At 44.6% G+C, this 57,671-nt stretch carries 46 protein-coding genes and 1 pseudogene (1 of these 47 running past the window's edge); 41 read left to right on the top strand and 6 right to left on the bottom strand.

Annotation, left to right across the window (positions count from 1 at the left end; translation table 11 throughout):
• The 26 genes from NI000_RS30610 to NI000_RS30485 all read left to right on the top strand — a co-directional run.
• A protein-coding gene (locus tag NI000_RS30610) for an ABC transporter permease (RefSeq protein WP_253415144.1) crosses the window boundary here: on the top strand, positions 1–195 show its 3' portion. The gene continues 735 nt to the left of window position 1, outside the view; the window shows 195 of its 930 coding nt (coding positions 736–930); the start codon falls outside the window, past its left edge; it ends in the stop codon at positions 193–195.
• Positions 196–297: 102 nt separating this feature from the next.
• Positions 298–1,119, top strand: a complete 822-nt coding sequence (locus NI000_RS30605; protein WP_309247949.1) for a carbohydrate ABC transporter permease — start codon at positions 298–300, stop codon at positions 1,117–1,119.
• 44 nt (positions 1,120–1,163) lie between these two features.
• On the top strand, positions 1,164–2,714 hold the full coding sequence (locus tag NI000_RS30600) for an ABC transporter substrate-binding protein (protein ID WP_253415143.1): 1,551 nt from the start codon (positions 1,164–1,166) through the stop codon (positions 2,712–2,714).
• A gap of 36 nt (positions 2,715–2,750) precedes the next feature.
• On the top strand, positions 2,751–3,722 hold the full coding sequence (locus NI000_RS30595) for an ABC transporter permease (protein WP_253415142.1): 972 nt from the start codon (positions 2,751–2,753) through the stop codon (positions 3,720–3,722).
• Positions 3,723–3,837: 115 nt separating this feature from the next.
• Positions 3,838–4,662 (top strand): carbohydrate ABC transporter permease, encoded by an 825-nt coding sequence (locus NI000_RS30590; RefSeq protein ID WP_253415175.1) that lies wholly within the window; start codon positions 3,838–3,840, stop codon positions 4,660–4,662.
• A 71-nt stretch (positions 4,663–4,733) separates the two neighbouring features.
• Entirely contained in the window at positions 4,734–6,407 is a 1,674-nt protein-coding gene (locus NI000_RS30585; protein ID WP_253415141.1) for an extracellular solute-binding protein, read from the top strand.
• Between the two features lie 780 nt (positions 6,408–7,187).
• A complete protein-coding gene (locus NI000_RS30580) occupies positions 7,188–7,874 on the top strand; it encodes an expansin EXLX1 family cellulose-binding protein (RefSeq protein WP_253415174.1) in 687 nt (228 codons plus the stop codon).
• A 1,150-nt stretch (positions 7,875–9,024) separates the two neighbouring features.
• The gene (locus NI000_RS30575) at positions 9,025–9,684 is read left to right on the top strand and encodes a Crp/Fnr family transcriptional regulator (protein WP_253415140.1); all 660 of its coding nucleotides are present in this window, start codon (positions 9,025–9,027) and stop codon (positions 9,682–9,684) included.
• 233 nt (positions 9,685–9,917) lie between these two features.
• The gene (locus tag NI000_RS30570; protein WP_253415139.1) at positions 9,918–11,105 is read left to right on the top strand and encodes an acyl-CoA dehydrogenase family protein; all 1,188 of its coding nucleotides are present in this window, start codon (positions 9,918–9,920) and stop codon (positions 11,103–11,105) included.
• Between the two features lie 43 nt (positions 11,106–11,148).
• Positions 11,149–12,327 (top strand): nucleotidyltransferase domain-containing protein, encoded by a 1,179-nt coding sequence (locus NI000_RS30565; protein ID WP_253415138.1) that lies wholly within the window; start codon positions 11,149–11,151, stop codon positions 12,325–12,327.
• Positions 12,308–13,726, top strand: coding sequence for a nucleotidyltransferase family protein (locus tag NI000_RS30560; RefSeq protein WP_253415137.1), 1,419 nt, complete (start codon positions 12,308–12,310; stop codon positions 13,724–13,726). Before NI000_RS30565 ends, NI000_RS30560 begins: the two co-directional genes overlap by 20 nt.
• 179 nt (positions 13,727–13,905) lie before the next feature.
• Entirely contained in the window at positions 13,906–14,925 is a 1,020-nt protein-coding gene (locus tag NI000_RS30555) for a threonine aldolase family protein (RefSeq protein ID WP_253415136.1), read from the top strand.
• Positions 14,926–14,947: 22 nt separating this feature from the next.
• The gene (locus NI000_RS30550) at positions 14,948–15,931 is read left to right on the top strand and encodes a hypothetical protein (protein WP_253415135.1); all 984 of its coding nucleotides are present in this window, start codon (positions 14,948–14,950) and stop codon (positions 15,929–15,931) included.
• Positions 15,932–15,984: 53 nt separating this feature from the next.
• On the top strand, positions 15,985–17,571 hold the full coding sequence (locus NI000_RS30545) for a B12-binding domain-containing radical SAM protein (protein ID WP_253415134.1): 1,587 nt from the start codon (positions 15,985–15,987) through the stop codon (positions 17,569–17,571).
• Positions 17,571–18,461 carry a radical SAM/SPASM domain-containing protein gene (locus NI000_RS30540; protein WP_253415133.1) on the top strand — a complete coding sequence of 297 codons (891 nt, stop codon included), beginning with the start codon at positions 17,571–17,573 and terminating at the stop codon, positions 18,459–18,461. Before NI000_RS30545 ends, NI000_RS30540 begins: the two co-directional genes overlap by 1 nt.
• Entirely contained in the window at positions 18,413–19,240 is an 828-nt protein-coding gene (locus tag NI000_RS30535) for a hypothetical protein (RefSeq protein WP_253415132.1), read from the top strand. Before NI000_RS30540 ends, NI000_RS30535 begins: the two co-directional genes overlap by 49 nt.
• Positions 19,241–19,782: 542 nt before the next feature.
• Positions 19,783–21,330 carry a glycosyltransferase gene (locus NI000_RS30530; RefSeq protein WP_253415131.1) on the top strand — a complete coding sequence of 516 codons (1,548 nt, stop codon included), beginning with the start codon at positions 19,783–19,785 and terminating at the stop codon, positions 21,328–21,330.
• Between the two features lie 5 nt (positions 21,331–21,335).
• On the top strand, positions 21,336–22,277 hold the full coding sequence (locus NI000_RS30525) for a hypothetical protein (RefSeq protein WP_253415130.1): 942 nt from the start codon (positions 21,336–21,338) through the stop codon (positions 22,275–22,277).
• Positions 22,278–22,323: 46 nt separating this feature from the next.
• Positions 22,324–23,262, top strand: coding sequence for an acetylxylan esterase (locus tag NI000_RS30520; protein WP_253415129.1), 939 nt, complete (start codon positions 22,324–22,326; stop codon positions 23,260–23,262).
• Between the two features lie 239 nt (positions 23,263–23,501).
• Complete coding sequence (locus tag NI000_RS30515) at positions 23,502–24,569, top strand: M42 family metallopeptidase (protein WP_253415128.1); 1,068 nt, start codon at positions 23,502–23,504, stop codon at positions 24,567–24,569.
• Positions 24,570–24,605: 36 nt separating this feature from the next.
• On the top strand, positions 24,606–25,583 hold the full coding sequence (locus tag NI000_RS30510; RefSeq protein WP_253415127.1) for an ABC transporter ATP-binding protein: 978 nt from the start codon (positions 24,606–24,608) through the stop codon (positions 25,581–25,583).
• 1 nt (position 25,584) lies between these two features.
• The gene (locus NI000_RS30505) at positions 25,585–26,382 is read left to right on the top strand and encodes an ABC transporter permease (RefSeq protein ID WP_253415126.1); all 798 of its coding nucleotides are present in this window, start codon (positions 25,585–25,587) and stop codon (positions 26,380–26,382) included.
• Position 26,383: 1 nt separating this feature from the next.
• Positions 26,384–27,175: an ABC-2 family transporter protein gene (locus NI000_RS30500; RefSeq protein WP_253415125.1), complete on the top strand. Its 792-nt coding sequence runs from the start codon at positions 26,384–26,386 to the stop codon at positions 27,173–27,175.
• A 221-nt stretch (positions 27,176–27,396) separates the two neighbouring features.
• Positions 27,397–27,654 (top strand): acyl carrier protein, encoded by a 258-nt coding sequence (locus NI000_RS30495; protein ID WP_253415124.1) that lies wholly within the window; start codon positions 27,397–27,399, stop codon positions 27,652–27,654.
• Between the two features lie 98 nt (positions 27,655–27,752).
• Positions 27,753–29,012 carry an ATP-binding protein gene (locus NI000_RS30490; RefSeq protein ID WP_253415123.1) on the top strand — a complete coding sequence of 420 codons (1,260 nt, stop codon included), beginning with the start codon at positions 27,753–27,755 and terminating at the stop codon, positions 29,010–29,012.
• Between the two features lie 250 nt (positions 29,013–29,262).
• Positions 29,263–30,531 carry a type III PLP-dependent enzyme gene (locus NI000_RS30485; protein ID WP_253415122.1) on the top strand — a complete coding sequence of 423 codons (1,269 nt, stop codon included), beginning with the start codon at positions 29,263–29,265 and terminating at the stop codon, positions 30,529–30,531.
• A 549-nt stretch (positions 30,532–31,080) separates the two neighbouring features.
• Here the strand turns inward: NI000_RS30485 and NI000_RS30480 are convergent.
• The 4 genes from NI000_RS30480 to NI000_RS30465 all read right to left on the bottom strand — a co-directional run bounded on the left by NI000_RS30480 (position 31,081) and on the right by NI000_RS30465 (position 36,424).
• On the bottom strand, positions 31,081–31,314 hold the full coding sequence (locus NI000_RS30480; RefSeq protein WP_253415121.1) for a hypothetical protein: 234 nt from the start codon (positions 31,312–31,314) through the stop codon (positions 31,081–31,083).
• 209 nt (positions 31,315–31,523) lie between these two features.
• Positions 31,524–32,498 carry a BtrH N-terminal domain-containing protein gene (locus NI000_RS30475; protein ID WP_253415120.1) on the bottom strand — a complete coding sequence of 325 codons (975 nt, stop codon included), beginning with the start codon at positions 32,496–32,498 and terminating at the stop codon, positions 31,524–31,526.
• A 3-nt stretch (positions 32,499–32,501) separates the two neighbouring features.
• Positions 32,502–33,056, bottom strand: coding sequence for a hypothetical protein (locus NI000_RS30470; protein WP_253415119.1), 555 nt, complete (start codon positions 33,054–33,056; stop codon positions 32,502–32,504).
• Between the two features lie 233 nt (positions 33,057–33,289).
• Positions 33,290–36,424, bottom strand: a complete 3,135-nt coding sequence (locus NI000_RS30465; RefSeq protein WP_253415118.1) for a lantibiotic dehydratase — start codon at positions 36,422–36,424, stop codon at positions 33,290–33,292.
• 1,071 nt (positions 36,425–37,495) lie between these two features.
• Between NI000_RS30465 and NI000_RS30460 the strand changes: the two genes are divergently transcribed.
• The 4 genes from NI000_RS30460 to NI000_RS30445 all read left to right on the top strand — a co-directional run bounded on the left by NI000_RS30460 (position 37,496) and on the right by NI000_RS30445 (position 44,344).
• Entirely contained in the window at positions 37,496–38,419 is a 924-nt protein-coding gene (locus NI000_RS30460) for a TnsA endonuclease C-terminal domain-containing protein (protein WP_253415117.1), read from the top strand.
• 3 nt (positions 38,420–38,422) lie between these two features.
• On the top strand, positions 38,423–40,675 hold the full coding sequence (locus NI000_RS30455; RefSeq protein ID WP_253415116.1) for a Mu transposase C-terminal domain-containing protein: 2,253 nt from the start codon (positions 38,423–38,425) through the stop codon (positions 40,673–40,675).
• Positions 40,676–40,693: 18 nt separating this feature from the next.
• Positions 40,694–42,388 (top strand): ATP-binding protein, encoded by a 1,695-nt coding sequence (locus NI000_RS30450; protein ID WP_253415115.1) that lies wholly within the window; start codon positions 40,694–40,696, stop codon positions 42,386–42,388.
• A gap of 132 nt (positions 42,389–42,520) precedes the next feature.
• Positions 42,521–44,344, top strand: coding sequence for a TnsD family transposase (locus NI000_RS30445; protein WP_253415114.1), 1,824 nt, complete (start codon positions 42,521–42,523; stop codon positions 44,342–44,344).
• A gap of 435 nt (positions 44,345–44,779) precedes the next feature.
• On the opposite strand, the gene NI000_RS30440 is transcribed toward NI000_RS30445, so the two are convergent.
• A complete protein-coding gene (locus tag NI000_RS30440) occupies positions 44,780–44,911 on the bottom strand; it encodes a hypothetical protein (protein ID WP_309247948.1) in 132 nt (43 codons plus the stop codon).
• A gap of 3 nt (positions 44,912–44,914) precedes the next feature.
• Complete coding sequence (locus tag NI000_RS30435; protein WP_253415113.1) at positions 44,915–45,385, bottom strand: GNAT family N-acetyltransferase; 471 nt, start codon at positions 45,383–45,385, stop codon at positions 44,915–44,917.
• A gap of 258 nt (positions 45,386–45,643) precedes the next feature.
• Here NI000_RS30435 and NI000_RS30430 point away from each other — a divergent pair, with 258 nt between their 5' ends.
• The 11 genes and pseudogenes from NI000_RS30430 to NI000_RS30380 form a co-directional block, all read left to right on the top strand.
• On the top strand, positions 45,644–46,540 hold the full coding sequence (locus tag NI000_RS30430) for a hypothetical protein (protein WP_253415112.1): 897 nt from the start codon (positions 45,644–45,646) through the stop codon (positions 46,538–46,540).
• A 236-nt stretch (positions 46,541–46,776) separates the two neighbouring features.
• Positions 46,777–47,331, top strand: coding sequence for an eCIS core domain-containing protein (locus NI000_RS30425; RefSeq protein WP_253415111.1), 555 nt, complete (start codon positions 46,777–46,779; stop codon positions 47,329–47,331).
• Entirely contained in the window at positions 47,265–49,547 is a 2,283-nt protein-coding gene (locus NI000_RS30420) for an ATP-binding protein (RefSeq protein WP_253415110.1), read from the top strand. The genes NI000_RS30425 and NI000_RS30420 overlap by 67 nt, the downstream gene beginning before the upstream one ends.
• 28 nt (positions 49,548–49,575) lie before the next feature.
• Positions 49,576–50,151 (top strand): DUF4255 domain-containing protein, encoded by a 576-nt coding sequence (locus tag NI000_RS30415; RefSeq protein ID WP_253415109.1) that lies wholly within the window; start codon positions 49,576–49,578, stop codon positions 50,149–50,151.
• Positions 50,151–50,963, top strand: coding sequence for a hypothetical protein (locus tag NI000_RS30410; protein WP_253415108.1), 813 nt, complete (start codon positions 50,151–50,153; stop codon positions 50,961–50,963). Before NI000_RS30415 ends, NI000_RS30410 begins: the two co-directional genes overlap by 1 nt.
• Before the next feature lie 132 nt (positions 50,964–51,095).
• Entirely contained in the window at positions 51,096–52,826 is a 1,731-nt protein-coding gene (locus tag NI000_RS30405; protein ID WP_253415107.1) for a phage tail sheath family protein, read from the top strand.
• A 34-nt stretch (positions 52,827–52,860) separates the two neighbouring features.
• On the top strand, positions 52,861–53,295 hold the full coding sequence (locus NI000_RS30400) for a phage tail protein (protein ID WP_010500499.1): 435 nt from the start codon (positions 52,861–52,863) through the stop codon (positions 53,293–53,295).
• 83 nt (positions 53,296–53,378) lie between these two features.
• Positions 53,379–53,756 carry a hypothetical protein gene (locus NI000_RS30395; RefSeq protein WP_010500500.1) on the top strand — a complete coding sequence of 126 codons (378 nt, stop codon included), beginning with the start codon at positions 53,379–53,381 and terminating at the stop codon, positions 53,754–53,756.
• An 11-nt stretch (positions 53,757–53,767) separates the two neighbouring features.
• Positions 53,768–53,944 (top strand): annotated as a pseudogene (locus NI000_RS30390) (DUF6760 family protein); the annotation flags it as partial.
• Between the two features lie 5 nt (positions 53,945–53,949).
• Positions 53,950–54,393, top strand: a complete 444-nt coding sequence (locus NI000_RS30385; protein WP_253415105.1) for a phage tail protein — start codon at positions 53,950–53,952, stop codon at positions 54,391–54,393.
• 49 nt (positions 54,394–54,442) lie between these two features.
• A partial coding sequence (locus NI000_RS30380) for a hypothetical protein (RefSeq protein WP_253415104.1) occupies positions 54,443–57,671 on the top strand: 3,229 nt, incomplete at its 3' end.

The following is a 57,671-nucleotide window of genomic DNA, read 5'->3' as shown; positions in this document are numbered from 1 at the left end:
GTGACGCGGAACGCGGGGGCGCTGTATCCTTCGACACAGGTCATTGATACTTATGTCTATCAAACATTTTTGTCAATGGGAGATATCGGGATGTCATCCGCAGCGGGATTATTTCAATCGGTCATAGGATTTATTCTGGTTCTTGGGTCGAACCTGATTGTACGACGGGTCAGTAAAGAGAATGCATTATTTTAAGAAGGGTGATTTTGGGTGAACAGGCGTAGGCCAAATGACATTTCAAACACTGCTAATATTATAATTAATTTGTTTTTCTGGTTTAATACGGCAGTATGCATCTTGCCGCTTCTGCTCGTGATCATCGTGTCATTTTCCGATGAGAAGGCTGTGTTAATAAACGGCTATAACTTTATACCGGAAACATTCAGTCTTTCGGCATATCAATTTTTGTTCAAAGACTGGGAACAAATCGTACGATCGTTTGGAGTTTCCGTTGTTGTCACGGCAGCCGGGACCATCATCAGTGTGATCATTATGGCGATGTACGCTTACCCGATTTCACGCAGAGATTTTCCGCACAAAAATGTGTTCTCTTTCTTTATGTTTTTTACAATGCTGTTTAATGGAGGACTTGTTCCCTGGTATTTGGTCTATACCCAAATGCTGAATCTGAAAAATACATTGATCGCTCTGATTTTGCCTTTGCTGGTATCGGCGTTTTTTGTACTGATGCTGCGAACATTCTTTTCCAACACGATACCGCCTGCGCTGATTGAGTCGGCTAAGATAGATGGAGCCGGTGAGTTTCGAATATTTGCGCAAATCATTTTGCCGCTTTCTCTCCCCGTCCTGGCAACCGTTGCCTTGTTTCAAACTTTAAATTACTGGAATGATTGGTTTACGAGCCTAGTCTTTATAACCGGTAGTCAAAATGTCAATCTGCAGTATTTAATGTATAAAACAATGCTCGATATCCAATTCCTTACCTCCAACACTCAAGCCTTGCAGGCTATTAACCAATCAGGAGGAGGTCTTAACCTTCCAACGGAAACCGTGCGCATGGCAATGGCAGTATTAGGAATCGGCCCAATCGTGTTCGCTTACCCCTTTTTCCAAAAATATTTTGTTAAAGGTTTAACGGTCGGCGCTGTAAAAGGGTGAGTGATGTTGGCATAAAGCAATTTAGATATGGAGGTTTGAGTTCAATGAAAGCATTGCGAAGAAACGTTCTTGTGTTATTCACGTTCTTATTATTTTTCTCTTTAACCCTGATAGGATGTAGTGGTGATAACGGCAGCATGGATGAGGCCGGCAGTAATTCGGAAGGCGACAGAAAATCCGCTATAGACCAGAAGCCGTATAAATTGAAAATGGTATTTCCGGGAAGCCCTCAACCGGACCAAGCCAAAGTCGAAGAGGCGCTCAATAAGATTTTGGAGCCCAAAATCAATGCCACGATCGAACTGATGCCGATTGACTGGGGACAATGGGATAATAAATCAAACCTTATGATCGCATCCCGCGAAAAATTCGACCTTCTGTTTACCGCTCAATGGAACGGACACGCCGTCAATGTGTCCAAGGGCGCGTTTCTCCCGCTGAATGACGACGGACTTGATAAATACGGGAATTTATTGAAAAAGCACGGGCAAGGCATTCTTAACACCTTAAGTCCAGTTTTCCTGGAAGGAGCGAAAATTAACGGTAAAAATTACGCTGTGCCGACGAACAAGGAATTGGCCGCTCAAGGCGGAGTGGTATATCGTTCGGACGTCGCCAAAGAGCTTGGCCTGGATATGACCCATGTGAAGACAATCCAAGATCTTGAACCTATTTTCTCTGTTGTCAAGGAGAAAAAGCCTGATATGATTCCGCTATTCCTTAGACAAGGGGATACTTTCAACGCGCATTACTTTGCCCAAACCGACGCCCTTGGCGATGCTACCATTCCCGGTGTTATTCTGAAAGATCTGGATAGCACGAAGGTAGTTAAAACAAGCGAGCTTGACCGGTATAAAGAAACTTTGAAAATTACTCGAGATTATATGAAAAAGGGTTATATTAACAAAGATGCGGCCACGACTTCGCTTGGTACCGGAGATGCTTTAAAGGCAGGTAACGTTTTCATGATCGTTTCTCCTTTAAAACCGGGTAAGGATGCCGAGGTGGCCAACGGAATTAACCTGCAGGGCAAGCTGAAGCAAATCGAAATGACGGCCAAAACCGTGTCGACAGGAGAAACCGCAGGCTCTATGCTAGGGATTTCGACCACGTCGGATGATCCGGTGCGCACCATGATGTTCATCAACTTGCTGCATACGGACAAAGAGTTGAACAATCTGCTTAACTTTGGAATCGAAGGCGTGCATTATCAGAAAGTTTCCGACAATATGATCAAAGCGACGGGAGCGACAAAGAATTACAGTCCCGGGGCTTCGTGGATGTTCGGCAATCAGTTCCTGAACTATATCTGGGACACTGAAGATCCGCAAAAATGGGATAAATTCAAAGAATTCAACAAGGATGCGAAAAAATCCCCCGGTCTTGGTTTTACCTTTAATGCCGAACCTGTTAAGACCGAAGTCGCGGCGCTCGTGAATGTCGGCAAAGAGTACGATCCCGCTCTCGATACAGGTTCCGTAGATCCTGATAAAATTCTTCCGAAATATACGGAGAAGCTGAAAGCGGCCGGCTTAGACAAAATACAGGCTGAGAAGCAAAAACAACTCGATGCGTTCCTCGCAAGCAAAAAATAATATTTATAAGTTGGATAGTATCAAGGGGGGAAAGGGATGAACGTAGAGTCAAAGATCTCCAGCCACAGTAAACCATCCGTAACGGCGTCTGGAAGATCTGTATCAAAGGTACTTCATAAGTTAAACGGACAGCGATATCTGCAGATCATGGCTCTGGTTGGTGTTGCCTGGATGTTCGTTTTCAACTATGTTCCGATGTACGGCATCATTATTGCCTTTAAGGAGTTTAACATCGTTAAATCCATTTCAGATGCGCCCTGGGTAGGACTTGAGCATTTCAAGGCTATCTTGGAAGACGAAAATCTTGGCTATGTCGTTAAAAATACACTCGGCATGAGCATCCTCAAGCTGCTCATAGGATTTCCGTTGCCTATTGTTTTTGCGCTATTTCTGAACGAGCTTCGCTCTGTCCGATTTAAAAGGCTGGTACAGACCATATCGTATCTGCCGCATTTCCTTTCCTGGGTTATTCTCGGGGGGATTCTGGCTACATGGCTGGCGGACACCGGTATTATCAATAAAATCCTGATAGGGCTGCATGTCATGAAGGAGCCCGTCAGCTTTTTGGCAGAGCCCCAATATTTCTGGAGTATTATCATTGCTTCGGACATCTGGAAGGAGCTTGGCTGGTCGGCAATTATTTATCTGGCGGCTATTGCCGGAGTTTCGCCGGAAATGTTCGAAGCTGCTACCATCGATGGGGCGGGACGTTTTCAGAAGATGCTGTATGTTACATTGCCGTCAATCAAAGGTACAATCACCATTCTGTTCATTCTTGCTGTCAGCGGCATTCTGAACTCGAACTTTGACCAAATTCTTGTGCTCAAAAACCAGCTTAACGAAAGCAGCAGCAACGTCATAGATGTGTACGTTTACCAAACCGGTATTGTGCAAGGTCGCTATTCTTACGCGACAGCGGTAGGTCTGATCAAGTCCATTATCTCGCTCATTTTGTTACTGTCGGCTAACTTTATTACGAAGCGCTTAAGCAATACGTCACTGTTTTAGAAGTGATGCTTGCAGAATACTACTGGTGAAAAGATTCCAAGGAGAGGATGCTGTGTTTCTTATTAAATCCAGAATTTTCAAGGATCTCGCCTTTAACCAATTCAATAATGTGCTGATGCTTACGATATGTTTTGTGACGCTATATCCTATCTGGTATGTGCTTGTGAACTCTTTAAATGACGGCAATGATGCCATGCGCGGAGGCATCTATTGGTGGCCGCGAGTGTTCAGCTTGGACAGCTATTTAGCCGTATTTTCCAATAATGGTATCATGCTGGCGATGGGGGTAACCGTGGCAAAGACGCTGGTCGGTACGGTCATTCACGTGTTCTTTACTGCGATGGTGGCGTACGCCTTGTCGCGTAAGGAGCTTATCGGCCGGCCCGTCTATATGGTGATCGGTACCTTTACGATGTTTTTCGGAGGCGGGCTCATCCCTTACTATCTATTGATCCGCGATCTGGGGATGCTCGATAGCTTTTGGGTGTATATCATCCCGGCAATATTCAGTTTTTTTGATCTCATTATCTTTCAGTCTTTCTTCCGGGAAATTCCCGATGCGCTGGAGGAATCCGCAAAGCTTGACGGCGCCAATGACTTTAAAATCTTTTACCGGATTATCCTTCCGGCTTCTATGCCTGTCGTTGCAACGATTGCGCTTTTCCACGGGGTATATCAGTGGAACGACTACTTTACCGGGATGATCTTTATTAACAATAGCGATCTTCAGCCGATTCAAACTTATCTATACCGCATTGTGGCGCAATCGAGCTCCAACCAACTTGCAGTTGCGGCCACCGGCAGCATCGCCAAGACCGTGTCCTCCCAGTCCATTAAGTTAGCAACCATGGTGGTGACAACCCTGCCGATTGTTATCGCTTATCCATTCCTACAGAAATATTTTGTAAAGGGGTTTATGATTGGGTCGATTAAAGGGTAGGCGTGAGGTATTCCGTTTCGAAAAATTCTTTTGATAGAAAGCCGAACATAAACAGAAAAGGGGAAAACAGAATGAGACCGAGATCGAGTCACCCGCGCAAAATTTTGACTGCTTTGCTTGCTGTGCTTACAGCCGTATCGTTTACTGCATGTTCCATTGATAAAGGAGAAGGCAGCTCGGGCAAACCGGAGCCGACGAAAGCGGCAGAGGCACCTGTTGCAAATACCGATGATCCGGGCTGGAAATCGGATACGAAGCCGATCACCTTTGATTGGTACCTGAACTTCTCTTGGTTTCCGAACAAGTGGGGGGGAGACGCGACCTCCCAGTATATCACGAAAAAAACCGGTGTGAGCATCAATTTTATCGTGCCTGCGGGCAATGAGAATGAGAAGCTTAACACAATGATCGCTTCCGGCAAGCTGCCCGATATTATTACGCTCGGCTGGTATGAGGACGCGGTAAAAAAAATGATCGAGGGCAACATGGTGCTTCCTCTTGGCGATCTTGCGAAACAGTATGATCCGTATTTTTTTAAGGTTGCCGATCCCGCCAAGATCGCTTGGTATACGCAAAAGGACGGCAATTTCTACGGCTATCCCAATGCCTCGTCTTCTCCACAGGACTACAAGAAGTATAGAGACGAATTTACGTCAAGTCAAACCTTTTTGGTTCGCAAAGATATGTATGAGGCACTTGGCAAGCCGGATATGCGAACGCAGGAAGGTTTCCTGAAAACACTGGAAGCAGCGAAGACGAAATTCCCAGACGTGAACGGTCAGCCGTTGATTCCGCTCGGTCTTCATGAGTTTACCGACAAAGGAAACTACTCGCTGGAAAGTTATTTACAGAACTTTCTTGCTGTTCCTTATGAGAAGGACGGTAAGCTGTACGACCGCTCAACCGATCCGGAATATGTCAGTTGGTTGAAGACGTTCCGCAAAGCGAATGAACTGGGCTTGCTGGTCAAAGACATCTTTATCGACAAACGTCCGCAAATGGAAGAAAAGATCGCGCAGGGGCGATATTTTGCCATGCTGTATCAACGCTCTGATTTATCGAACCAAAATATTTCATTATACCAAAAAGATCCTAACAAGGTGTATATCGCCGTTGACGGCCCTGCGAATATGAAAAAGGATCCGCCGACCTTGGGCGGTCCCGGAATTTCGGGATGGACCCTTACCTTGATCTCCAAGGACGTGAAAGACAAAGCAAGAGCGATTAAATTTCTAAGTTATCTGATCAGTGAAGAAGGAAACAAGGACCTGTACCTCGGCGAGAAAGGCGTTAGCTACGATATTGTGAATGGCAAAGAACAATTCAAGCCTGAAGCGTTGGAATTGATGAATAAGGATCGCGCGGCTTTTGACAAAAAATATGGATCTGCCTTCACCTTTTGGATGCTTATGGATACCAACCTGATTTTTAATTGGGTTCCGCCAGCCACCGAGCCTGGCAAACAGCTTGAGGAATGGACAAAAGGCAAGGCGAAGAATTTTTCGCAATACGATAACATTATTCCGACAGGCACATCTGCAGAAGGGATTGCTAACAACAAGATCATGCTGAATTGGGGAAAGACGCTGCCGAAGCTGTTGCTTGCCAAGTCTGATACGGAGTTCGACCAGATCTTTGATAAATTCCAGAAGGATCGCACAGCAGCAGGGATTGGTAAGATACAGGCGTACCAGCAAAAAGAATTCGAAGCGAATAAACAAAAGCTTGCGCAATTCGCTAAATAATCGTAGATCTTTCTGTTCCTAGATGATGGACGAAGGTATGAAGAGGCGTCGTATTACAATACGGTCAGCGATTTTATCGATTTCGTGCCTCTATGCATCGATGCGGGGCGGAATCAGGGCGAGACGATGCGTTCCGTCAGAACCCGGCTGGATCTTTTGAAGGACAAAAACATTAATTTTATGTATCTGCTTATCGATCCCATTTGCCGTACCGACTGGGCCAGAGCCAAGAGGCTTGTACAGTTTGGGGATCAGTATGAGCATCTCGATCTATTCATGTTCAATTATTTGGGCAACAGCGCCAAGGGAATTTGCAGGAGAGCTACAACGACACCATCGCGAAACAGCCGAATCTACCGCCGATTTATTCGCTATAACTGTAACGCTTCATCTTACGCCGACGGCTTCATTTTCTCCATGCGGTGCAGTTACAAGATTGACGTTGAGGAAGTCAGGGCGACTTTCCACGAGGCGGCATGTGTGCAGAGGGGATGAAGTAAGCGATGACGACTGACAGCAGAACAGCCCCAGACATGTCTGAGGTTGCGGAAGGCAGCCCATGCTTGACAGAAAGGGAGTGAAACATGCCTTACCTTTATGATAGCCGAGGCTTTTTGCCTTGTCTATAAATCATATGAACCTACGAGGAGGTGAAGCTAACTTTATATTTTAAGCAGAAGTAAGACTCAGAACGGGAGGGGAAAACAAACCCCGTTAGCCGCTTCTCTGGTTAAAATCGTTATTATTAGGAGGGATTTTGCTATGATGAGAAGAAAATCGATGCTTGCACTTGTGGTCACCTTGGTATCTGCTCTGATATTATCTACAGTTACGGCTTTTGCCTCTTGGAATGATGTTCGTAGCTCCTATGCCACCTATACCGGTTCAGGGTACGAAGGCGGGGCTGCGCTGCTTGATCCGATTCCGCGCGATATGAAAATTACGGCGTTAAATTCGACAGATTATAATTACAACGGTGTACAGGCCGCGCTCGCAGGCGCCTACTTGGAAGTGCAGGGACCCAAGGGGAAGACAGTCGTATATGTTACGGACTTATACCCGGAAGCGGCGCCGGGGGCACTCGATTTAAGTCCAAACGCATTTTCTGAAATCGGGAACATGAGCGCTGGGAAAATTAATATTCAGTGGAAGGTAGTCAAAGCTCCAATTTCCGGGAATTTTAAATATCGAATCAAAGAAGGCAGCAGCCAGTGGTGGGCGGCCATTCAGGTGAGAAATCACAAGTATCCCGTAATGAAGTTCGAAGTTAACAAAAACGGCACTTGGATCAATCTGCCGAAAGCTCCCTACAATCACTTTGTCAGCACGCAGCAATTGGGTACCCAGCCGCTGCAAGTCAGAATTACAGATATCCGTGGAATAAGCGTCATAGATACCATTCCTGGCCTTCCAGCACATGGTTCCGGTGCCTATATGGTTCCCGGGAATGTTCAGCTTCCCGATTGACATATAACCAAAGGTCCGATATCTATTGGACAAGCTGTTCTGTTGTCGTAGCCGTAATCTTGGCGTATAGGGGCAGTTCCAAAAGTAGTGATTTGCCTTGATCGGCGCAACTCTAGTTAAATTTTTTAACCTCTAAGAAAACATGGTGGCTTTAGGGAGCATCCTGAAGCTACCATGTTTTCTTTTTGATCTTCTTCAACAGATTATGGGCAAAGGAAAGTAGCCCGATCAGCCACGAAGCGTGTCACGGCCTCCGGAACAGATTTAAGCACCCTCGGCAAACATTGCTCGCTTGCTTATTAGGTTATAATAAGAAATACTTTAAATGCTAGTGGCTTCGTCCTTTGTTTAAAGGATGAGGCCATTAGTCGTTTACGGGCATGTAATATATTCATTAGTGGAGAATGATATGTCAAAACTAGGTGAAAGAAAAGGAAATAAGCAAGCTGCTCTAAGAGGCATTGTCTGAAAGCATACAAGCGCATGCTGTTCTTTAAATGGCCGCGGAGCACTGCTCCGATTCAAAAGCTCACTTTAGATTTTATTAATTGCCCCATGTCCCTTACTAACTGATTTTAAGAACCAAATAGACAGGCCAATGAACTGATTCCAAAATCTAACCGCTTTAACTTATATTTAAGGTGAAATGACCTAAAAATATTAATAAATCAAGTAAAACCATAATTAAGTATAATGTGAAAATTAAGATTATAGAAATACTTGTTAAGATTGTGGAAAATATTTCATTGTACAATAATGGTAGGCTTGGTAGGGCTTAAAAATTTGAATGTTGTCTCTGCGAGCAGACTACTTGTGTGGAGTCGTGAAAAAACAAGGAGCTCGTATTGCTGATCAGCTTATCATGTTCACCTATCTATATAATGCCATCCGTTTTAAATAGCGAGGAAGCGCTAGTAGCTGTTATTAAAAATATTCTTGAGGATCTGTATTTCCATGCTAATGAAGTCAGATTTACAGCCGGAAAGACAGCATTTTTCCAGACACAGCTCATAATCGATCACAATGATTGAAAAATCATCATGTTGCACTACATTCCTACAAGGGCAAAAGTAACTAATCAGAAGTAATATTGTTTAAATTTTTTTATGTTTTATATGTACATTGTTGTAAAGGAAGGTCAAGCTACGGTATGCAAAATCAACAGATCGAGGATGTGATTACTCAATTCGATTTTCTCGCTGATATTTCTCCAGAAGATTGGAAAGAGATTTCCATCCTTTCATTGCCCGCTAACTCTGTTGTTCATGATGGAGAATTTCTGAAGTACACATTCTTAATCCTAGAAGGATCAATCCGTATATATAAGTTGAACGATAAAGGGAAAGAAGTTGCTCTATTTCGGATCAATAGTGGCGAATGCTGTCCATTAATGCTATCAAGCATTTTAGGACACAATGAGTTCGAAGCCTCGGCTTGCATCGAGAAACCGACTACTGTTTTGATTGTTAAGGTCCAGATTTTACAAGAATGGATGGATAAATATAAAAACTTTCGCCAATTTATATTCAGATCGTTGGCTCATTATCTTAATACTTTGTCCATTTTAATCGAGAACATATACTTTAAGTCAATTCGCACCCGAATCTATGAATACCTGATAGAAAATACAAATTTCAATAATGATTCACTCTCCATTACACATGACATTTTATCGATTGAATTGCGTACTACTCGAGAAGTAACCAGTCGGACACTGAAGGCAATGGAGAAAGAGGGCCTTCTGCGTTTAGAGCGAGGTCAGATCACCCATATTCAACATCAGAAACTGTTAATATTGCTTAATAATTAATGCATTCATTACGGTTTCTGGATGGAACAGGTTTAACGAAATTAGACTAATTTAGCGCCAAACGCAAAAAAAACGGTCCGTTTAATGAAACCGGAAAGATTAGTAATAAAGGAATAGAGTATGTTGTATAGACATTTTTTTGAACATATCCATACGAGTTCTCGATTTAGATGGGAAGGAATTCGCGGCAGTTCGACATCAACTAACTGGCATAGAGAAGGATGGAGAAAAGTATGCTGACGGATTCAAGCATTCAGGACAGATTAACAGAAGTGAAGAACAGGCTTGCGAACAAGGCTTCCTATTATGACCGGGAAAGAGCATTTCCGTTTGAGAACTTTGAAGCAATTCGACAAACGGGACTGCATGTTGTCAATTTGCCGGAAGTTGATGGAGGGCAGAATTTCAATGTAGAGCAGACCTGTGAATTGCTGACGCAGTTATCATCAGGCTGTGGAGCAACAGCATTGTGTTTGGCTATGCACCTTTATTCTGTTGGAGGATTTCAACATATTCTTCATCCGAAACTGCTAGCAGAAGTCAACAAGAAGGTACGAGAAGGACATTATATTGCCTCGATCAGCAATCCCAATGTCTATTTTCTGTATAAAAATGAAGACTTCGAACGAGTAAGTTCATTGAAAGCAACAAAGGTCGCTGGTGGATACATAGTAAATGGCACAAAGCCCTATGTGTCAGGTGCGCCGATTGTTTACTATATTCCATTGTACTGCTACACCCTAGCTAGTCAGGGGCAACGAGCTGGCATTACGGCGATGCTAGCTAACCGTGATATGGAGGGTATCACGGTCAAGGATACATGGAACATCTCGGGAATGGTAGCGACAATGACCCATCAGTTGGACTTTGACAACGTATTTATACCCGATTCCAATTTAATCGGTAGTCCGGGGCGCGGCCTCGAGGCCACACATGAACTGATTTATTGGTTCCGCCTAGCATTGTGTGCAGTCTATCAGGGGATCGCTCGAAGTGCCTACGATTATGTACTAGATATGGTGAAAAAGAAGGTTGATGTGATTTCTCAAAAAAAAATGTGCTTTCTGCCTAACGTGCAATACGCGATAGCAGATATGAAAGTGTTGCTGGATAATTCTCAAACGATTTTGCTTGCGGCAGCGAGACAGGTTGACAGGGATATTGCAACAGGAACACTTGGGGATGTTAGTTACCTGACTACACTGGAAGTTAAACAGACACTGTCTAATTCGGTTAATGAGATCATTGCCATTGCCGCAAAAATTCAGGGTACATGTTCCTTACAGCGTGGAAATCTACTGGAAAGATTATACCGTGATGCAAATGCGCTCCACTATCATCCCCCCCGCGAAGATTTGTTAAAAGAATACATAGCCAAAAAAGAACTAGGTATCATACCGTTAAAAAATCGCTGGATATGATTAAATATCCATGCTTGGCATTAATTAAGGAGGAGGAAGAGGTATGAATGTGAAGCATCTGCAAATTGACAGGGAATCACAGTTGGTCTATCTACTGTCCAAAATTCACATTTCGGAGGAAGAACTGGACTACATTCAGAAACTATTTGCTTCATACCTTGACTGGAGTCGGGTATGTGGGCTAGTACAGATGCACCGAGTCGTAGGTATCGTTTGGACAAATATCCGCAAATATATTATCGAAGAGCGAAGTAAATTTGTACCCTTTTACTTTTTTAAATCTACAGAGTTAATTTACAAGGCCCAGCAGCTTAAGGCCGAAGAACAGTTCAAGCTGGCTAGCGATGTGTGCCATCATCTACAAGCAGGCGGAATTAAATTTGTCACGCTCAAAGGTCTGGTTTTGTCAGAATATGCTTATTCGGGTATAGGTATGCGTTCTTCTAATGATCTGGATATACTAATTCACTCGAGCGAGACCAAAGAAGTGGTCAGGCTACTGAATGAACTTGGATATATGCATGGACAGTATCATTACAATACAAGAGAGATTATTCCGGTGAACCGGGAAGACGTGATCAAGTTTCCGATGATCTCACACCAACTCCACCCTATGATTCGTAAAACAATTGATATGACGTTTGTAGAATTCCATAACGTGGATATCCAATTTTCGATTGATATCCGTACTAATCGGAAAACAGATGAAATCGTAAGTCAACTGCTGGAGCAAAGAATCATGGCGCCGATCCGAGATACGGAGCTTCCTTCACTGTCTTGGGAAGACATGTTGATTTTTTTATGTATCCATTTCTGCAAGGAAGCAGTAGATTATAAGGAAGTACTGAAAAACAAGGATATGGCCTTGTACAAGCTTGTTGATATCTACCAGCTAATCACTCGTGGCAAAGTGAGCATAGATTGGGATGTATTTCTAGAAAAAGTAAGGGAATATAATATGGAGCGGGAAACTTATTATACGCTCCATTATACGGAAATAGTATATCCAGATACTATTCCGGCTCATGTACTGGATCGGATTAGGGGGGCAGACCTCTCCTACCTGCACCAGATTCTGGATAAGGACAAAATCGTATACACTTGGAAGGACTCAATAATCGAAAGAATTTTCGATGCCAACCGTACCGCTATATTGGAACAGCATCTGCTGGAGGATTTTTCTACGGAGGCGGAGGGCGCTAATGAGCATCGCAATGGATAAACTGGAGGCTGTAGCTGTCATAGGATCTTTAGAAGCAAGTGTAGAGAGATGCCGGACAGCTATTCAGACACTCAAGCAGTCAGATATACAGGATCAGCAACTGCTGACGATGTTCCGGTATTCCAAAGTCCAGCCGCAGGCCTTTATACATCTACAGCGTAGTGGTGAATATGAAGGTACGTCACTTTTGAACGAATTACATGAAGAATATGAGCTATGTATCAAACGCATGAATTGGATGAATCAGATGCTGACCTGGATTGACCAGATAGCCGGCGAACAAAATACTCATCCAATCATAATTAAGGGTGCTGCGGTAAATAAGTGGTATCCTAAAGGACAGATTCGTTTTAGTAAAGATGTAGATGTCCTGTTGCCTAATGCGCGAGAGTTGTGGATGCTAACTGCTCAACTAAGAGTCAATGAGTGTGTGCAGAAGGAAGCTTGGTATTTTTCCAAACGAAATGACAAGCAAGAGCCTTATTTTATAACGGGTCACTGGAAAAAGAGATTTGCAGACGGCGATTTCCGGCTAGATCTGCATGCTGGGTTTTATAGTACTTTTTTTCTCCAAAAGTTGGAGATTAATGTGGATGAAGCCTATATGCCTGTGCATGGTATGAAATATCTAAGACAGTTAAGACCTGAAATGTCCTTGATCCTGCTGCTGGGGCATGCACTCAGTCATCAGGGCCTTACGATTCGTGATATTAACGACGCTTATTGCATTTATAAAAATTTTCCAGATATAGATATGGATATGCTTCGGCACTATATTCGTCTGAATGCGTTGGAATTCGTCGCCAACGATCTGGAATACTGGCTGAAGCGGATCTACGTCGAAGATAACCATTTTCGGTTTTGGAATAAAGGCGTAGAGTCCCCGTCTACCCCTGCTGCTCAATGGCCTATCCATTATAACTGGCGCAAAATTTCCAGGCAATGGTGGAACCTTGAGCGCATCAAAGCAAGCAGAGTAAGGTCGCTACGTGAAGTGGTTGTGTTAGGTTGGGGCAACTTTTTTGCCAAACATCTTGCCAGTATGCAGACGAGGGAATGGAACCGTCCAACCAAATATGCTCTTCAAAAAATTTCTAGTTTTCGACATGCAAATGTGGAATTCGGTTACATGTCCTGTCCGGCACTGCTGGATGATTTAGAGGTTCCTTACCACCTTGCTGTAGAGGATAAGCGGCTGCTGAGTGCGTTGCAACATGCGGGGGTTTCAGCTGTATGGAGTGATTCTCTTCACGGCATCAGGGTTTCATTTGAAGAAGGTGATTTGCTACTGACTCACTGCGGATTATTCATCATTTCGTGTAATCTTCTGTTCACAGAGGAAATGATCGATCGTTCCCAGGAGATTCTGCAGATGATACGGCAATTCAGGCTAGTCTGATTTTAATTCAAAACCGGATTACTAAGATAAGGAGGTGAGTTCTATGGCATGCGCACCAGCTACTCCAGTAAAAGTATCAAAAAAAAGTTCCAAACGCTAGTTTAAATGGGCTTGCCGAGGAACACAGGAGTGTATGCTCCTGTGTTCTTTTCTAAAATCAAGGTAGGTGCAAGAACAAGATGTATACTATCAATATGTCAACAGATGCCTTTACAGCTATGGACAAATATCAGCTAAGTGCACTCTTACAGGCAAACGAGTCACTGGGAAAGTACAATTTTACTCAACAGTTGGAACAAACAATGGCCGCACAGTTAGGCAAAGAAAAAGCCTTATTTGTACCAACAGGATATATGGGAAATTTGATTGCTGTTATTGTTCATTGTAACCGTGGGGATACGGTTCTGGTAGAGCGGAATTCCCATATAGCAAGAATACAGCATGCCGCTATTTCATCTATAGCAGGTGTGACCTTGCATTGTTTGGCTGGAAAGCAGGGTATGATTCAGCACGACACAATAGAACAGCAGATCCTTGCAGCAACGAAATATTCTGCGCTGAGGCTGGTGTGTCTGGAAAATCCCCACCACTATAGTGGCGGTAGCATTCTATCATTGGATGAACTCCATAATATCCGAGTACTACTGGAGCGGAAGAATATAGCGCTCCATATGGATGGAGCACGCCTATTTCACGCTTCGTTTGTCCAGAAATTGCCGTTAAACCAGTTTGCAGAAAGTGTGGACTCGGTCATGGTCAATTTTAACAAAAGTTATAATGCTCCCCTTGGAGCGATTATTGCCGGTCCTGCAATCTTTATCGATCAGGCCAGAAAATGGCGAAAAATGCTGGGGGGAACGATACACAAAAGCGATCTTATGGCAGCAACTTGTCTTGCGGCGTTGCATCATGCCGGAGAATGGATGGCAGACAATCATCGGATGACGGAATGGTTGGCACAACATTTAAGGCAGCTACCGGGAATTGAAGTTAACGAAAACTCTCCCTTTACGAATATTATTACTTTGCGTGTGCGTCATCACAGGACGAATGCAGTCCGCTTATATGAACAGTTGGGGTGCAATGGAGTGAAAATTAATCTTCTGAATGAGCATACCCTTCATATGGTGGTCCACCGGGAGATTCAGGAGTCTCATTTGGAGCGGTTAATCTTTCTTTTCGCTGAAATATTAAAATAAGTGTCAGAACAGGAGCTTGAGTATGAAGCTGATTGTGAACTGGAATGAGCGAAGCTGCCTGATCGAATCGGATCAGGACGGAGTCGCTGAATACTTCAGTGTAAAATCCAATTTGCTAGGCAAGGGAAGCTTGCGATCGGCCCTAGAGAGTGAACAGCCTGCTCTTATACGGCAAAAGCTTTTTTATACTGACGGTCCGAATTACCAATGTTCGGTAAATAAGGAGGGGGTTAATTTTCAAGCTCCGTGGAGCGAGATCAAAACGACTAGCATGTTGGAATGCTTGCTGTTGAATATGTTTGAGCGGGACGCGCATCTTCATCACCGTTTTTCCGCGCACGCCTCATCCGTTAGTGATGGTAAGCATGCGTATCTTTTCCTCGGAGCTAAAGAAGCGGGCAAGACTACGATGGTCTATAATCTGTGCAAAAAATTGGGTTGCAAATTATTTAGCAATGATCATACCGAAATCGGGATGATGGACGGCCAGCCATATGTGCTGGGTGGAGATGGAAACAACTTTTTGACGCTGCGAAGTCATGCCTTGGAGCAAACCGATCTGCACATGTTTGATACCATTTTTGGCAAGCGGTTCCGGGGTATATCCGATATGCGCAAGCGGGTAACTCCTGAAGAAATAGGTGTACAAATGGAAACAAGGCCATTGCCTGTGAAAAAAGTGTTCTTCATCGGGCTGGGATATACCGATTCTCTGGAATACAGTCAGACAGCTTCAGATATGGCGAGTATAGTGCTTCATGAGAATATGTCCGGTTTAATTCGCGGAGTCACCTTGGCGATGTATGACCGTAATAAGCACTTTGGTCCCTGGATACCGGACTTTAGTTGTGAAGAGACTCATCAAAATCTGTTCCGTTTTATCAAGCAGATGGTTAATTTGAACCTAATTTATACAATGAGAGGGCCATTGAAGGAAGTTATGGATATTTTACGTCAGGAAATGCTGGTTCAGAACTTTACAAGAGCAGAGGGAAGTTTATCGTGATACGTCTAGCTTTTTCCAGAACGTTAATGACACAATCTGGCGCCTCTTTGACAATGAACAGCATTGGGGGAATGCTGCGGGAACACGGGATTGAGATAGACATGTGCCTCCTGGAACGCAATTCACACATTAATGGGAAGCGTTTGTGCCGACACAGCGGAAGCTTTCCTGTTTTGTTGCTCAAGATTAACTTTCAGGATTATGAGCGAAATATGGGATTGGCGATTGAAGCCAAGCGGGCAGGCCTGTTCCAACGGATCTTCGTATGTGGGCCTTTTGCTAGTTTAAACGCGCAGCGTGTAATCGAATTTTATCCTGAGCTAGATGGTATCATCCTTGGAGAAGGGGAAGAGACGGCACTGGAACTGGTTAAGGCTTTACAGCATGACCCCATGAATTATACTTGGCCAGTGAATATAAGAGGCGGATTGTGGCGGGACCCTGTCACTGGCGAGATCATTGAGGCAGAACCACGTATCCCTACATTATCGTTGGACCAACTTCCTTTCCCAGTGCGTGAAGTGGAAAAGAAAGAGCGCGCTGCGTTGGCTAACTTGGAAGCAAGTCGTGGCTGTCTGGCGAACTGCTCTTTTTGCCATATCCCGGCGATGCGTTCCTTTGAGGAAAATACCGCTCCGAGACGTGTCAAATCCGTGCAGCGTGTTGTGGATGAAATGGAAAGTTTAAGATATGAGTACAGCAAAAATTTTCTGATTTTCAATGATAGTATCTTCTGGGGCAGCGACAGAGATAACGAACGGCTGATTGAACTGGCGAATGAAATTCACCGTCGCAAGCTCAAGGTTAGATATATGGTCTATCTGCGCTGTCATCCATTTCCACCAGAAGAGGTGCTACAAGCGCTGGCCGAATCTGGACTGATCCGGGTTTTTCTTGGGGTTGAAAGTGGGACAAAAGATACACTCAAGCTGTTCAAAAAAGGTATTAAGACCGATGCTTACCATGATGTCAAAGAAAAACTGGAGGTATATGGGGTCAGTCACCACATCGGGTTTATCGTTTTCCATCCTTTTTCGAAGGTGGAAGATGTTAAAACAAATATTGAATATCTGTATCATATGAATAAGCTTTTCCGTGTTGGTGTTATTATCGAGAAGATTCGCCTGTTGCCTGGGTCAGGCATGCATCAGTTGGTCCAACCACCAGAAGATGTGGATTTATCTTCTATCGTAGACCTCGCTTATCAATATCGATTCACGTCTGGCGAAGTTCGTGCACTACATGAGGGATTCACCTTAATATTTAACCATGTGTTAAAAAAATCGTATATGGATATGGAATTTTTCTGTACCAATACTGATCTGGCCATTCATATGGTATTAAGAGAGGACCCGAAATTCAAACTAACCCATTTCAGACAATGGCAATATTTCCTTGAACAGAAACAGCAATACCAGGATTTGCTGTTACGGTATTTTGAAGAATGTATTGAAGGGGTTCAGCATGGATGGAGTGAATCAGAGGTATCTTCACCTGTTTTGCATCGATATTTTATCCAGAATTACTGGAGATTGTACCACCGGCTTCAACTGGCGTGGGGGAATCTATTGGAAACGATCCGTGTGCATCATGGACCGGAGATTCCAGATACATTATTTACGGGAGAGGAGTCGGTCTGATGTTTCCTGAAGTTCCTGATTTTCCAAAAGCGATTGAAGTCCAAACAACCGCTGCTTGTAATGCCTGTTGTATTATCTGCCCACACGCACAGGTATGGAAAGAAGGACTCCGAGGAACTATGGCAGACCATTTGTTTGAAAAAATTATTGCAGAATGTCAGAAATATCAGTCTGATCTACGGCTGATTCCTTACCTGAATGGAGAACCGTTTCTTGATCCAAACATGCCTGATAAAATTGCCATGATCAATGAGCAATGCCCAGAATCGGTTGTGGAGATTTCTACAAATGTATCCATGTTGGATGAAAAAATCATCTCGAAGTTGTACTATACCCGTATTGATGATCTGAGACTCAGTATTTTTGGTTTTTCGCAGCAAACGCATGAAAAGATGATGCCAGGGCTGAAATGGGAGCGTGTCTGGGCAAATCTGATGAGATTGATCACAGACCCTCGTCTGCGGCAGCAGATTCCGGAGATCAATCTGGTTATGATCGCTCATCCTTATGTACCGGAAGAGGAATACATGCAGGCTCAGGAGTTCTGCTATCAGCACGGACTTAAATTTAAGCATTGGGGATTTTTAGACCGATCCGGCAATGTAAAATTGTTCTCCAATGAAGTCCGGCATGAGAGGGTCTATGGTTGTGAACAGCATCGACCGTTGGAAAGAATGCACATTCGTGTGAACGGCGATATAATATTGTGTTGCCAGGACTGGCGCGCATCAACCGTTATTGGGAATGTGGCCGAAATGTCACTTCGTGAAATCTGGCTTTCGCCTGCGTACAACAAGGTTAGAGCTTCCATTTACAGAGGAGAAGGAGAAGTTCCGGAAATATGCAAAAAATGCAAACTGGCCTTGACAGGGGGGGCATTGTCGCAATAGATGGCAATGTATACACAGGCAAAACAACCCTGTGCCAGTATCTGAAGTCTAAAGGTTTTTTTACGGTGGCGGAATACGAACCGATAGTGGGGAGAACACTGTCACGGATAGAGATTCAGAAGATGTATGTGGATCAGGAACAGCATCGGATGCGGCAGATGATGAGGGAACTTAGGAATGGACAGCAAATTTTCGTACTGGATCGCTCTTTTCTTTCGTTATCCGCCCATGTGAAATGCTTGTTACTTCTAGAGGGGATCGATATTCGAGAATCATTCATCGATTATCTCGAGTTTCAGTTAAAGGCCGGACAAGTCATCATACCACGACTGTTTATCTATTTGCAGAATCGGTGGGATATTTTGTACAGAAGGTATTTACGCGGAGAAGCATCGGTTCAGGCTAAAGGGACACCAACTGATCTGATTCGACCGGAATACTATCAATGTATTGATGCATTCCACCAAAAGGTCCACAGGCACTGGGGTGAGCATTGTTGTTATACCATCAAGCAGGAAAATCAGCATGAGATTTATCAATTGATTAAAGGAATTTTTCAATTTAATACAGACCAATTAAGCAGCATCCGGATTATGGAAGGTTTACACATAGCACTATGGGATAAGGAAGATGAGCATGTTTATAGATATCGACGGACCAAGCGCAGTTGGCAAGACAACATTGATGAACAGGCTAGTGGCGACGGGAGTAGGTTTGGGATTACCAGAGGTACTGGAACATACACAGCCGCGGATCAAGAACCCACAGAACCAAAATGAATTCTTGCTCAAGCAACTCTGGTTTTTTGAAAAGATGATCGGAAGATACGGACGGCCTAAGTCGGAGGTTACCTTTATTGATATTGGTTATCTGGATTGTCTGTTGCATACCAGATATTATTCCAGCTTTCGTAAAAATGGATGGAATATTATGGAGCCATTCGTCGAAATTATATTGGAAAAGTATGCAGATGCCCGGATATCGGATAGCATTATTTTTCTTGAAGCCAATGAATATACACTACGGAAGCGAAAAGAGGGTGATCTTGGCACATCCCGGACCAATCATGACGAGAATATAGAATTGTATGTAAAGAAGAAAAAGTTCTATCACCATCTTGCGCGGAAATACCCAGGATATGTCTATATTATCGACGCCGAACAATCTATGGACGATGTGTATGAACACTCTTTGGAGCGGATCCAACATGTGAGATCGCTAATAGCCATACCGTATGCCAATGCTTCCAATGCAACGCGACTTACATTGGAACAAATCTTGCAGTCTCTTCTTCAATTTAAAGACTGAGGATGGGGAAATAATGATCGAGAGCTACACATACTGGACGTTAGTTTGCATGCATATCGCGTTCTCCATGACATGGATGTACAAACTGAGCAGAACCAGCCGTTACCTGCGGCATTGGCATCAGTCTGGTGACTTCGGGACTGAACAACCAGCATCGGAAATGTGTGTCATAATTCCAGTTCTGGAAGAAACAGTTCGCCTGTGGCATACAGTAGAACGATTTGTAAAGATGCAAGATAATATTCAGGGACGCTATTCCGTTATTATTGTGACAACGGAAAAGGAAAAGGAAGCTTACCAGCATACTACCCGAAACCTGCTACACCGGGTGGACCAGGCGGGTTCCATAGCGGAACTGGAATCTGTATTATCTGTGGCATTACCGAAATTAGGAAATAACACACAACATAGGCTTGACTCGAATATCAATCTAGAGCAGGCCCGTCAGATCAGCCGTACGCTCATTCAGGAGCGCCCGGATACGATTGAACTTGCGGACGAGCTGGCGGAGAGATATCCATGTGTACGGACCTTTCATATGCCCGGTACTACAGGAAACATGGCCCACCAGGTCAATTACGGGGTGGAGCAATTTGTTCAGACAGTATCAGATTCGGGTAGTGTTCTGTTTGCTCTGTATAATGCGGACTCCTGCCCGGATCAGCGCGCATTTGCCTGGGTACGGCATATCCGGCATCAATACCACCGACAGCATTGTATTTTTCAGCAGTACGGTATTTATTTCAACAATTTTGAGAACTGGTCTCGGGACTCTTTTATTAAAAAATCTATCCTCACAGCAGCTGCCGCCTGGCAGAGCAGGTGGAGCCTGGGATTTGAAATACCGAATGCTCTGAGGACATTCCGTGACGATACAGACTTTGTAATGGAAGAAAAAAAATGTTTTCCGTTCGTGAATTATTGTATCGGGCACGGTCTGTTTTTTGATTATGACACTTACAAGAAATTTAAGGGCTTCTCGACTACGACACATAATGAAGACGCTATTTTTGGACTGCAGGCTAGTTACTCCGGCGTCCCGATCATCCCAGTTCCTTTTTTTGAAAGTGCGGATTCGCCTGATACCGTCAGAGCTTTGTATATTCAAAAATCCACTTGGTTCTGGGGTCCATTCCAAGCATTCAAATACAAAGATATCATTATGGGATACGAAAATATTAATAACCTAGCGAATAAATTCCGGCTGACATGGTTATCCTGCTGTCTGTTTGAACATGGGGTGCGCTGGATAGCTGGTCCAACGTTGATGGTGTTTTTTCTGGCTTTAAGCCTGTTGCATCCTTTGCCATACCGTCTACCGCTGTTCATTCTCGTTTATTTGATCTATTTGGTTCTACCGAATCTTGTGGCGATTGCGTTGAGCAAGACTTATCTGGAAGAAGGAATACAGAAATTCAGGTGGCCCGGAACCATTGCAGAATGCTGCACAGGCTCTATACTAATGTTCATTATGCACGGTGCTTCTGCCTACAGAACGATATGGATCAAGCTTACATCTGCTCAGATCCAAAAAGAAAGGACTCCATTGAAAGGTCAGTGATAGAGATGAAACAGCAGTTATTTGACACATGCGGAACTTCCTTCTTATTTGAAAGTGAGAGGGATGAGGCGTTTCAAAATCAGAGCATTCTCTGGCATTATGACATAGCAGACCCTAATACCCATCCTGTTGCAAAGCTTGGCTATCGTGATCGTCCTCAGGCCAGAATAATCTGGGATGGGCAGGCAGAATTAATACTGGAGGCGGACTGGAAGGAAATCCGGAACACGGAAGTATTGAAGACCCTGCTCCATCTAATCAGTCATTATGCGCTGCAAAAAGATAAGAAGTTCGTCATTCACGCCTCGTCTATCAGTCTAGACGGCAAGGCCAAGCTGATTTATGGTTCAAGCGGTTCAGGCAAAACCATCACAGCTCTTACCAGCTGTTTCAAGCATAGTGCCCGGTTGATATCCAACGGATCATCGGTTGTTAAGATCATCAATGATCAGCCTGTAGTGGTCGGCACGCATAAAAAAGGACTTAAACTCAGACAAAGCTCGATTAAGCAGGCTATGCCTGAACTGGCAGATGACTTGTTCAGCGTAGATTATGACAAGTCTCAGTTTGATCGTAAACGTTATGTAAGTCCGGAAGATCTGGGATTGATGTCAGAACAAAATTTCTGTCCGCTTGATAGATTTTATAAAATCAAATTACAGCCCGGGTCTATGCATCATAATGCCTTAGAACCTTACCGTACCCGACTAATGCTGTATGAAGATATCTCCAGATTGATAAGAGGCAGCGCCAGCCTGCTCATGTTCGGCGAACATGCTGACCGGACGATTCGCGTACCTGATCTGGATAATCAAAATATATACAGTGACAGAACTAAACTAATTGAATCGATTGTAAGCGGACATTTGGGTGATGCGCTATACGGTTCCCCTGATCAGTGCGCCGCCTATCTTGCGGAAAAGCAGCAGGAAGTGGAGTATAGATGAGCAGATTATGTGGCGGTAACCATTCCATCCAACTGGATAGAGACAGATGAGTGGAACGAAGCATGGAGGTTACGGATTACCAGCAGATTTTAGGGGATTTTGGAACGCCTGTTTGGAAAAACAGCAGCAGTCCCCGGTCTCATTTACGATGACGCCAAACACTTTTTACAGTGAAAATATCAGACTGTACGAAGTGATCTACCAGGCAATGGATGGCACCCCTATTCACGGCTGGCTACTATTGCCTCATTTTGTAGGCCATCCAGTTCCGGTCGTCGTGAGATACCCAACCTATTACGGGAATAGGGGCTTTCCTGTGGAGGGTCTGCACTGGATAGCGATGGGGTTAGGTTATTTTACGGTGGATGTACGAGGTCAGGGTGGACTCAGTCCCGATTATGCCCGATATGAAGGGGGCAGTTCGGCAGGCTGGTTGACCAAAGGAATCCTTGATCCACACCATTATTATTATAAATATGTCTATATGGATGCCGTACGGGCGCTGGATGTGCTTTCCACTCTGAATGTAGTAAATGCTGACCGGATCATCGTAACTGGCCGAAGTCAGGGTGCTGCGATTGCTTTGGTGGTGGCCGCTCTTGATCCACGGCCCAAGATCGTACTGGCAGTTAATACGTTTTTATGTAATTTTGACTACATATTCCGAAATTCACTTCATCAAGAACCTTATGAGGAATTCACTCACTGGTTTCTAAATCTTGATCCGCAGCATCATAAACAGGAACGGATCATGCGTACATTAAGTTATTTTGATGTTCTGTATCATATGCCTTACAATCACGCTGCTTCTCTTTTTATCACATCTGGGCAGGACAAAATAGCGCCCTCTGAAGCGGTTATATCCGCCTTTCATCAAATTCGAGGGGAAAAAGAGTGGGTGCATTTTCCTGATAACGGTCATGCTCATATGACTGTGCATGAGCAGCTCAAGGCTGATTTTGTGAGCAGATATTTAACACGTTAAGACGGTTGGATAAAAGGATGTTCCGAGCTTAGAAACATAAGGTACGAGACCCACAAAAAGTTTTCACTGTCTAAAGATCATTTGGAAACTACCGATAAGTAAGCCGGGCTACGCCATGTGCTTAAGCGCAGAGGGCTGAGTTTAGATGTAGTCATCACTATTGGTAATGGCCATAATGATTTCTAATGGTGATGAAAACAACCAGACTTTTCAAAATACTATTACCTTAAGGAGAAGCTATGGATACGATCAGTTTGTTAAAGGAGTTGACCGAAACAAACGGAATTCCAGGGCGTGAAGAGGATGTTGCCCGCCTGATGATGCATTATATGGATGGACTAGCGCATATCGAACGAGATCGACTGGGGTCAGTGATAGGTATAAAGAGAGGATTCGCGAAAGGTGTCCGTGTAAGCTTATCCGCTCATCTAGATGAAGTCGGATTTATGGTGAAAAGCATTACTGAGCGCGGATTTCTGTTGTTCCAACCTCTGGGTGGCTGGATTCCTCAGGTGATGCCTGCTCATCGAGTTGTTGTGTATACGGAGCAGGGAACAGTAGAAGGAATCATCGGTAGTAAGTCCAAGCATTTGTTATCGGTAGAAAACCGCAAGGAAGGATTCACCAAAGAACAGTTATTTATAGATATCGGCACATCTAGTCGTGAAGAGACGCTGGAGCTTGGGGTCCGCATCGGTGATTCTATTGCCCCTGCAAGTACATTATCGGTACTAAATCAGGGTCAGTACATCGCAGGCAAGGCGTTGGATAATCGTTTGGGCTGCGCTGCTTTGATTCAGGTGTTAGAGGCGCTCGCGGAGGGTGATCATCCTAATATCATTTATGCTATTGCGACTGCTCAGGAAGAAATTGGACGGCGTGGGGCGTTGACTGCCGCTCATCTGGTACAGCCGGAGTTGGCGATAGTACTGGATACCGGAACAGCGCGCGATATTCCCGGAGCGGAGAATATAGATGGACCGGTATGCGGTAAAGGCCCATTATTATTCATGTATGATGCCTCAATGCTGCCTAATCAGCGTTTCGTTCGATATGTGGAACATGTAGCGGAAAAGATGGGGATACCGCTGCAATATGAATTCCTGTCCTTTGGCAAGACAGACGCTGGTCAAATTCATACTTATGGAGCTGGCGTGCCGACGATTGTGATCGGATTCCCTACACGCTATATGCATACTCACAACTGTGTAACTCACTTGCAAGATTATGAGAGGGTCGTTCGACTGGTAACAGCACTGCTGCGAGGACTGGATCAGGCAGTTGTAGATCATATTATGTTTAGGTAAATCAGAATCTTCCTTAAAAAAGGTCAGGGTGATTCCATGCTAATAGAGGCTGAGGGCTTGTGCCGTGATTATAAGGTTATCCGTAAGAATAAGCCAGGTTTCAACTGGCTTACAGGATTCTTTGTTCCGAAGTACGAGAAGAGGAGAGCTATACACAATATCAATTTTCGGATTGGAAAAGGGGAGACGATTGCATATATCGGACCTAACGGTTCTGGCAAATCGACTACTATCAAAATATTAACCGGTATCCTAGCGCCTACCAGCGGCAGGGTATTTGTGAATGGGCTTATGCCTTATGTGAAGCGTAAGGAAAATGCACAGCATATCGGTTTTGTATTTGGACAACGCACCCAGTTGTGGTGGGACCTGCCGATTACTGATAGTTTTGAACTTCTTAAGGAAATTTACAATATTCCGGATGATATTTATAAGAGCAATCTAAACCGACTTGAAGAACTCCTAGATCTACGGTCATTCAACAAAATACCTGTCCGCCAGTTAAGTTTGGGACAGCGAATGAGAGCTGAGATTGCCTGCGCTTTCCTACATGACCCGGATATTGTCTATCTTGATGAGCCGACCATTGGAATTGATATTGTGGCCAAAAACAAAATCAGGCATTTTCTGCGCGAAATCAATCAAGAAAAAAAGGTGACGATCATTCTGACCACACATGATATTGATGATATTGAAGAGGTATGCAGGCGATTAATCCTAATTGACCAAGGGAGTATTATTTACGATGGCGAAAAAAAAGATTTTCTCAAAAATTATGTCACCCATCGGCAGATTGAAGTTACTTTTGAAGAGCCTGTACAGGAAGCCATTGTCATCGAGAATTGTGAAACGTTTATGGATCAAAACAAGGTGAAATTGCGTTTTGAAAAAAAATCAGTGTCTGTGAATCATCTGCTGAAGCGTCTGGGACAGACAGGCACAATCAGGGATTTTACTGTCAGTGAAGATACGCTCGAAGATGTATTGAAGAATATTTATTCTAAGGGGCTATAATGTGCTTCAATTAGGATATATCCGAAAATTGGTTATGATGTCCATTCAAACCCAATTCGCGTTCAGATCAGCCTATGTTATTCAGTTGATTCGTGAACTTCTCTTTATGATGCTATCAATCCAGTTGTTCGAAGCATTTTACGCTTCAACAGACCAGCCTGTTGAAGTAGGGATTCAGCAGACAGTTACCTATCTAGTGATCGCAAAATTTGCGCAGTTTTTTTTTATGCAGACTATGACGAACGTCCAGAATCGAATACATACAGGGATGATTTCCATGGAACTATTGAAACCGGCTCCACTTGACTTTGTTATGCTGGCACAGGAATTCGGCTCATGGTTACAAAAGATCGTGATGATTACCCTGCCGATTTTAATAGTGACTTATTTCTTCTATGATGTTCAGGGACCTCAGCATCTTTATGATCTGCTTTGGTTTATGATCAGCCTTTTGGTTTCATTTGTAATTATGTTTTATGCCAATTATATTGTCGCTTTGTTCGCTTTTTGGATTCCTTATCTGTGGGCGCTCAATATACTTAGTAATACTCTTTTTGTCTTAATGTCGGGTGCCTCCATTCCATTGTGGTTTTATCCTGACATTGTTCAAAGAATACTGCAGTATACGCCGTTTTCCCTATCCGTTTTTGCACCGGTCAATATTTATTTGGGAAATTACAGTGCAGGGCAAATAGCGCAGATACTGTTACTTCAATTGGGATGGATGATTATACTGTGGCTGGTTGCCCGCTGGATATGGAGTCAGAGTATCAGGAAAATTATTATTTTTGGAGGATAGTATGACCAAGTCGGCATATCATCTCAATTATATAAATAAGTCCCTTAAACTTCTATGGAAACAGCAGTTCATCCATCCGTTGAACTTTTGGGTCACGTCCATTGCCGTTTTCCTAGTGTTTCTAACAGGGTACGCCTCAATCTATTTTTTGATGCTTAAATTCGGGAATGTCGCTTCTTGGAATATTCACCAAATCACTTTCTTATATGGACTGTATGTGTTGTGTTATGGGCTTACCAATGTAGTCATGTCCCAGTTCAAATACTTTGACAGTTATGTACATCGGGGAAAGCTGGATATTTTGTTATGTCGCCCCCGCAACGTGTTGTTGCAAATTGCGCTTCAGGGTTTTGAATTTGTTTCTTTTGGACATATCAGCTTAGGAATCTTGCTGCTCTTCGTTTCTAGCATCCAGTTGAAAATGCAGTGGGACCTGTGGGTACTGGGAAAACTTCTCTTGGTTGTACTTAATGCCGTATTGATGATGGCGGCGATTTATATTATTGGGGCTGTGGCCAGCATATTCATTATTCAGGGTAGGCAGGTGAGGGACTTAGCTTTTATGACGTTACAGAATTATCTGGTCTATCCGCTTGAAGCCTACCATCCTTGGACTCGTATAATTATTACTGCGATTCCGTTGAGTTTTATTCTTTATTTTCCCGTTAGATGGCTGATGGACGATTCGGCAAATGCCGGAATATTCACGCTGGGAACAGGTATCCTTTTTCTAACTGGAGCAATTTGGTTGTGGAATAGAATGCTGTGCAGATACGATGGCAGCAGCAGTTAACCGTCAATTTGGGGCTAGCGCTTGTTATGGGAAAGAAGTCGTCTATGATCAATCAGATTATATCCATACCACATCACTATATCCAAAACGTTATTAAAACCCCCTTATTACCAAGTGTTACATCTCTATGTTACTGGGGAATATATCCCCCTATTCTTTGCTGCACCTTCAACTTACCGTAAAATTTATGCAGCCTATCATTGATCAGAAGGAAAGGTGAAATGATGACAAAGAGTGAAATCAAGTCTCTAATTGAAGGCATTTTAGATGGAGTGTTGGAACAAAATAATCAGCAATATGACCTAGATCAGGAACTGGGTCAACTGGGATTGGATTCGATGAAGTCTGTTGCGCTGGTAATTGACTTGGAAGAACAGTTTGATATCATTTTTGAAGATGAAGAACTGCTAGTTGAAAACTTTTCCTCTTTGCAGAAAATTATAGAAATTGTCGAGTGCAAGCTGACAGGTGCCAAATGATACTAAGTATGTCCAGCGAAACCCGCAATCAACAGCACATACTTTGGTATTATAATATTAATGAGGAACAGAATTGGAACCGATCTACTGTACTCCCAATGGTAACGGATATACAGCTGCAGGCCATGATAAAGCAACAGGAACAGCAGTTGTTTTATATTGCTAGGCCGGAGCATACCGTGCTCCTACGTCATCACCCTGATCCTGAGTTTCTTAATTACCTGACTGCTCGCGGTATCACTTTGCCGCAGATGCAGTTTATACCGCCAGAGGATGAGTTAGCTGAAGTTGAGCGTGTTTTGAAAAGCCAGCATTTTGATCGGATCATTCCCTATATGATGACAGAATCGATCCAAGAGCGGTATCATCTCTATACTTCCGTATACGGTTGTGATGCTGGGTTGACTAAGAAAATCAACGATAAATTCTTTGTTCGGACACTGGCGGAGAAACATGGTCTGCCAATCACACGTGGTTACTTTTGCAACAGTTCGGAAGATATAGAACAATCTTACCAAAAGCTATGTGAGGCAGGTTTTGAGAAATGCGTCATTAAAATTCCTTACGGCTCGTCTGGGAAGGGGTTAAGGGTGATAGATAACCGGGAAGCCTTTGAGAAAATCCTCAAATATATCACTAGACGTCAGCCGGAATTTGAACTGCTAATCGAAGGCTGGTATCCTGTTAAGCAATGTATCAACTGTCAACTAGTTATAGATGATAGCGGAAGCCGTGTTATTGCCTTTACTGAACAGTATATTGATCGCCAGGGAGTATATAAAGGCACGAATTTCACGCCACGATATGCTCCAGCCGTATTGGAGAAATATCGCTACTGGATAAACCGGGCAGGAGCAATGCTACAGCAGATGAATTACAGAGGCATATGCGGCATTGACTCGATCATCGATATGGAGATGAACATTTATCCGTTGATTGAGATCAATGCGCGCTTTACCCAGGTCACCTATTTGCTTCCGCTAATTCAGGACAAGTATGCTCATTATCCTGTCGTCATAAGCAGTTACATTACCATATATGGTTGTAAAGAAATGTCATTTCCGGAATTTTTAAAAATGATGGAACAACAGATTCATGCTGATCATACAAGCGACTTTCTGATCTACACATTTTGCCAGCACCGGCTACCTGATAGGGCCGCAACATATCGGATCTATGTGCTGTTTTTTGGTACTGACAACGAACAGGTAAAAACCATGGTCAGGCAGTTCAAAGAGATGGAAAAATCAAAAGGGAATCAAGTAGGTCTTGACGGAATAGGAAGCGGAATCGAGCCGAATACATTCTGTACGACGAGAAGGCCCAGTTTTCAGTTTCCGCTAATCCCTATTGATTGATAAGCATGTTTGTTGCATTGTCCTGAAGGGATCAGAAATCGCTGAATATCCTATGATGTTAAAAGCCAACGGATGGAAAAATAACAGAAGGCAACGGTCCTTCTTGGTTCTGAATCAAAAAGGGTATGACTCTATTTCGCTATGATCGATATTTTACTATATTTTCATGGCATAAATACAAGGAACTTAGAATTTAGAGAAGACAATTGCATTTGCGCGACTCATAAACCCTTGCTGAAAGGTTGAATGTATGAAACTATCTGATCAAAAAATTTGGGAGTTGTCTACTTCTTACAAAACACCACTTTATATCTATGACGGTGATTTTCTTGAGAATCATGTTAATCGAATCCGCCAATATCTACACCCGTCGATCGATATCTTTTTTTCACTTAAAGCAAATAATAATCTGTTTTTAGCTCATTGTTTTCTAAAAAAGGGTTTTGGAGCGGAAGTGGCTTCTAAGGGTGAGCTATTTTTGGCGAAAACAGCAGGTTTTTTGCCATCAAATATTATTTTTTCCGGACCTGGAAAAAATGTGGACGAAATTACCTATGCACTAGAACAGAACATTTACTGCGTAATTATTGAATCTTATCAAGAACTGGTGATAATTGAACAACTGGCACAAAAGATGGGAATGATAGCGAACATCGCAGTTCGCATTAACCCTGATAGTGATTTGGTACAATCTAGTATCAAAATGGCCGGTGTGCCACGTCAATTCGGAATTGACGAATCACAATTAGTGGATGTTTTTGAAAAAATCAATTCAAGTTCTTTTCTTCATTTTAGAGGTATTCACATCTATACCGGGACCCAGATTCTGCAAGCCCAACAACTCTATCAGGCTTTTTCGTATGCAGTCAACTTGGCTCGGTGTATAAGAGATGAGTATGGCCTTTTGTGTGAAATGATTGACATGGGTGGGGGGATGGGTGTGCCTTACTTTGCTCATGAAAAAGAACTGGATTTTTTAACGTTGGCTAAAAGAGTCAATCAATTAATCAATAAAGCTGTTTACGATTTTCCCACGACGCGTTTCATTATTGAGAGCGGCCGATATTTAACAGCTGAAACTGGTGTGTATGTGGCGCGGGTTCTTTATGTGAAGCATTCGAAAGGTGAAACATTTTATATTGTTGATGGAGGAATGCATCATCACGTTTCCTCCACTTTTCGTGGGAGGACACTTCGAAATAACTTCCCAATAAAGTTAATTTCTAAATCAATGGAAGATTGCGTACCGACTCCAATTCAAAAGGCAACCATTGTCGGTCCACTATGCACACCTGAGGATTGCTTAGCTAAAAATGTAGAACTTCCCGTTGCGAAAGAAGGTGACCTTATAATGATAAAAAAATCTGGAGCATATGGACTTTCGTATAGTCCTCAGCTTTTTTTAGGGCATGAAAGTGCGATGGAAGTCTATTATTACCAAGGTGAAAGTCGGGTGATCCGGGAGCGTGGTAGAGTGGAGGATTTGCTGCTCCACCAAGTTCTAACAAAACTAAAGTGATTTCTAGTGCCTCAAACAACAATGAGGAGATGCGTAAATTGCACAAGCAGTTGGCAAGAAAGAAGTGAACGTCTCCCCTGAATAATAGATATGTACCTTCCCGAGGATGACGAAAGCTATTGAAATGGCTAGAAACCAAACAAATCATACATGTTGCAATGGAAGTACCAAGAAACTAGATGACCAAATTCAATTGCTGTTAAAGCCGTAAAGAACGAGCTGGAACTAATACAGACCATTCCTGAGAAGTGACATAACTACTGTGTGTTAGGTCCTCAGTTTTTCAAAATGTGACTACTATGCTCTGTTAGAATCGAGCAGGACGGAGTCCTTATGGACAGATTAATCTTCACGCACATAGAATGATCTTGAAGGAAATGTTTTGGGATATGTGGATCTGTGAAAACGAGTCTGCAAAGTTCAAGCTAAGTATCTTAAATGAGCTGAAAAATGGAGGAGTCCAGGTCATTCTCATCACCTAGATGGACTCTTGATAGTTTTTTTAAAAGTAACAACGCATGTTACCCACGGCAGAGATTCAGAAGTATATCATTCACCACAGTAGCAACTCAACCGGCTATGTCTCCTATAAAGTTGAAAAGGAACGGCGAACTTGAGGCCGGTTAACAAGACTGCAACCGAAGAAGCTGTTCTTGTGAAGCTTCTTCGGTTCGAAGAAATCTGGGTATCAAAATCCCCCACATCCTTCAGCCTTGTTGTAAAAATAGAGAAGCGCTGACCTTTTTCAAGTATCCGCTTGAGATCCGTAAGCATCAGCTTCAAAAAGTAAGAAGAAAAAAGAGTATTTTCCAAGCAACGAAAGCCTAAGATGCTCTATTTGCTACCATGGCAATGGACAGAGCTTGTTCAAAAGGGGAAGGCGTTTTTTCAGCCCCCGTTGGCCAGTACTTTCGTTAAACAGCCGGTTCTTTCTCCAGAGAAACTCATCTAAGGGAGAGTTTACGCAAATAACTCCTAGCACAAAAATTTCTCTACACTGTCACTACGAACTCTTGCATTGCGGTAATATTTTGCTGCTCTTGAGAACATATGTGGTCAATTCTATTAATAACTCTCTGCTTGTAGTTATCAAATTCTCCTTTAAAGTAAGCATGCATTATTAAATTTGCTGCCACTGTCCAAGACTGTGCAGCATCAAGAAGTTTGCTTGCGGTTGACTTTTGATTATGAAGCATTAAATAGAGATGAAAATGATAGCGCGAATTACCAATTTCTTTGAATTGTCTATACAGTTTATCAATATAGGGTTGTGCCTTAATATGTTCTAAACCAAAGACGTCATTAATAATAATCTTTATAGTTTCAATTCCCGAGAGCCCAACGACCACAATATCCTCCGTATTTTTGAAATCTAAATCGCCAATCATATGTTTATAATTGGCAGCTACTACTTTAAATAAATCATTTTGGGGCTTGATTTTATTTGAATCATCTATTTCAAAATAATCTATTGTAGTATCATTAAAATTGTAAGTTTTTCGAGTGCTTTCTATTGCCGAAGTTAAAGTTTCTTCAGATATGAATCCGTGATGATAAAAATAATGATCACAAAATTCGTAGAGATTTTCAGTGTAGTCATATCCTACAATTTCAAATCTATGAAGGTCATGTTGTTTTTGATAATGATGACAGTATGGTAATTCAAATATATCTGATTTTAAAGATATTGTTTGTCCATTATTAAGCATTTCTTTGATTTTTAGTGAAACACTATCAAAATCTTTAAAGATTAATTTTTTATGTTTTACACCCATATTCTCCTCGATCACTTCAAATATATCTTTATAATATGGTGTAATGTAAAAATCTTTATGACTATTTCCTTTAACAACGAGTCCTGATTGATTAAAGATGGATTCAACAGAAAACCCTAATCTTTTAAGCATAGCTGCTATTGTAAGATGAGAACAATTATGACGTTGACTTCGATATAAAGTGAAATGCATATACTATAAATCCCCCAATTCAATAGTCAGACAAAATAAATGAAGACATGGATTATCCTCAAAATGAATGGAGGAAACGGCAGTGCTTTTTGGAAAACTAATTACATCATACCAGATACTCGGGGATACTTGATTTAAGATTCCCGTTGGCAAATGAATATAAGGAAACTGTAATGCTAACTGATCACGAAAAGATGATTTGCTTTTTGTAAAATGCGAAAAAAACATTTTGTCACTGTGTACTATTTGGTTATTGTTGCAAAAATGCACATCCCCATACATATCCGCCTCAGAAGCTGTGCCAAGAAGATGAACTTTTGTTATTTGTTTTGCTTTGAAATTAATTATCTGACCAGACAACTCGATATTATCATATTGATTATATTTGATAAATTTGAATGGAATTTTTTCGTAATAAAATATAGAGCCAAACGGGAGAAATTTTTCGGGAAGAGAGAGTTTTCCTAGGCTTAGTTCTCCATGAGAGATATTATTATCGTTTGTACATCCTACATTATTAAGGTAACTAGTTATATCCAACATATGGTAATTGGTCATTGTGTCCCTCCACAGAGAATAAAGGCAGACCCAGTGATATTATTAATAATCTCACTGGGTCTTTTTTTCGTTTGGGATTTTGTTGCTGTCACATATTAACTTTTTTGATTCTAAACAGTTTTGTGGTTATTAATGTCTTTTACTTCTTTCTTTTTTACAATTACTTGCAAATCCAAGTCAAAAAGTGTCATTTATATTCACCTCCTTTCAGTTTCAACTGAGAGTTTTCCTTTTTACCTAGATTTATCTACCATCTCGAGCACATATCTTGATAAAGCAAGGACTTCTTTCTCAGATTCGTTATCAATTCCAAATAAACGATTTAAATGCATATGAACTAAGCTTCCTAATATTTCAAGAGGGTTCACAGTTAAAGAGTTATTTTCTAAGGCACGAAAAACGTTTTTGCAATAAAGTGATAGAATAGAATTGCGTTTTTTCAGCATTTTAAAAACTACGCATTCGAGTTCGTCATCAATGTATATTTCATTATTTCGTATGTAATTAATAAATTTTAAAAAACTGGATTTTTTAAGCCTAAATAAATTTGAGTATTCTTTATGATTCACGCGGCTTTCTAACCACTGAATTTGTTCATCCTTATACTTGATAAAATGTTTAATAATTCCAATAACTGATATTGCTGCTAAAACTCTTTTTTCTATAGTCAACTTTTTAGAATTCCAAAATTGTAGCCAAATTGATGAAATTTCACTATCAACAGTAAACACATCTTCGGCCAAGTCAATAAGAGAGTGACCCCCATATCTTTCAATTTCTGGGTCATAGGTATCTATGGTAACCCTCGTAACTAACCCATATTTTTCGATTTCCTTAACCCATAAATTTACCTTTGACAAGGTTTGTTCTGTAATACAAGATTTAGGTCTGATTCTCAATCTAATATGATGATAAGGGTCACTATATCGTACGTAGAAACATCTATCCCATTTAATTTGATTTTCAAAGCAAAATTTCTGCAAGTATTCTCCGATTAGTTCTTCTTCTCTTGTCTTGGGGCAGTAAATTTTTAAATAAATCCATTCATTCAAAGGAAAGTATGCAGGTCGATGACTAGTTTGAGGGCTCTTTCCAACATTCTGAACATTTGAAATAATCATATTGTCTGTAGTATGTAAATAAAAAGGGAAAACAAACTCACTTGCGTAATGAAGATTATTTTGTTGGAAAAATGTATTCTGAAAAGAATCATATACTTCCGTAAGTTTTAAAATTGTACCGTCATTTAATTTTTTATATTCAAGCCTTAGATCGTTAAGGTGATTTGTGTTTTCTAAATTTAGCATAATTTTGTTGTCAAACATACAAAGATATACAAATTGGGGAACTTTCCATTTTTCTCTCCAGCGATGTACTTTTTCGTGCCACTCAATTTCTTTTTCATTGCTGAATAAAGTAAATGTGTTACTGTCTATAGTCCAAGTTGCTGGACTTAGAACAACTCTTCCAAAAGTTATTCTTGGAAGAAAAGGGGATTTTTCTAATATTCCCCAATCGAGTGGTTTAACTAAATAATTCTCGGCATCTGTGATTTCAAGCAAAAATCTACATATATTTGGCATTTGTTTCGAATTTAACAAGTGTCCTGATACGAGCTTTATTCTTTTTCCGTTCTGTTTCAATTTAAAGTAAAAACCTTCACCAGGCTTATAACCAACAAAAATGTCATTAGCTGAAATTGAGTTAAGTTTTTTTGATGAGCTCGTCCCAATTACAAGCTCATAATCACTTAGATTTTCTTTAACCATTACATTATTATTTCGACCTATATCAGAAAGGAAGTTTATCTCGGCAAATATGACATCGCTAGAAAATTGTTCCCTTTCATGATCTAAAGCTAATTTCAACTTGTCTTTAAACCCGTAATCTAATATATCCAAAAACCTACCAAATGATTTTCCAACACCTTGAGAGATAATAGAACCAAGTACAACATTATAATTGCCTTTGTCAATATCTTCACAAGATTTTGCAATAATATTGGCGAACACTTCAATTGATGTCGGCAATTTAGTGACATCTGTTTGATTTATTTCAAACAGATCTTCAAGTTTTTCGTTACTCAAATCAACTTCAAGTGAATTATTATTTAATGCATCTAATACACATTTTTGTAAAAATACAAACTTTTTTTGGTTTATGCTAGCTTCTTTCCTTCTTCTTTTTCCTTGTGGGTAATTATATGTTGCAGGTATCCCGATCCCAATATCCTCATCCAATAACTCAATTAATGATACTTCTCTATATAAGCCATATTTTTCTATAAAATCAAATTTGTATTCGTCAATGTATTCATCTCCCAGTCTTTCTTTAAATAAAAGAATCAGAACCTCAATTGCCTTGCCTATCTCCTCAGCTACACTATTGTTAATTTCAGCTTTAGATATCAAAGCTTTCAAATCAACTTGCAAATTAGGTGTTGTATTTTGAATACTAATCATACATTTATTCAATTCTTCAAGAATGATCTCGCCACTTCCAATAGGTTTCAAATCATAAGTATTGATTAATTGATTGAGATATTTTAACTGTTTGTTAAGTTCATCTAGGCCTGTAATATGTTCCAGTCTTTGTATTACATAATCAAATGGTGAGCTTATTGTTATTGGAGGTTTTAAATTGCTTATTAAATATTCGCTTAATAAAAGAGAGTGTAAAAAATCATGAATTTGTTCAATAGCTGCATTCGGATATTGGTTTTTAATTTTTATTACCAATTGGGAAAAAAGAATTTGCTCAAAGGCAGATTCCATAACAAATAAGACTAGTTCATTAGCACGTATAGAGTATTCATTATATTCGGAGTTTTGATGCTCAAAATCAACAACAGTATTTCCGTAACGAGTTATATAAGGCAAAATAATTCTATTACCTCTGACAACTGCTAATGAGTTAAATTTTACTTCTAATTGTGTTACTACATTTATATTATTTTCCAAATCTTTAATTAGGTTTAAAAGCCATTTCATATCCGGGCGAGACCTTTTTCTAAACATTGGATCACATATATTAAATACTGTGTTGCTTGAATATGTACCAATTGCTACCCCAGCACATAACCCGAAAGGGGTAGGACGAGTTGTCGCACGATTTAAATAATGAGAAACCCCCATATGCGTCTTATCACTTTGCTTAGAGGGTGCTTTCTCTTTTATTTCTAAAATAGATTTATAGAGGGAACTACTTGAAACAGCTATGAGTTCTCTCAAAACATTTAAGTTATAAACTGAAGATAAATTAAATTTCATTTTGACAAACATTTCTTCATATAACTCATATGGTAAGGTTGAAGCTCTTAGCATAAAGATGGGGTAAGGATTATAGGTGAATAATTGTTTCTTTTTCATTTAATCCCTCTTTTATTAAATGACAATGCATATATTATTAAATAGTTAAAGAAATTCATAACGCAGCAGACCTTCTTTTTGAATTGCCTTGAGTGTCCGATTAATTACTCAATGGGCTATAATTCAATCGATAGAATGACCCGCGGCTTAAGAGATGATGCAGACTTGTTGTTCCATTTCTAATATTTCGTTAAATGAGACAAGGGAGATGAGAAATCACACTACCATTTGTTGATTATGCATACAGCAAGTACAACTTCCTTTACAGCCTGACTATATATTAGTGACAAACAAAAAAAATAAAAAGTACCAAAGTCACATAGAGTGTCCGGAGACAAATACTAAATGAAATTTTTGGGCAATGCCTTCCGCTTTCTGTAAGTGGGTTTTAACATGAATTTGCTCATCTACTTCTAGAGTGGGCTGCTCCAGAAAGCTGATGTTTTTCTAACAGCCGCGGATTAAGAGAAATCGAATCCATGAAATAACCAGCGTTCAAGTACAAGGAGAAGAACGTTTTGTCGCATCTTGATGGAGCCTTGGTTCAGGTAATTGAATATTCATGTATATTATGTATAACCGATTGTTCTCCAAGTACATATGCGATATAAATGTAGTTCTTAAATTTTTAAGAAAGAACTACATAAATACTTTATTTGCATTTGATACGTAGCTTAACGACACGTCGCTCGGTTCCGACGGAATCTCTCTGTTTTCCTCCATAATAGATGGTGTTAGCCTTATCTCTCATCGTAAGGAGTACCGCTTGCGACCTTCACAGTTCCTATGTAGATCAGTAATCCATCCTACAACTTAAGTATTAGAGCGAGACTATCATTCGTTGGTCAGGCTATTTGGAGGCAAAAAGATGGGGGCGTCATCTCTAGGAACTGGGTTGAGGCAGGGATAGTCGGAAGAGTTGCCCATACACATCCAAACCCGCTAAGGGCAGTCCTGTAAATCCCGGTGGTCGCGGGTTGAAAGATGACATTCTTATCTGGTAAGCCCTGCTGAATACGCGAAGTCATTTCGTAACCACTGCCAGAAGACATCAAAAATATTTACAATGGTATGTTGTTTGATAAATTTGGTAAAGATAAGATTAAGAAGTTGATTAAAGAACTTTTTTTTCATCTAATATCAATCCTTCAAAAAGGAAAGGAAGCACGAATGGCCAAGAGGAAATATTCCGTTGACGAACAAACAATTGAAAAGCGGTATAAAGAAGGCAGAGGAAAAGGACATGGAAGTCAGTACCTTCCTTGGATATACATAAATGAAGTTCCTTCAAAAGGATATTCCAGCATCAGGAAGGGGTGGAAAACGGGAAGGATGCACCACTTGCTGTCAACCTTGGAATCTCAGTATTTTTTTACATTGGAATGGTCTAAGGATATTATCGATATACGTGAACAATATCCGTTGCTACCAAGGGAAGAAACACAGGAGATTGCTCAAGAACTGGGTATCCGACATCCCTATGATAGAACAACTAAAACTGACATTGTAATGACTAGTGATTTTGTAGTCACGCGAAAAAAGTATCAATCTCAAGAGTTGATGGTCCGGGCAGTTAAGTATGAGCTGGACATGAGAAAGAAAAGGAATAAAGAAAAGCTATTGATTGAGAAAGTATATTGGAAAAGGCGAAGAGTTAACTGGGCCATCATCAATGAACACTCTATCAATAAGCAACTTGTAGAAAATATTGAATTCGTGCATAAATCTTACCATTTAGATGGTTATATGGATGCGATTAATAGTCAGAACTACCTGCCTCTAAAAAATACGCTCCTCAAACTTTTAACTGAAAATCCACAACAATCTATAAGCCGCATTACATCATTCGTTGACGAGCAATTTGGATTTCGGTTGGGAATTGCGATGACCTTCTTCAAGCATTTAATTGCTACAAGATCAATTAGCGTAGATATGGAAAGTGAGATTAACACCGACTTACCTATACCATTTGTCATTAATCCCAATGGGGGATAGAAAATGCAAATGAATTTGTACACAAATATGGTACTTGAGTGGATAACTGATGACAATAATCCCCACTACTTGGAGAGAATCTTATGGATATCTCCAAAGAGAGATTTTATTTACGTGATTAGACTAGGGGATGATAAGTTTCCTATCATCCGCTGTTTTGATGAAGTCATGGATTCGATCATAAATTATAAGGCTAAGATAGTGAGTTATACTATGGAATCGGAACGTCTGGATGAAAGCCAGTTAAAGCCTAAAAACCAAGAACGTAGCGGGAAGGCTTGGGAAATGATCAAAGAAATGGTTCAAATTGAACCGGAGATTTATGATCCAATGTATCGAGGGCAATTTGTTCGAGATGCTTGCAAGGAATTTGAAGTAACGATTCCAACTGTTCACAAGAATTTAAAGAGATACTGGCAAGGCGGAAAGACCAAAAATGCGGTTCTATTGCACTACTATAATAGTGGGGGAAGAGGAAAGGATAGAATAGCTACTGCCTCGACAAAAAAGCGTGGGCGTCCTAGAAAAAGTTCGGAAATTGATCCTAAGTGGATAGGAATCAATGTTGATGAAAGATTGTATAGGATCTTCAACATATCCTATCAGATTTTTATCCTACAAGAGAAGTTAAATATTAAACAGAGTTATATCAAAATGATCCGGAAGTTTTTTGTTACTGAATACCAAGAGGAAAATGGGAGGCTTAAGCCGATAGTTCCGAATCGTTCGGAGTTACCATTGTATAGAACATACAAGTACTGGGTGAAGAAAGAAATAAATAAGGACCCAGATGAAGATGCACGTAAAAGATACAATGAACGACAATATAACTTGAAGTATAGGCCTAAGACAGGGAGTGATACGAAAAAGGCAAAGTCTCCAGGTAGCCGATTTCAAATTGACGCCACCATCGCTGACGTATATTTAACGAGTAGTTATCGGCTAGGGCTTCCAATTGGCAAACCAGTCATCTATACCGTAATTGATGTGTATAGCCATTTGATTGTTGGACTGTATGTTGGGCTGGAAGGTCCTTCGTATCTAGGAGCAATGATGGCCATTTTAAATGCAGGCTCTTCCAAAGTGGAATACTGCAAGAAATATGGCATCAATATTACGGAAGAGGAATGGCCTGCGTTTCATCTACCAAGTCAATTCACAGCAGACCGTGGTGAATTGCTAAGCAAAAACAATGTAAATATTGCGGATTCGCTTAATATCAATATTGAATACGCTGCTCCATTCCGAGCTGACTGGAAGCCGTTGGTTGAAAGTTACTTCAACTTGTTGAATAAGGGAGTTATTCAAAGACTTCCGGGTTCAACATCACTAAAGTTAAGACAGCGGGGGGAAAGAGACAAGCGGCTCGACTGTATATTGACTCTTCAAGAGTTTACGCAATTGATTATCGGCCTGGTTCTGAAACATAACAATCATCACTACATGGAAAATTACCCGATGTCTGAGAATCAAATTGCAGCTCAAGTGAAACCTATCCCGCGTGATCTTTGGAATTGGGGAATCAAAAAAGGTGGAGCTCTGCGCTATCAAGAAGAGGAGATACTTGCGAAGACCCTTCTGCCTAGAGGAGAGGCGAAAGTTACAAAGCGCGGCATTATGTTCGAAGGCGTTCCCTATACATGCAAACGTGCGATTGATGAAGGCTGGTTTGTGCAAACGGACCATCCAAATATGGGGAAGGTGGTTCAAATCTCTTACGACCCCCGGTTTACAGATAAAATTTTTATCAGAGAGTTAATGAGTTTTGAAGAATGTACCCTTATAGATACCAAGCATCATGCAGCAACTAAAACGTGGGATGATTACTTAAATATTATTGAGGTTTTGAGAATAGAGCATGAGGAATTTAAGCAAGAAGAGTTACAAGAAGAAGTCAGTTATGACGCTTTTGTGGAACAGGTCGTAACTCAGGCTGAAAATCGAATGGCGAATCTTGATGTGGATATGAAAAAGCTGCTAAAAGGCCTCCGGGAACATCGTGCTGAGGAAAAAGAGGCGAATCGTCAAACTGAAAACTTCTTTGCCAGCAGGGAACCGGAGAGGCACTCCGGAATGCAAGTGACTGATGATGGGCAGCTAGTGCAACAGGAACAGAAATCGGGAGTGGTTGTCGAAATTGCGGGTAGTAAGCAGAACTCCGCTGATACTGCAGATAGACCTAGTAATAACGCAGTACCTTTGAATCCAATGCTCAAAGCTCTACAGAAAGCTCAGAAGAATAGAAAATATAAGTAATTCAGGGAGGTAACCACTTTGGTCAAGAGGATCGAAGAATTAAATAAAACCCAATACTTATTACGGGGAGCTACGGTACCGGCGGAATATCGACGGTCTCCCTTAAAGCAATATCGGGAAAATCCATTAATTGAAGCACTCCCGCCGATTTATACCATGGAGAAAGCAGCAAAAATGCTTTCTAACGTGGTCAGGTTTAGTCCTTCCGATCGAAAACGAAACGCGACGTTAAGGGCACATTCCATATTTCAATTAACCCGTTTTGTTGAACCTATGGTAAACCATCTGAAGATTGAACAGGATCTTTCTATCTTAATTCGAGATGGTTACGTAGATAGGAATCCACTGACAGTCAATGGGGTTCGGATATTACGAGAAGGTGCAGAAAATGTTAGGAAAGATCTAAAGGCACTGACCTCCCAGAATATTACCATTGACATGTCTTATAAAACTTCTGGTAGTGGATTAACGATTGTTGGAGTATCAGGGATGGGGAAGTCGACAGCTATCAATACCATTCTACTCAAGATGTTTCCCGCTCAAATTATTCATCATGGCGAATATCAAGGAGAGTATTTGAACTTTCCCCAGATTGTATGGTTAAAACTGGAATGTCCTCCAAGTGGTTCAACAAAGGGACTATGTCTTAACTTCTTTCAAGCCATCGATTCCTTATTGGGAACAAAATATTACGATGATTATAAGAAGTCGAGGGCAACAGCGGTTGAGCTCATTCCCGAAATTGCTCAGCTGTGCGCAACGTTTCAAATTGGTGCATTAATTATCGATGAAATCCAGCATCTCTGCGAAGCTAATACCGGTGGACAAAACGAGATGTTGAATTTTTTTGTAACGTTAAAAAATATGATTGGGGTTCCTGTTGTTTTAATCGGTACATTAAAGGCCTGGAAGCTGCTAACGAAGGAGTTTAGACAAGGAAGACGGGCTGTTGAGTACTTTGGTATGGTAGAATGGCATCGAATGAAAGAAGAGGATTTTGTGAACGACGAGGGTAAAACATTTCCCGGGGAGTTTCAACGATTTCTTTCAGCCATTTGGCGTTATCAATGGACAAAACAGATTGCTCCATTGGATGAGGGAATGTTCCAGACCATGTATGATTTTAGCCAAGGAATTACCGACGTAGCGGTAAAATTATTCATGGTCTCACAGTGGAATGCCATTGCCAACGGAACCGAGTTAATTACGCCAGAACTGATCCACGACGTTGCTCGTAATGAACTTAGAGCGCTATATCCGATCATTCAAGCTTTTCGACTTAAGGATACCGCGGCTCTTGAAGAAGCGACAGATGTATTTATTTCAGAATTCGATGTTGAGGCTTACTTTAAAAACATACTACCTGAATTGACTAAGAAATTAAAAGTAGCAAGTCAAATTCAACACGTTGAAACAGACGAAGAAACAGACAATAAGCAAAAAGTTCTAGGTGCAATTAAGTGGCTGAAGGAGGCAGGAGATCCTTCAGATTTGTCCGAACAAGCGGTTAAAGAAATATATGCAAAAAATGCCGATCTTACTCTGCCTGAATTAAAAAGACAGGCTTATGATTTGGTTAATATCTATAAGAAGAATATCGAAAAGCAACTGAGATCCAAACCTAGAGGAAAGAAAGCGAAGAAGGATACGGACGAATTGCGAGAGGAGATCCAATCTCTTGAACAGGATGTTGTAGCGCCTGGGCAAATATAAATGATAGTTCCGTGTCTCGTTATAAATAGCGTAAAGTACATATTTTACGGATTGAAAGGTGATAGCATGGCTTTGCGCTATTTTCCTATATGTAGGAAAGATGAAGATATACGAAACATTATGTACAAATATATGAAGGCGACTTTAGGTCGAAATTGGAAACCTACGTTGTTTGGAATCACCTTAGAAAAGAAAACCCTTCTGCCTCAAGATATAGAATTCACTTTGCAGAATCTTCAGATAAGTGGATACCAATTTGACCAGTTTGTCAATAACCACACATTTTGGCCGTTATTGCGATTATTTATGAGCAAGGATAAAGAGACGAGGGCTTATCGTCACATGAAAGAGGCTAACAATGATGCGAGGTACTATAGACCTGTTACTAACCAACTACTGAGTCTTGTTTCCGAATTAGTCCGATATTGTCCAATTTGCGTTCATGAAGATTATGATACTATAGGAGAAACCTACATTCATCGTTTGCACCAGATTGAGCATTTAGATTTATGCCTCCAACACAAAGTTAAACTCATTACTCATTGTAACGAGTGTGGGGAACCCTTTACCATTGTCGGACAGTATCACTTACATCAACCTCGTTGTACAAAATGCTTAAAAATGATTTTGATTAAATCGGCTGATATCAAAGAAGACCATTTCATTTATAATTTATTATTAGATGTAGAGACCCTTATGAATTCAAAGCATGAACTGAATGCTGAGATTTTTTTGCAAAAAGTTCTGATCAGGCTAGGGACTAAGGGATATCTTCATTTTAAAGGTACAATCTATAAAGGAAAATTGTTGGAGGATTTTTACTGCTCTTGTAATAAGGCTGATTTTATGAGAATAGGATTTGACGGATACATCTTCACTACGAAGTTTATGACAAAATTTTTGGACCCAACTGTAGTTCATCCATATAGCCTGTTTTATTTACAATTGCAGAGATGGTTATTTGGTTCAGCTGAAGAATTGATTGATTCAACAGAAACTTATTCATATCCGTTACCCTTTGGTTCAGGACCTTGGATTTGTCACAATAGGATTTGCCCCGAATATAACAACAAGGTGATCACCCGATGTATCCGGTATATACATGAATATATATCGGGGGCATTTACCTGTCCCGTATGCGGCATGACATATAGCAGAATGTCTAAACCCAATCAGGAGGAAAACGAACATGCGTATTCCATTGAATCCTTCGGTGATCTTTGGATGAAGAAATTAGTTGAACTAGCTGATTCTGGCTTAACAAAAGATGAGATTGCGGCAGAATTACAGACTAGTGACGTCTCTGTCCGCAAATATCTGATGATCATTTCGAATCAAAGAGAGAATAAGAATCTTAAATTTTCCAGATATACCGAAGAAGTATTTGAGCAAAGACTACAGGATAGAAGAAGTCTACTAGAGAAAACATTGTGGTCTTTGGGGGATAAAACAAGTAGGCCGGATATTCGGAATGAGATGGGAGAACACTACTACGATTGGTTAATGAAACATGACCGTCAATGGCTTGAGACAAAACTTCCTCCGAGAAAGCCTAATTTATCGAAATATTGCGATTATGATGCAATTGATATGGAAATGCTCAGGAAGTTAAGGAAGGCAAAGTCAGATTTATTGGCAGAGAATATAACATGTAGGATAACAAAAAGTCGAATAATTGCAGAGTTAACATCTCTAGACCAAGGAAGAATGAAGAATCCAGCCAGCGTGAGTAAGCTTACTAGATGTCAAGCGCTATTAGAAGAGCTTGTCGAGACAGAGGATGATTTTCAGAAAAGGATGTTTACTGTGGCACTTAATCGTTTTCAGACATCTCGGTATAATAGACTAACCTACGGTTTATTAAAGAACTTTCATGCAACATACAAACATTGTTCTGAAGAGATAGAGAAGTGGCTGAATGAACAACTTGCAAATCTATCTGTTAATAAAAGTTGATTGGCGCAGTACAAAATTATACATGTAGTTAGGGTTAAGGGAGGCATGTTGCATCTGCACATGCCTCTTAATTTAGTCAGAGTCACATCATCTTCACTCACTTGAATTGGTGTGTGATATATTATAGATTAGAGAATAATTGGGCTGAATATATATCCTAGGCCTACTTTTGGAGCCGGGGGTAATAGAGTAGATCAGCCGCGCTCTCAATTGGATAAAAATGGAATGACATTAAAGAAGACTTTGCATGCACAGCAATAAGCTTTAATGAAAAGAGTTGTTTACTTTTATGCAATGATTAAAGAACTATATTTACTCAAAATCAATTGAAAAGATGGCATCAGATGACTTCATTAAAGAACTTTAATTTTTTTATAGAACGACCGAAACCCTTGATATTATTGGGTAACCATTAAACAACTTTATTTTCCCTGGCTAAGTAGTTTTCACCGGCGTCAGTTCCGGCCATCCGTCTTCGCCCGTTGTACCGAGCACGCCAAAGCTCACTTCTTGCAAAAAGCTCTCCGTTTCCTGCGCATCCATCATTTCGAATTCTTTTCTTCGCATCGTTTACTCCTCCAGCCTCAAATAATAGTGCAGGAACGCGTCGTCCCGCACATAGCCCATCGCTGCGTACAGACGCTGCGCCGTAACGTTGTCGACGGCCGTGGACAGCTGCAAGCCTTTGGCCCGGGTGGCGCGGGCGTGGGCCTCGGCGGCTTTCATCAGCGCCCGGGCGACGCCCTGCTTGCGAGCGTCCGGGTGGACGAACAAGTCGTTCAGCGTCCATACGCGCATCATTGCAATGGAGGAAAGCGTCGGGTACAGCTGGGTAAAGCCAAGCGGCCGGCCCGGGTCCTCTGTATAGGCGAAAAAGATGACGGATTGCTGCCGCTCCAGATTGTCGCGTAGAAAGCGATCAGCCCTTTCCACGTCCGAGGGCTGCCTGTAAAACTGGCGGTACGCGTCAAACAGCGGCGCCAGCGCCTCAATATCGCCGTGCTCGGCTTGACGAACGGTCAAGGAATGCGAAGGGTTCATTGGATCTTGCTCTCCTTCCGGATAGTTGCCGCCGCAGGTGCAGGCGGTTTCTAAATATTCGACATCGTACCTCGATTATTGACAATGGAAAAGAGCCAATTATGTGCTTTTTTATTAGACCATTTCAATTGTTCTCCAATCGTTAAACCTTTCTTCTGCTGCCACATTTTGTGTTATTATGAATTTAAGAGAAACAGTGGCACATGAGCCCATGAAATGCACGGAAAGCACACATGCCGGAGATGGAGGAAAGATGTCATGCCATTGCATTCGGAAAGGACAAGAAACCGGGGCGCTGCGGCCAAGGGAATTCCTCCGCGTACGCAGCAGTACGTTCCCTTGTGGAAGCAGGACCCGGCCCGGCACTTGACTTTCGAGCACATTCGGAGACTCCAGCAAAATGCGGGAAATCGGGCGCTGCGGCATTGGTTAGGACGGTCGTCCGTTCAGCACTTTCTACGGAGGTCTGTAATGGCCGCGGGGGAGCGGGTCAGCGATTTGCAGCGGTATAAAGCGGATACGGAGCCTGAAATGGCCCATCTTCTCAGACAAACCTTCGAGCTCCACAGAACCTTCGCCAAGTTTGTTAGTCGGATGGACGCGCTTTTCGGCAAGCCTGACGCCCTCAATGATACGGAGCTGAAGCGCAGAGAGGCGGAAGAGGACTGCCAGGCCGGGCAAATTTTACAGCAGGTGGCCGGCGTTGAAACCCGCTGCGAGCAAGTGAGCAAAGACATCGGGGCCTTGTGGCGGAAGCATGACGTCAGCCATTTTGCCGTTCCGATGGCGACGCCGCTGCCTGTATTTCAAGAAACGGGAATTGCCGGAGGGCACCAGGAGGAAGATTTGAAGCATTTTTTAACACGCCATCCCGAGTACCACGTGGTAGAGATTCGTAAAAAAACAGTGCAGGGGACGACACTGCGGCTTTATAAGCAGTATATGTGGAAGAAGGACGGCTGTCCGCCGGCACCGGCCAATATATCCGAACGGCCTGCGGCTCATAATTCGACGCCGGACGGATGGGCCGCAGCGGAAGTTCGTCTAAGTACGGCGGAAAATATCGCCCGTTGGCTGGATCGTGGCAAGGATGCGGCGAACGAATGGGACGCTTTTCAACCGGAGCGCTCCCGGCCGTTCCGCAGGCGGAAATGATGTTCGACAAATTCAGGGAAAATCTTGCTTTGATGAGATGAATTTCTTCAAAATATACCGAAAGATATATTGCTTAAAGATCGCCTGCTGTGTAAGAATCAAGTTGAGTTAGTAAAAAAAGGTGTGGTCCTTTGATGATTCGAGACGCTTCCCCGGGCAAGAGGCTTTCAGCCCCTCCCCTTGCTCAAAGATCCGAAAATGCTCCTTTGCATACCGGGAATCCGGTGGCTTTCAAGATGAAGGACATGCAGCGGATTGCGGGCAATCGCGCGGTCCAGCGAATGATGTCCGGCGGCACGGCCCAGCGGACGGTAATGGAGGAAGACGAGCTGCAGATGAAGTCTGCAGCTCCTGCCCAACGGATGGCCATGGAGGAAGACGAACTCCAAATGAAATATGCAGTACCGCCCGTCCAGAGAAAAGGCGAAGGGATGCCGGAGCCTGTCCGGGCGAAGATGGAGCAGGCCTTCGGGACGGACTTTTCCGACGTGAGGGTACATACGGGGAATCAGGCAGAACAGGTCGGGGCGTTCGCTTATGCCCAAGGCAATGACATTCATTTTGCACCCGGCCAATACAATCCTGAAACTTCGAAGGGGCAGGAGCTGCTTGGTCACGAGCTTGCGCACATCGTTCAGCAAAAGCAAGGACGCGTGATGCCGACAACCGAAGTCAACGGTGTGGCGGTGAACGACGATCCTTCGCTGGAGCGGGAAGCCGATCAATGGGGGACCAAAGCGGCGCAAACGAAACTGGATTCGGCTCGTTATCGGGCCGGCTTTGGAGACTGATGGTCGTGTACGGTAAAAAGAACAAGGATACGCCGGGATACGCAACGGCTTGGGAGCATTACGAACGGGAATGGGCGAGGCTCGATTTGCGGCTGGCGATCCTGATAAAGCTGATGGAGGAGCCCGATACGCCCGCCGATCCTTCGCTCCTGCCTTTCAAAGGACTCGTGCTGACGGAAGAAGAAATGCACAGGCTGCTCTATGACGGGGACGACAGGGAAGAGGATGCCGAACTTGCGGATTTGCGCCGGCAACTGGCCTTGATGGACCGGGAGCTGGCCCGGAAGCGGCAAGCCTCCTTGAAGCAAGGGGGCTTCCTGCCGGTCCCTTATGTATCGCAAATGTTCGGGTTGAATGAATTTGAAGAGCAGACGCTGCTGATGGCGCTTGCCCTGGAGACGGACCGCAAGTACGAAAAGCTGTATGCCTACGTTCAGGACGACGCCACCAGCAAGTATTTGACGCCTGAGCTTGCGATGCGGCTGTACAGTCTGTCCGGAACGGATGAGGGCGGACTGCTTAAGGCTTTTATGAACGGAAGCCGGCTGCAGGAATGGTTTTTCCGCGGCGAAGGCCGGATGGCCGATCCGACAAGCGGCCCGCTGCTTACGCGTCCCTTGCGGCTGGATGAGCGGATGACCGCTTTTCTGCTGGGGATCGGCTATACGGACGTGTCCCTGCGCCAGTGCACCAAGCTGTACGAGGCGGACCGGGATCCGCCGGATTTAGAAACGGGGCACAAGCTTCAGGGACGGCTGCGTGCATTTGTCGAACGGCGGGCAGAGTCCGACCCGCTCCCGGTATTTTGTTTATGGGGGCAGCCCGGCTCCGGAAAGAAGCTGCAGACGCGGCACGCGGCGGCTCATTGGGACAAGCCGCTGCTGGTGGCGAACGTCGAAAGCCTGCTTCGCGACGAACGGCCCTTTTCCGAACTTATTGTAAAGGTGCTGCGCGAAGGAATGCTCTATGGGGCGGTCGTTGCGTTCGAACGCTTTCACCTGCTCTTGGGAGAGGACGAAAGCATCGGGAAAAAACGGATGGAGCTGTTGAACCGGCTTCAGTCGGTGCAGGAGCCGCTTTTTCTCTTGTCGGAGCAAGCCTGGAATCCCCGGCCGATGCAAGGAAGGAAACTGTTTCTGGAAGTGGAGGTTCCCGTACCCGAAGCGGCAGAGCGCCGGAAGCTGTGGGAAAGCTGGAGTGCGGAACGACGTCTGGAGCATGCCGCGGATTGGGAAGCGCTTGCCGGGAAGTTCCGCTTCTCGCCGGGGCAGATCGCAGCCTCTCTCGATTATGCGGTTCAACTGCTGCGCTGGAACGGGTCCGAGACGAATCGGGCTGGCGAGTCCGATGCGATTTACCGGGCCTGCTATGCCCAGGTACAGCATAACCTGAAGAAAAAAGCCGTACGAATCGAGCCGAAATACGATTGGGACCGGGTCATTCTGCCTCCTGAGCAAAAAGAGCAGCTGAAGCATGCTTGCGCCAGGCTCCAATACCGCGGCACCGTGCTCGGCGACTGGGGATTCGACCGTGCGCTTGCTTATGGCAAGGGCGTCAGCCTGCTGTTCGCGGGGCCTCCGGGCACGGGCAAAACGATGTCCGCGCAGGTGCTGGCTAAAGAGGTGCAACTGGAAATTTACAAAATTGATCTGTCGCAGGTGATCAGCAAATACATCGGCGAAACGGAGAAAAACCTGCACGAGGTGTTCAGCGAGGCGCAGCTCAGCAATGCCATCCTGTTTTTCGACGAAGCGGATGCGTTGTTCGGCAAGCGTTCCGAAGTCAAAGATTCGCATGACAAGTATTCCAATGTGGAAACCGCTTATTTGCTGCAAAAGATGGAGGAATACGACGGCATTACCATTTTGGCAACTAACCTTCAGCAAAATTTGGACGAGGCGTTCATGCGGCGTTTCGGCTTCATCGTAAAATTTCCGTTTCCGGATGCCGAGCATCGCGAGCAAATATGGCGCGGCCTGATTCCGCCCGAAGCTCCGGTCGAGGACGATATTGATTTTCGCTTCTTGGCGTCCAAGTTCGAGCTGGCCGGGGGGTATATCAAAAATATCGTGCTGTCCGCGGCCTTTATGGCGGCTGAGCAGCGGTGCGCTATCGGCATGAAGCAGCTCATGCTTGCGGCGCGCAACGAGCTGCGCAAAAACGGGAAGATCTGGATCCGCGAGGAAATGGGAGAATACGCCGATTTGTTCGATTGAGACGGAGAGGCAGAAGGGGAGGAAGCGCATGGCTGATTACACGGTGATCGCAGACGTGGGAAATACGCTGGTCAAGCTGTTAAGAGAGCATTTGACCCCGAAGCTCCTGTCTCAGCCGGAATCGATCGGACTGGCCTCGCCGACGGATAAGGGAGATTTTCAGCTCACGCTGTTTTTGTACAGCATTCAGGAAAATACCGAGAACCGGCGGACGAATATGATCGGAAGGGGAACGGACACGCTGCAGTATCCGCCGATGGCGTTGAATTTGGTTTATCTCGTCACCTGCCACTCGGCATCGGAGATCGCGACCCGTTCCTTTGACGAGCACCGCATTATGGGGAAAGTGATGCAGGTGTTTCACGACCATGCCGTCCTGCGGGGCTCCAGCCTGCAAGGAGCGCTGGCCGACAGCAATGAAACGATCCGGATTACGCCGCAGCCGATTACGCTGGAAAATGCGGTTAGCCTTTTTTCCAACACACCTTACAAATTATCGCTCAGCTACATGGTCGGCCCCGTTTATCTGGACTCTACCCGTACGAAGCAAACCACACGGGTTGCGGAAGCGCAGTTTAAACTGGAAGAGCGGGAAGGAAATTGATGATGGAGCGCTTGCGCAGCGAGGTGAAAGTCAAGCTGGCTCTGGTCGTCAAGCCGTTAGATATCGTAACCGGTCTTGCGCCGGCTGCCGTACCGCGGTTGGTTGTGGAGGGCGTTCCATGCAGACCGGTCCGCAAGCCGGACGGAACGTTCCTGCTGCTCGGCTTGCCCCCGGGAATTTATAGCATCGCCCTCAGCGCGCCGCCGCATTATGCGGACAGCAGGGCCGTTGTCGATACGGCCGTTTTGTCCCCGCTGGAGCCTGTGGAACTGATTCCGATGCTGCCGACGTCCTCCTATCCTTTTGCATCGGGAACGACACTGATTCGCGTCAGAGCGAAGGGCGCACCGGATTCCGCTCCCGATTCCGCGATAATACGGGCGGCCGTGACGGACGGGAATCTGGCCTGCGCCAAGTTGTACCAAGAGGCGGACCAAGGCGAAGCGGAGCTTGCGTTCGGTGCCGTGCACCGGCTGGTCAGCGGCCGATGCTACTATGTGCTGGATCCTGATCCGGCCAAAAGAGAGTTTATCCGCATTGCCGCTCTGTGTGAAGCGAACCGCAGAGCGAAGCTGCAGACGCCGTTCCGGTTTGCGCATCGCAAAGGAACCGTAGTGACGGACGTGGCGGAAGGCGCTGCCGACGGACGTGGGGAATGGGCGGCCGCTTTTCCGCCGCAGGGCGTGAAACGTTTTGTCTGTGCGGTTCATTTGTTCTTGTCCGACAACGAATCGCTTATTCTGGATCAGGAGGTGCAAGTGGAAGAGGGACAACCGGTACAGCTCGGGCTGCTCCCATCTACCGACGAATAAGGAAGCGGAGGGAAGTAAGGTATCGATACATAAGCCTGCATACATCCGAGAAATCGATAGCATGAGGAATAGCGATGACGATTGGGAGGGAGGAACTGATTCGGACCATGACGATATCCGGATCAGGAACAAATGGCTGAATATTTATCGCCGGGAGTATACGTGGAAGAGTTCGACAGCGGCGGTGTGCCGCTGGGCGGGGTCAGCACCAGCACGGCGGGCTTTATCGGTCTCGCTGCCAGAGGGCCGGTGGAAGGGCTGCCGCAATTCATTACCAGCATGAATGATTTTACACGGCAATTCGGGGGATACCTCGCTGAGAATGTTTTTGGCTCTTACCGGTATTTGGCCTATGCGGTCGAGCACTTCTTCGTGAACGGCGGCTCGCGCTGCTACGTGATGAGGGTGGCTCCGTCCGATGCGAAATCCGCGACGAACGACGGAAGCTCCGCGCTCCGGCTCTTCGCCAAAAATCCGGGCGAATGGGGGAACCGGGTCCGAGTCGTATTGGAGCCGGCAAGCAAAGCCAAGACGCAAATTTATGAAATTTTGGGCGACGCCGCCAAATCCAAGAAGTACCGTGTGAAAAGCAACGCCGGTTTTAGAGCGGGCGACATCGTAGCGTTCAATAACGGCGAGAGCAAGCAGTATAACCGCGTCGTTTCGTCGCAGGACAACATCATCGAATTAGAAAGCCCATTGGAAGGCGGCGAAGAGGTCGTCGATGCGAACCTGCTTCCGGCGAAGGTGCTCACGACGTGCGAGTTTACGCTGCATGCGTTTTACGGGGACGAGGCGGAAACGTACGAGCGCGTTTCCCTTAACGTTACGGCCCCGAATCATGTGGAGAAAGCGATCGGCAAGTCCAATATTATCGGTGTCTCCTGCGACGGAGCGGACCACGGCGCGGTTCATCCGTTCGAGGTCATTTCCGGGCAACCGGAAGAGGCCGGCAAGTTCGTGATCGAGCTGTCGGGCGGCAGCGACGGTTCCGCGGACGCCTTGTCGGCGGGAGATTTTATGGGTCAGGACCTTGGTCCTGGCAAACGAACGGGCATCCAGGCTTTTATCGACAACGACGAAGTCAGTCTGATGGCCGTGCCCGGCGTAACCGACCCGAACGTGCAGCTCGCGCTCGTCGCGCACTGCGAAAATTTGGGCAGCCGCTTCGCGATTCTGGACATTCCGCAGGATAAAACGAAAATTGCCGACGTGATGACGCACCGCGATATTTTTGATACGCAGTATGCCGCTATGTACCATCCTTGGCTGCAGGTGTTCGATCCGCTGGACAAGCGTAATATTTACATACCGCCGTCTGGCTCCGTAGCCGGCATTTATGCCCGCAGCGACAATACGCGGGGCGTTCATAAAGCGCCTGCGAACGAAGTCGTGCGCGGCTGCGTCGGGCTCGATTGCCAGTACAACAAAGGCGAGCAAGATATTTTGAACCCGCGCGGCGTCAACCTGATCCGCGCCTTTACAGGCCAAGGGATTCGCGTATGGGGGGCGAGAACGCTTTCCTCGAACGGGCTGTGGAAGTACGTGAACGTCCGCCGTTTGTTCATTTTCGTGGAAGGCTCGATCAAGAACGGCACGAACTGGGTCGTCTTCGAGCCGAACGATGAGAAGCTGTGGGCCCGCGTTCAGCGTACGATCGATGCATTCCTGACCCGTGTCTGGAAAGACGGGGCGCTCGCGGGGACAAGCCCGGGCGAAGCATTCTATATTCAAATAGGCCGCAACACGATGACGCAGGACGACATCGATAACGGCCGCCTGATTTGCGTAATCGGCATCGCTCCGGTCAAGCCGGCGGAATTCGTCATTTTCCGGATTACGCAAAAAACCGGTTCGGAATAATGGATGGCTACAGTAGAAAGGGGTATGGCTCAGCATGGCAGTAGAACGCACCGATCCGTATCGCAAGTTTCGGTACAGAGTAGAGGTTGAAGGGATTCAACAAGCGGGCTTCAGCGAGGTTTCCGGCTTCGACGCTTCGCTCGATGTCGTGGAATATCGCAATGGAAATGAGGTCATTACGCCCCGCAAGCTCCCGGGATTGGCCAAATACGGCAATATTACGCTGAAGTGGGGAGTTACTGACTCCTTGGATTTGTACGAATGGATTTCCAGTTGCGTACAGGGCAAGGTGACCCGAAAAACCGTAACCATCATCGCGCTCGATGAAGAAGGACAGGACGTGGCGACCTGGCAGATCATCGAAGCATGGCCTTGCAAATACACGGCGCCGGATTTCAACGCCACGGCTTCCGACGTCGCCATTGAAAATTTGGAGCTGGCGCACGAAGGCATGACGCGGACGAAGTAACGACCGAAAGCGCCGGAAGGAAACGAAGGCGGTCGGGCTAGCTTTTGTTTTCTTCCGGCAGGCTTCTCACAAAGGAGGACATCATGGAGTTCAGAACGGAATACGAATTCGAGCTACCGCGCGGTTATGTCGATGAAAACGGCAGTTTGCACAAACGGGGCGTGATGCGTCTGGCTACCGCAGCCGATGAAATTTTGCCGATGCGGGATCAGCGCGTACAGCAAAACCCGAGTTATTTGAGCATCATTTTGCTGGCCAGAGTCATTACCAAGCTGGGAGATTTGAGGGCGATCGATACGAAGGTGATCGAACGGCTGTTTACGTCGGACCTTGCTTTTCTGCAAAACTTTTACCGGCAAATCAACGAAGTGGAAAAGCTCAGCGTGCGCACCGTCTGTCCGAAATGCGACCACGAATTTGAGGTGGACATCTCTTTTTTAGCCGAGACGGAGGGGAACTAACGGTTTATCCGGCGGATAAGATTTATGAGGAAGCCGCGTTCTTGGCTTATTATTTTCATTGGCCTCATGACGATATCATGAACATGGAGCATCGCGAACGGCGGCGGTGGTGCTCGGAAATTTCGCGCATCAACCGCAGCCTGAACGATGAGCCGGACAACCCCTTCGACGTCTTTAAAAAGAGGTGACGCCCATGAGCGCAGCCGATTCGGAAATATTCGGGCAAGCGTTTCGTTTTATGGTGGAGCTTGACGGCATGCTGGTCGCCGGCTTCTCCGAGGTTAGCGGACTGCAGTCGGAGCTGGAGTACGAGGAAGTCGCCGAGGGTGGGGTGAACGGGTATACGCATCGCCTGCCGAAAGGGACGAAATCGCCTCCGATCGTATTGAAACGGGGAATTACGAAATCGAGCGATCTGTGGGACTGGTATTTCAGCGCTGCAGGAGGCAAGGTGAAGCGCAAAAGCGGCTCGATTATTATGTACGACGCCTCGTGGCAGGAAATGATCCGTTGGAATTTTTTCGGCTGTTACCCGGTCAAATGGACCGGACCCGAGTTGAGCGCTTCGAGCAGCGAGGTCGCGGTCGAGACGATCGAGTTGGTGCACAACGGATTAAAGGCCATTTACGCCCGCTAGCGGAAGGCATGCGGATGAAGGGCAACATTTAAGGCAAGGGGCACGGACGATGAGAACGACGAAGCGCATCCAAGCGGGGCCGGCGCCCAGCATGCCGGGGCATCTCCGGTTCGCCGAACAAATCACGCGCAAATACGGTTTTGCAACCAGGAACTACCTGGGACCGCAAGCGCTAACCCTGCTTGAGCCCGGAGAAGGGGATTCCCCTGTTCAGCATGTCTCCTTGGTTCAATTCACGCTTCATTTGAAATTGCAACTGCAATTGCTCAAGCAAGAAGAACGGGACATGCTTCGGACGTACCGGAAGACGCTTCATCTGCTGGAAAAGCTGGCCCGGCGGCATGACGCTTCGGAACGCAAGACAAGCTCTTTGTCGCCGACAGGCGGGGGAACGGCATCGCGGATTGCTGAGGTGAATTCGGCAACTGGCACGACGCGGGCGGATCATCGGCAAGAAAGCAAGGCGTTACATTCAGATGTCGGGGAAACGGAACGAGCGTATGCTTCTTCACCCACGCCTTTGGGTGCGCGCCGACAAGCTCGGATGAACGGAGAAGCGAACGGTTCGCGAAACTCCGCGGATGCAGGAACCATGCGGTCGGTCTCGGCAGGGCCGATGGTTCACCCGATCAGGCGTGTACTCGGTCGTGGGATGAGAGAGCCTTTGGCGCTGCGAAGGGATTATCGCTTTGCCGAACGTTCAGGCAGCAGGCACAATGAACGGGCGCGGCATGTGCCCGCTGATCAAGTGCGACAGGCCAGACGGAAGCCCGAATCCAAGGCGATGGCGTTACTGAGAACACGCGATGAGGCAGCGGAAATAAGGGAGCGTCGCGACGAGCGGAAACGGGGCTTGCAGCAGGGACCTTCTCCGGGAGAAGGCGGACGGAGTCCGCTGTTTGAGCGCGAGTGGCACAAACCGGAGCAAGAGCAGGGACAAGCCTTTGGGCGGGTCTTGGAATGGAAGCGGGTTTCCTTGTGGCAACAGGCTTTCAATCCTGTACCTAGTCATCGGACAACACAGTTTTATTCGGTCATGGCCGATGATGTCCTAATTCAAAACATAAGCGAGAGCCAGGGTCCCCGTTCACGCGTTCGTTTGGAAAAAGCGTCAATTCCGGTTGATTCGGACGACAAGAAGGGATATCAAACCGTAAGCGAAGGTCGGGGCGGCCGTACTATCGTGCGTCCGATCATAGCATCCGCAAGTCTGGTTGATGCCAACGATAAGAGGTATCGGACACTTGGGGAAAATCGTGGGCGAAGCACGGGTTCGGAAAACCGCGGAACGGCACCCGTTGCCGAGCGGTCGTGGCTTAGGCCAAAGGGAATATCCTCCCTCGGCATGGGAATTTTGCTGCAGCATGGTATTGGCTTTTTCGAAGCGGGTTCTTTGAGCGGTCGTCGGCCGCCGGATGCACGGTTTGAGAACGGGCGAATAATAATGGGAAGCCGCCAAACGGATGCTGCTGCGGCAGCTTCGGAAGGCCGCCCGTTTGAACTTGGACCGTTACGCATGGCTGATCCGGCCAAGCTTTCGGCTACTTCTTCGGTGCGAGACAACATATTGGGGCTTTATGAGACGGTTATATTTTCAACCGCCTCCTTAATACGCAGTGTTCCTCATGGCATGCTGATGAATCGGCATTGGCCAGGCGACTTGTCGTCAACCGCAACTGACTTCGAACAGGCGCTTCGGGAAAAGACGAATGCTGACCCAGTCTACGGTCTGACATCTTTGCTCGTGCAGCGGAAGGCAGAAGACAAAGCGTCGGTTTCGCTTCTGTTTCATTTTCCGACGAGCGTGTCCTTGCGCCGAGAGAATGCTTTTATCGGCCGCAGTCGGGGGCGAAAACGTGAGAGTCTGGGCGGCAGGGGTACCACTCCGATGCTTGCCGGTACCGTACCATCCACCGGCATTTCTGCGGTTGAATACGATAGTTCGGTGGGTTCGGACGGCTTCGTTCCGCTTCGCAGCCGAATGCTCATGTCAAGCGAACGGCTATATGACGGCCGCATTGCCGAGGTAGAAAGCGCAGAAAGGATGGCTAGTTCGGCCGTCCCTGTCCGACACGAAGGGACAGGCCTAGTTACCGCTCAGCCCAAGCGGATAGCTGCAAAAACTGGCAAGCCGATGACAAGCGTATTCGGGGTAAACATCGTTTCGCCGATCGTCTTGGGCATACGGTCATCCGCCGTCGAAGGGCTGCAATTCCGCCACCATCCTCTGCTGTCTGGAGGAAGGGCACCGTCTATTGGATCGCAGATTTATGCAGCCGACTCCATAGGGGCGATGAAGCAGCACTATGCTCGTCGGCATCAAGCGTCCCAATCGAATTCAGCGCCGACACGCGGGAAAAATGCTCGGCATGATGCGAACGATGCGACCCCAGGCTTTACGGGCGAAGCCGTTCGAAGCTTTACAGGCGGGACGGTTTCAGGCTCTACGAATCAAGTAATCCGTAGCTTTACAGATGGAGCGGGTTCAGGTCTTGCAGATATTGTGCTTCGAAGCATGCCAGACGAGATACGCGAATCGGAAGGCTGGAGCTGGAATTCAACAGATGTACGGAGACATCCGGTTGTTCCGACGCGGTACGAACAATCCCGGTTTTTATCCGTACATTCCTTTATGCTTCATAAACCGGTTAGCTTAAGCTCGGAGGGCGGGTTAAGTGCCCTCTTTCCGAAAATAACGGATTTTGCGGGGGAAATCGCAGGAAGCCGGAATGCCTTGGAGGACGGTGCTGCGGGAGAACGGGTGATGCGTAGACATCCGGCAGGTCCAGATGCGACGCTGCATAAACAGAACAGCGTCGTATATCCTTCTGCTTCAGAAGGAAGCATGGCTCCGTCGGCACTAGTTGCTCAATTCAGGACCATTTCGTTGCAGCGTGCCAAGAGGGGTCAAGTGACAGTATTCGGACCAGCAGTTGTACAAACATTGCCGGGTACTTTACCTCGTATGGCAGCGACTATAGCAAACAAGCTCCCGCAGGTTCGCGCAGACTGGTCGTCTGCTGCAACTGCGAGCGCCTTGGGCGTGTTGCCACCCCGCGCACCGCACCGTCCGTTGGAGCTGCATACGTCACGGGCTGACACGCAGCGTCCGTCAGTGGTGCGCACGAACGCCTCGGGCGTCTTGTCGCCCGGATCGCTGCAACGCCCGTTGCAGATGCATACGTCGCAGGCTAACGCGCAACGCTTGTCCGCGATGCCTGTGAACGCTTCGGGCGTCTTGTCACCTGGATCGCCGCAACGTGCGTTGCAGTTGCATC

It is taken from the genome of Paenibacillus tyrphae, from assembly GCF_024158745.1.
Lineage (GTDB): Bacteria > Bacillota > Bacilli > Paenibacillales > NBRC-103111 > Paenibacillus_G > Paenibacillus_G tyrfis_A.
This window is presented reverse-complemented; position numbering and strand designations above follow the sequence as displayed.

Bases quoted from the DNA above. Each gene is read 5' to 3' on its own strand.
- NI000_RS30600 (WP_253415143.1), top strand. From the start codon at position 1,164: ATGAAAGCATTGCGAAGAAACGTTCTTGTGTTATTCACGTTCTTATTA.
- NI000_RS30595 (WP_253415142.1), top strand. From the start codon at position 2,751: ATGAACGTAGAGTCAAAGATCTCCAGCCACAGTAAACCATCCGTAACG.
- NI000_RS30590 (WP_253415175.1), top strand. From the start codon at position 3,838: ATGCTTACGATATGTTTTGTGACGCTATATCCTATCTGGTATGTGCTT.
- NI000_RS30585 (WP_253415141.1), top strand. From the start codon at position 4,734: ATGAGACCGAGATCGAGTCACCCGCGCAAAATTTTGACTGCTTTGCTT.
- NI000_RS30580 (WP_253415174.1), top strand. From the start codon at position 7,188: ATGCTTGCACTTGTGGTCACCTTGGTATCTGCTCTGATATTATCTACA.
- NI000_RS30575 (WP_253415140.1), top strand. From the start codon at position 9,025: ATGCAAAATCAACAGATCGAGGATGTGATTACTCAATTCGATTTTCTC.
- NI000_RS30570 (WP_253415139.1), top strand. From the start codon at position 9,918: ATGCTGACGGATTCAAGCATTCAGGACAGATTAACAGAAGTGAAGAAC.
- NI000_RS30565 (WP_253415138.1), top strand. From the start codon at position 11,149: ATGAATGTGAAGCATCTGCAAATTGACAGGGAATCACAGTTGGTCTAT.
- NI000_RS30560 (WP_253415137.1), top strand. From the start codon at position 12,308: ATGAGCATCGCAATGGATAAACTGGAGGCTGTAGCTGTCATAGGATCT.
- NI000_RS30555 (WP_253415136.1), top strand. From the start codon at position 13,906: ATGTATACTATCAATATGTCAACAGATGCCTTTACAGCTATGGACAAA.
- NI000_RS30550 (WP_253415135.1), top strand. From the start codon at position 14,948: ATGAAGCTGATTGTGAACTGGAATGAGCGAAGCTGCCTGATCGAATCG.
- NI000_RS30545 (WP_253415134.1), top strand. From the start codon at position 15,985: ATGAACAGCATTGGGGGAATGCTGCGGGAACACGGGATTGAGATAGAC.
- NI000_RS30540 (WP_253415133.1), top strand. From the start codon at position 17,571: ATGTTTCCTGAAGTTCCTGATTTTCCAAAAGCGATTGAAGTCCAAACA.
- NI000_RS30535 (WP_253415132.1), top strand. From the start codon at position 18,413: ATGCAAAAAATGCAAACTGGCCTTGACAGGGGGGGCATTGTCGCAATA.
- NI000_RS30530 (WP_253415131.1), top strand. From the start codon at position 19,783: ATGATCGAGAGCTACACATACTGGACGTTAGTTTGCATGCATATCGCG.
- NI000_RS30525 (WP_253415130.1), top strand. From the start codon at position 21,336: ATGAAACAGCAGTTATTTGACACATGCGGAACTTCCTTCTTATTTGAA.
- NI000_RS30520 (WP_253415129.1), top strand. From the start codon at position 22,324: ATGAGTGGAACGAAGCATGGAGGTTACGGATTACCAGCAGATTTTAGG.
- NI000_RS30515 (WP_253415128.1), top strand. From the start codon at position 23,502: ATGGATACGATCAGTTTGTTAAAGGAGTTGACCGAAACAAACGGAATT.
- NI000_RS30510 (WP_253415127.1), top strand. From the start codon at position 24,606: ATGCTAATAGAGGCTGAGGGCTTGTGCCGTGATTATAAGGTTATCCGT.
- NI000_RS30500 (WP_253415125.1), top strand. From the start codon at position 26,384: ATGACCAAGTCGGCATATCATCTCAATTATATAAATAAGTCCCTTAAA.
- NI000_RS30495 (WP_253415124.1), top strand. From the start codon at position 27,397: ATGATGACAAAGAGTGAAATCAAGTCTCTAATTGAAGGCATTTTAGAT.
- NI000_RS30490 (WP_253415123.1), top strand. From the start codon at position 27,753: ATGGTAACGGATATACAGCTGCAGGCCATGATAAAGCAACAGGAACAG.
- NI000_RS30485 (WP_253415122.1), top strand. From the start codon at position 29,263: ATGAAACTATCTGATCAAAAAATTTGGGAGTTGTCTACTTCTTACAAA.
- NI000_RS30475 (WP_253415120.1), bottom strand. From the start codon at position 32,498: ATGCATTTCACTTTATATCGAAGTCAACGTCATAATTGTTCTCATCTT.
- NI000_RS30470 (WP_253415119.1), bottom strand. From the start codon at position 33,056: ATGACCAATTACCATATGTTGGATATAACTAGTTACCTTAATAATGTA.
- NI000_RS30465 (WP_253415118.1), bottom strand. From the start codon at position 36,424: ATGAAAAAGAAACAATTATTCACCTATAATCCTTACCCCATCTTTATG.
- NI000_RS30460 (WP_253415117.1), top strand. From the start codon at position 37,496: ATGTTGTTTGATAAATTTGGTAAAGATAAGATTAAGAAGTTGATTAAA.
- NI000_RS30455 (WP_253415116.1), top strand. From the start codon at position 38,423: ATGCAAATGAATTTGTACACAAATATGGTACTTGAGTGGATAACTGAT.
- NI000_RS30445 (WP_253415114.1), top strand. From the start codon at position 42,521: ATGAAGGCGACTTTAGGTCGAAATTGGAAACCTACGTTGTTTGGAATC.
- NI000_RS30440 (WP_309247948.1), bottom strand. From the start codon at position 44,911: ATGCGAAGAAAAGAATTCGAAATGATGGATGCGCAGGAAACGGAGAGC.
- NI000_RS30435 (WP_253415113.1), bottom strand. From the start codon at position 45,385: ATGAACCCTTCGCATTCCTTGACCGTTCGTCAAGCCGAGCACGGCGAT.
- NI000_RS30430 (WP_253415112.1), top strand. From the start codon at position 45,644: ATGCCATTGCATTCGGAAAGGACAAGAAACCGGGGCGCTGCGGCCAAG.
- NI000_RS30425 (WP_253415111.1), top strand. From the start codon at position 46,777: ATGAAGGACATGCAGCGGATTGCGGGCAATCGCGCGGTCCAGCGAATG.
- NI000_RS30420 (WP_253415110.1), top strand. From the start codon at position 47,265: ATGGGGGACCAAAGCGGCGCAAACGAAACTGGATTCGGCTCGTTATCG.
- NI000_RS30415 (WP_253415109.1), top strand. From the start codon at position 49,576: ATGGCTGATTACACGGTGATCGCAGACGTGGGAAATACGCTGGTCAAG.
- NI000_RS30410 (WP_253415108.1), top strand. From the start codon at position 50,151: ATGATGGAGCGCTTGCGCAGCGAGGTGAAAGTCAAGCTGGCTCTGGTC.
- NI000_RS30405 (WP_253415107.1), top strand. From the start codon at position 51,096: ATGGCTGAATATTTATCGCCGGGAGTATACGTGGAAGAGTTCGACAGC.
- NI000_RS30400 (WP_010500499.1), top strand. From the start codon at position 52,861: ATGGCAGTAGAACGCACCGATCCGTATCGCAAGTTTCGGTACAGAGTA.
- NI000_RS30395 (WP_010500500.1), top strand. From the start codon at position 53,379: ATGGAGTTCAGAACGGAATACGAATTCGAGCTACCGCGCGGTTATGTC.
- NI000_RS30385 (WP_253415105.1), top strand. From the start codon at position 53,950: ATGAGCGCAGCCGATTCGGAAATATTCGGGCAAGCGTTTCGTTTTATG.